General features: G+C 53.8%; 54 protein-coding genes and 1 riboswitch (2 of these 55 cut by a window edge). Of the genes, 24 read left to right on the top strand and 30 right to left on the bottom strand.

Features of this window, described 5'->3' with window-relative positions; genetic code table 11:
- Together hutU and hutH are read left to right on the top strand one after the other, a co-directional pair.
- Positions 1-315, top strand: partial view of a urocanate hydratase gene (gene hutU, locus HV229_RS17010; RefSeq protein ID WP_049043080.1) — the end only. 1,371 nt of this gene lie to the left of the window's left edge; only the last 315 of its 1,686 coding nucleotides appear in the window; its start codon lies off the left edge, out of view; it ends in the stop codon at positions 313-315.
- A gap of 1 nt (position 316) precedes the next feature.
- Positions 317-1,837, top strand: coding sequence for a histidine ammonia-lyase (gene hutH, locus HV229_RS17005; RefSeq protein ID WP_181545975.1), 1,521 nt, complete (start codon positions 317-319; stop codon positions 1,835-1,837).
- Positions 1,838-1,893: 56 nt separating this feature from the next.
- Here the strand turns inward: hutH and HV229_RS17000 are convergent, their stop codons facing one another.
- Both HV229_RS17000 and bioA read right to left on the bottom strand, forming a co-directional pair.
- A complete protein-coding gene (locus HV229_RS17000) occupies positions 1,894-2,370 on the bottom strand; it encodes a kinase inhibitor (protein ID WP_016156043.1) in 477 nt (158 codons plus the stop codon).
- Positions 2,371-2,427: 57 nt separating this feature from the next.
- Complete coding sequence (bioA, locus tag HV229_RS16995) at positions 2,428-3,717, bottom strand: adenosylmethionine--8-amino-7-oxononanoate transaminase (protein ID WP_131405752.1); 1,290 nt, start codon at positions 3,715-3,717, stop codon at positions 2,428-2,430.
- A 76-nt stretch (positions 3,718-3,793) separates the two neighbouring features.
- Here bioA and bioB point away from each other — a divergent pair, with 76 nt between their 5' ends.
- Genes bioB through bioD form a run of 4 tightly spaced genes read left to right on the top strand, consistent with a single transcriptional unit; the run spans position 3,794 to position 7,418 of the window.
- Complete coding sequence (gene bioB, locus HV229_RS16990) at positions 3,794-4,834, top strand: biotin synthase BioB (protein WP_029139462.1); 1,041 nt, start codon at positions 3,794-3,796, stop codon at positions 4,832-4,834.
- Positions 4,831-5,988, top strand: coding sequence for an 8-amino-7-oxononanoate synthase (gene bioF, locus HV229_RS16985; protein ID WP_181545973.1), 1,158 nt, complete (start codon positions 4,831-4,833; stop codon positions 5,986-5,988). Before bioB ends, bioF begins: the two co-directional genes overlap by 4 nt.
- Positions 5,972-6,727 carry a malonyl-ACP O-methyltransferase BioC gene (bioC, locus tag HV229_RS16980; protein ID WP_046274630.1) on the top strand — a complete coding sequence of 252 codons (756 nt, stop codon included), beginning with the start codon at positions 5,972-5,974 and terminating at the stop codon, positions 6,725-6,727. Before bioF ends, bioC begins: the two co-directional genes overlap by 17 nt.
- Positions 6,720-7,418, top strand: a complete 699-nt coding sequence (gene bioD, locus HV229_RS16975) for a dethiobiotin synthase (protein ID WP_115190797.1) — start codon at positions 6,720-6,722, stop codon at positions 7,416-7,418. Before bioC ends, bioD begins: the two co-directional genes overlap by 8 nt.
- On the opposite strand, the gene HV229_RS16970 is transcribed toward bioD, so the two are convergent.
- The gene (locus HV229_RS16970; protein ID WP_046274632.1) at positions 7,384-8,106 is read right to left on the bottom strand and encodes an ATP-binding cassette domain-containing protein; all 723 of its coding nucleotides are present in this window, start codon (positions 8,104-8,106) and stop codon (positions 7,384-7,386) included. The two genes, bioD and HV229_RS16970, sit on opposite strands and share 35 nt — an antisense overlap.
- A gap of 770 nt (positions 8,107-8,876) precedes the next feature.
- On the opposite strand from HV229_RS16970, the gene uvrB reads away from it, so the two are divergent.
- Positions 8,877-10,898, top strand: a complete 2,022-nt coding sequence (gene uvrB, locus HV229_RS16965) for an excinuclease ABC subunit UvrB (RefSeq protein ID WP_016152344.1) — start codon at positions 8,877-8,879, stop codon at positions 10,896-10,898.
- A 94-nt stretch (positions 10,899-10,992) separates the two neighbouring features.
- Here the strand turns inward: uvrB and yvcK are convergent, their stop codons facing one another.
- Positions 10,993-11,901 carry a uridine diphosphate-N-acetylglucosamine-binding protein YvcK gene (gene yvcK / locus HV229_RS16960; protein WP_016152345.1) on the bottom strand — a complete coding sequence of 303 codons (909 nt, stop codon included), beginning with the start codon at positions 11,899-11,901 and terminating at the stop codon, positions 10,993-10,995.
- 393 nt (positions 11,902-12,294) lie between these two features.
- A riboswitch (molybdenum cofactor riboswitch) is annotated at positions 12,295-12,440 on the top strand.
- Here yvcK and moaA point away from each other — a divergent pair.
- From moaA to HV229_RS16930, 6 genes are all read left to right on the top strand, one after another.
- Positions 12,428-13,417: a GTP 3',8-cyclase MoaA gene (gene moaA / locus HV229_RS16955; protein ID WP_016152346.1), complete on the top strand. Its 990-nt coding sequence runs from the start codon at positions 12,428-12,430 to the stop codon at positions 13,415-13,417. Its footprint overlaps the riboswitch before it by 13 nt.
- Before the next feature lie 19 nt (positions 13,418-13,436).
- Entirely contained in the window at positions 13,437-13,949 is a 513-nt protein-coding gene (gene moaB, locus HV229_RS16950) for a molybdenum cofactor biosynthesis protein B (protein ID WP_181545971.1), read from the top strand.
- Between the two features lie 2 nt (positions 13,950-13,951).
- Positions 13,952-14,437: a cyclic pyranopterin monophosphate synthase MoaC gene (gene moaC, locus HV229_RS16945; protein WP_003035188.1), complete on the top strand. Its 486-nt coding sequence runs from the start codon at positions 13,952-13,954 to the stop codon at positions 14,435-14,437.
- A complete protein-coding gene (gene moaD / locus HV229_RS16940; RefSeq protein ID WP_016152348.1) occupies positions 14,430-14,675 on the top strand; it encodes a molybdopterin synthase sulfur carrier subunit in 246 nt (81 codons plus the stop codon). Before moaC ends, moaD begins: the two co-directional genes overlap by 8 nt.
- A 1-nt stretch (position 14,676) precedes the next feature.
- Positions 14,677-15,129 (top strand): molybdopterin synthase catalytic subunit MoaE, encoded by a 453-nt coding sequence (gene moaE / locus HV229_RS16935; RefSeq protein WP_046274634.1) that lies wholly within the window; start codon positions 14,677-14,679, stop codon positions 15,127-15,129.
- A gap of 41 nt (positions 15,130-15,170) precedes the next feature.
- Positions 15,171-15,875 (top strand): Bax inhibitor-1/YccA family protein, encoded by a 705-nt coding sequence (locus HV229_RS16930; protein ID WP_003831536.1) that lies wholly within the window; start codon positions 15,171-15,173, stop codon positions 15,873-15,875.
- A gap of 39 nt (positions 15,876-15,914) precedes the next feature.
- Here the strand turns inward: HV229_RS16930 and HV229_RS16925 are convergent, their stop codons facing one another.
- The 3 genes from HV229_RS16925 to HV229_RS16915 are packed head-to-tail and all read right to left on the bottom strand — an operon-like array spanning position 15,915 to position 18,876.
- On the bottom strand, positions 15,915-16,877 hold the full coding sequence (locus HV229_RS16925) for a YbhN family protein (protein WP_181545969.1): 963 nt from the start codon (positions 16,875-16,877) through the stop codon (positions 15,915-15,917).
- Entirely contained in the window at positions 16,877-18,118 is a 1,242-nt protein-coding gene (gene clsB, locus HV229_RS16920) for a cardiolipin synthase ClsB (protein WP_016152351.1), read from the bottom strand. Before clsB ends, HV229_RS16925 begins: the two co-directional genes overlap by 1 nt.
- Complete coding sequence (locus HV229_RS16915; protein WP_016156057.1) at positions 18,115-18,876, bottom strand: endonuclease/exonuclease/phosphatase family protein; 762 nt, start codon at positions 18,874-18,876, stop codon at positions 18,115-18,117. The genes clsB and HV229_RS16915 overlap by 4 nt, the downstream gene beginning before the upstream one ends.
- Before the next feature lie 131 nt (positions 18,877-19,007).
- Between HV229_RS16915 and HV229_RS16910 the strand changes: the two genes are divergently transcribed.
- Complete coding sequence (locus HV229_RS16910; RefSeq protein ID WP_016152353.1) at positions 19,008-19,418, top strand: YbhQ family protein; 411 nt, start codon at positions 19,008-19,010, stop codon at positions 19,416-19,418.
- Here HV229_RS16910 and HV229_RS16905 read toward each other — a convergent pair.
- From HV229_RS16905 to cecR, 5 genes are read right to left on the bottom strand one after another with little or no spacing between them, the layout of a single operon-like run.
- Positions 19,380-20,486 carry an ABC transporter permease gene (locus HV229_RS16905; protein ID WP_003831543.1) on the bottom strand — a complete coding sequence of 369 codons (1,107 nt, stop codon included), beginning with the start codon at positions 20,484-20,486 and terminating at the stop codon, positions 19,380-19,382. The genes HV229_RS16910 and HV229_RS16905 overlap by 39 nt on opposite strands.
- Positions 20,487-20,496: 10 nt before the next feature.
- Entirely contained in the window at positions 20,497-21,630 is a 1,134-nt protein-coding gene (locus tag HV229_RS16900) for an ABC transporter permease (RefSeq protein WP_016156059.1), read from the bottom strand.
- Positions 21,623-23,359, bottom strand: coding sequence for an ATP-binding cassette domain-containing protein (locus tag HV229_RS16895; protein ID WP_016152356.1), 1,737 nt, complete (start codon positions 23,357-23,359; stop codon positions 21,623-21,625). The genes HV229_RS16900 and HV229_RS16895 overlap by 8 nt, the downstream gene beginning before the upstream one ends.
- The gene (gene hlyD, locus HV229_RS16890) at positions 23,352-24,347 is read right to left on the bottom strand and encodes a secretion protein HlyD (protein WP_047415256.1); all 996 of its coding nucleotides are present in this window, start codon (positions 24,345-24,347) and stop codon (positions 23,352-23,354) included. Before hlyD ends, HV229_RS16895 begins: the two co-directional genes overlap by 8 nt.
- Complete coding sequence (gene cecR / locus HV229_RS16885) at positions 24,344-25,021, bottom strand: transcriptional regulator CecR (RefSeq protein ID WP_016152358.1); 678 nt, start codon at positions 25,019-25,021, stop codon at positions 24,344-24,346. Before cecR ends, hlyD begins: the two co-directional genes overlap by 4 nt.
- Positions 25,022-25,242: 221 nt before the next feature.
- Between cecR and rhlE the strand changes: the two genes are divergently transcribed.
- From rhlE to HV229_RS16865, 4 genes are all read left to right on the top strand, one after another.
- Positions 25,243-26,586 carry an ATP-dependent RNA helicase RhlE gene (gene rhlE / locus HV229_RS16880; protein ID WP_181545967.1) on the top strand — a complete coding sequence of 448 codons (1,344 nt, stop codon included), beginning with the start codon at positions 25,243-25,245 and terminating at the stop codon, positions 26,584-26,586.
- A 96-nt stretch (positions 26,587-26,682) separates the two neighbouring features.
- Positions 26,683-28,833 carry an ATP-dependent DNA helicase DinG gene (dinG, locus tag HV229_RS16875; RefSeq protein ID WP_181545965.1) on the top strand — a complete coding sequence of 717 codons (2,151 nt, stop codon included), beginning with the start codon at positions 26,683-26,685 and terminating at the stop codon, positions 28,831-28,833.
- Between the two features lie 29 nt (positions 28,834-28,862).
- On the top strand, positions 28,863-29,831 hold the full coding sequence (gene ybiB, locus HV229_RS16870) for a DNA-binding protein YbiB (protein ID WP_016156063.1): 969 nt from the start codon (positions 28,863-28,865) through the stop codon (positions 29,829-29,831).
- 160 nt (positions 29,832-29,991) lie between these two features.
- Positions 29,992-31,077 carry a malate/lactate/ureidoglycolate dehydrogenase gene (locus tag HV229_RS16865; protein ID WP_046274639.1) on the top strand — a complete coding sequence of 362 codons (1,086 nt, stop codon included), beginning with the start codon at positions 29,992-29,994 and terminating at the stop codon, positions 31,075-31,077.
- Between the two features lie 97 nt (positions 31,078-31,174).
- Here HV229_RS16865 and ybiJ read toward each other — a convergent pair whose 3' ends face one another.
- The 5 genes from ybiJ to mcbA all read right to left on the bottom strand — a co-directional run bounded on the left by ybiJ (position 31,175) and on the right by mcbA (position 35,638).
- Complete coding sequence (ybiJ, locus tag HV229_RS16860) at positions 31,175-31,435, bottom strand: DUF1471 family protein YbiJ (protein WP_016152363.1); 261 nt, start codon at positions 31,433-31,435, stop codon at positions 31,175-31,177.
- Positions 31,436-31,735: 300 nt separating this feature from the next.
- Positions 31,736-32,002: a DksA/TraR family C4-type zinc finger protein gene (locus HV229_RS16855; RefSeq protein WP_003035233.1), complete on the bottom strand. Its 267-nt coding sequence runs from the start codon at positions 32,000-32,002 to the stop codon at positions 31,736-31,738.
- 75 nt (positions 32,003-32,077) lie between these two features.
- Positions 32,078-32,755 carry a PKHD-type hydroxylase YbiX gene (gene ybiX, locus HV229_RS16850; RefSeq protein WP_016152365.1) on the bottom strand — a complete coding sequence of 226 codons (678 nt, stop codon included), beginning with the start codon at positions 32,753-32,755 and terminating at the stop codon, positions 32,078-32,080.
- A gap of 43 nt (positions 32,756-32,798) precedes the next feature.
- Positions 32,799-35,084: a catecholate siderophore receptor Fiu gene (locus tag HV229_RS16845; protein WP_181545964.1), complete on the bottom strand. Its 2,286-nt coding sequence runs from the start codon at positions 35,082-35,084 to the stop codon at positions 32,799-32,801.
- 293 nt (positions 35,085-35,377) lie between these two features.
- Positions 35,378-35,638 (bottom strand): DUF1471 family periplasmic protein McbA, encoded by a 261-nt coding sequence (mcbA, locus tag HV229_RS16840; RefSeq protein ID WP_016152367.1) that lies wholly within the window; start codon positions 35,636-35,638, stop codon positions 35,378-35,380.
- Between the two features lie 210 nt (positions 35,639-35,848).
- On the opposite strand from mcbA, the gene rlmF reads away from it, so the two are divergent.
- Positions 35,849-36,775 (top strand): 23S rRNA (adenine(1618)-N(6))-methyltransferase RlmF, encoded by a 927-nt coding sequence (gene rlmF / locus HV229_RS16835; RefSeq protein ID WP_181545962.1) that lies wholly within the window; start codon positions 35,849-35,851, stop codon positions 36,773-36,775.
- Here rlmF and ybiO read toward each other — a convergent pair.
- The 6 genes from ybiO to rhtA all read right to left on the bottom strand — a co-directional run bounded on the left by ybiO (position 36,772) and on the right by rhtA (position 43,420).
- Positions 36,772-39,009, bottom strand: coding sequence for a mechanosensitive channel protein (gene ybiO, locus HV229_RS16830; protein ID WP_181545960.1), 2,238 nt, complete (start codon positions 39,007-39,009; stop codon positions 36,772-36,774). The two genes, rlmF and ybiO, sit on opposite strands and share 4 nt — an antisense overlap.
- 118 nt (positions 39,010-39,127) lie before the next feature.
- On the bottom strand, positions 39,128-39,850 hold the full coding sequence (glnQ, locus tag HV229_RS16825) for a glutamine ABC transporter ATP-binding protein GlnQ (RefSeq protein WP_003035246.1): 723 nt from the start codon (positions 39,848-39,850) through the stop codon (positions 39,128-39,130).
- Entirely contained in the window at positions 39,847-40,506 is a 660-nt protein-coding gene (gene glnP, locus HV229_RS16820) for a glutamine ABC transporter permease GlnP (RefSeq protein ID WP_003035248.1), read from the bottom strand. The genes glnQ and glnP overlap by 4 nt, the downstream gene beginning before the upstream one ends.
- 107 nt (positions 40,507-40,613) lie before the next feature.
- Entirely contained in the window at positions 40,614-41,360 is a 747-nt protein-coding gene (gene glnH, locus HV229_RS16815; RefSeq protein ID WP_016152370.1) for a glutamine ABC transporter substrate-binding protein GlnH, read from the bottom strand.
- Positions 41,361-41,725: 365 nt separating this feature from the next.
- Positions 41,726-42,229 carry a DNA starvation/stationary phase protection protein Dps gene (gene dps, locus HV229_RS16810; RefSeq protein ID WP_006685362.1) on the bottom strand — a complete coding sequence of 168 codons (504 nt, stop codon included), beginning with the start codon at positions 42,227-42,229 and terminating at the stop codon, positions 41,726-41,728.
- A 303-nt stretch (positions 42,230-42,532) separates the two neighbouring features.
- Complete coding sequence (gene rhtA / locus HV229_RS16805; RefSeq protein ID WP_016156069.1) at positions 42,533-43,420, bottom strand: threonine/homoserine exporter RhtA; 888 nt, start codon at positions 43,418-43,420, stop codon at positions 42,533-42,535.
- A 411-nt stretch (positions 43,421-43,831) separates the two neighbouring features.
- On the opposite strand from rhtA, the gene ompX reads away from it, so the two are divergent.
- On the top strand, positions 43,832-44,347 hold the full coding sequence (gene ompX, locus HV229_RS16800) for an outer membrane protein OmpX (protein WP_016152372.1): 516 nt from the start codon (positions 43,832-43,834) through the stop codon (positions 44,345-44,347).
- Between the two features lie 63 nt (positions 44,348-44,410).
- Here the strand turns inward: ompX and HV229_RS16795 are convergent, their stop codons facing one another.
- Positions 44,411-45,997, bottom strand: coding sequence for a phosphoethanolamine transferase (locus HV229_RS16795; protein WP_016156070.1), 1,587 nt, complete (start codon positions 45,995-45,997; stop codon positions 44,411-44,413).
- Between the two features lie 276 nt (positions 45,998-46,273).
- Entirely contained in the window at positions 46,274-46,402 is a 129-nt protein-coding gene (gene mntS, locus HV229_RS16790) for a manganase accumulation protein MntS (protein ID WP_046274644.1), read from the bottom strand.
- 186 nt (positions 46,403-46,588) lie between these two features.
- Here mntS and mntR point away from each other — a divergent pair, with 186 nt between their 5' ends.
- Both mntR and HV229_RS16780 read left to right on the top strand, forming a co-directional pair.
- Positions 46,589-47,062 (top strand): manganese-binding transcriptional regulator MntR, encoded by a 474-nt coding sequence (gene mntR / locus HV229_RS16785; protein WP_003831586.1) that lies wholly within the window; start codon positions 46,589-46,591, stop codon positions 47,060-47,062.
- On the top strand, positions 47,059-48,168 hold the full coding sequence (locus HV229_RS16780; protein ID WP_181545958.1) for an anion transporter: 1,110 nt from the start codon (positions 47,059-47,061) through the stop codon (positions 48,166-48,168). The genes mntR and HV229_RS16780 overlap by 4 nt, the downstream gene beginning before the upstream one ends.
- A gap of 80 nt (positions 48,169-48,248) precedes the next feature.
- On the opposite strand, the gene ldtB is transcribed toward HV229_RS16780, so the two are convergent.
- Complete coding sequence (ldtB, locus tag HV229_RS16775) at positions 48,249-49,169, bottom strand: L,D-transpeptidase (RefSeq protein WP_003035268.1); 921 nt, start codon at positions 49,167-49,169, stop codon at positions 48,249-48,251.
- Positions 49,170-49,401: 232 nt separating this feature from the next.
- On the opposite strand from ldtB, the gene HV229_RS16770 reads away from it, so the two are divergent.
- On the top strand, positions 49,402-50,994 hold the full coding sequence (locus tag HV229_RS16770; RefSeq protein WP_016156073.1) for an ABC-F family ATPase: 1,593 nt from the start codon (positions 49,402-49,404) through the stop codon (positions 50,992-50,994).
- 143 nt (positions 50,995-51,137) lie between these two features.
- Here HV229_RS16770 and HV229_RS16765 read toward each other — a convergent pair whose 3' ends face one another.
- From HV229_RS16765 to HV229_RS16750, 4 genes are all read right to left on the bottom strand, one after another.
- Positions 51,138-52,400, bottom strand: a complete 1,263-nt coding sequence (locus HV229_RS16765; RefSeq protein ID WP_131352007.1) for a DUF1479 domain-containing protein — start codon at positions 52,398-52,400, stop codon at positions 51,138-51,140.
- A 153-nt stretch (positions 52,401-52,553) separates the two neighbouring features.
- Entirely contained in the window at positions 52,554-53,369 is an 816-nt protein-coding gene (locus tag HV229_RS16760) for a Cof-type HAD-IIB family hydrolase (protein WP_016156075.1), read from the bottom strand.
- A gap of 121 nt (positions 53,370-53,490) precedes the next feature.
- Positions 53,491-55,923, bottom strand: coding sequence for a glycyl radical protein (locus tag HV229_RS16755; protein WP_181545956.1), 2,433 nt, complete (start codon positions 55,921-55,923; stop codon positions 53,491-53,493).
- A 5-nt stretch (positions 55,924-55,928) separates the two neighbouring features.
- The gene (locus HV229_RS16750) at positions 55,929-56,828 is read right to left on the bottom strand and encodes a glycyl-radical enzyme activating protein (RefSeq protein WP_016152383.1); all 900 of its coding nucleotides are present in this window, start codon (positions 56,826-56,828) and stop codon (positions 55,929-55,931) included.
- Between the two features lie 132 nt (positions 56,829-56,960).
- Here HV229_RS16750 and fsa point away from each other — a divergent pair, with 132 nt between their 5' ends.
- Positions 56,961-57,267, top strand: partial view of a fructose-6-phosphate aldolase gene (fsa, locus tag HV229_RS16745; protein WP_019076360.1) — the start only. Its footprint extends 356 nt past the window's final position; the window shows 307 of its 663 coding nt (coding positions 1-307); the start codon lies at positions 56,961-56,963; its stop codon lies off the right edge, out of view.

The following is a 57,267-nucleotide window of genomic DNA, read 5'->3' as shown; positions in this document are numbered from 1 at the left end:
GCCATGCGCGACGGTTCTGATGCAGTATCCGACTGGCCGCTGCTGAACGCGCTGCTTAACACCGCCAGCGGTGCAACCTGGGTGTCACTGCATCACGGTGGCGGGGTAGGAATGGGCTTCTCCCAGCATGCCGGGATGGTGATTGTTTGCGATGGCACTGATGAAGCCGCAGCGCGTATCGCCCGGGTATTACATAACGATCCGGCTACCGGGGTGATGCGCCACGCCGACGCCGGGTATGACATTGCGGTGGAATGCGCCGTCGAAGAAGGGCTGAATTTGCCGATGGTCGCGGCGACGCAGGAGAAACGCTGATATGAACACCATGACATTAACGCCGGGTCATCTGAGCTTTGCGCAACTACGCGACATCTGGCAGCATCCGGTCAAACTGAGCCTGGATGCCGGGGCGATTGATGCGATCAACGCAAGCGTCGCCTGCGTCAATAATATTGTCGCTGAAGGCCGTACGGCGTATGGCATTAATACCGGCTTTGGCCTGCTGGCTCAGACCCGTATCGCTACGGAAGATTTGCAGAATTTACAGCGTTCGCTGGTGCTTTCCCATGCGGCAGGCGTTGGTGAGGCGCTAGATGACGCGATGGTTCGCCTGATTATGGTGCTGAAAATCAACAGCCTGGCGCGGGGTTTTTCGGGTATTCGTCTCAGCGTGATTGAAGCGCTGATTGCGCTGGTGAATGCCGATGTGTATCCGCTGATCCCGGCGAAAGGGTCAGTGGGCGCATCGGGCGACCTGGCACCGCTGGCGCATATGTCTCTGACGCTGCTGGGCGAAGGTAAAGCGCGCTGGCAGGGGGAATGGCTTCCGGCGACCGAAGCGCTGAAAAAGGCCGGACTGGAGCCGATTACGCTGGAGGCGAAAGAAGGGCTGGCGCTGCTCAACGGTACCCAGGCTTCCACAGCCTTTGCGCTGCGCGGGTTAATTGAAGCCCAGGAGCTGTTCGCGTCTGCGACGGTGTGTGGGGCGCTGACCACCGAAGCGGTATTGGGCTCTCGTCGTCCGTTTGATGCCCGTATTCATGCCGCACGAGGACAGCGTGGGCAGATTGATGCCGCAACGCTGTACCGCCACGTGTTGACCGACACCAGCGCGCTTTCTCAGTCGCATCATAACTGTGAAAAAGTGCAGGATCCGTATTCTTTGCGCTGTCAGCCGCAGGTGATGGGGGCGTGCCTGACGCAAATGCGTCAGGTAATGGAGGTCTTGCTGGTAGAAGCCAACGCGGTTTCCGACAACCCGCTGGTGTTTGCCGAAGAGGGCGATGTCATTTCCGGCGGCAACTTCCATGCTGAACCGGTGGCGATGGCGGCAGATAATCTGGCGCTGGCGATTGCGGAAATCGGGGCGTTATCAGAGCGACGCATTGCGCTGATGATGGACAAACATATGTCGCAGTTGCCGCCGTTCCTGGTGAAAAACGGCGGGGTGAACTCCGGCTTTATGATTGCTCAGGTAACCGCGGCCGCGCTGGCGAGCGAGAACAAAGCGCTGGCGCATCCGCACAGCGTGGACAGCTTGCCGACCTCCGCCAACCAGGAAGATCATGTGTCTATGGCACCGGCAGCGGGCCGCAGGTTGTGGGAGATGGCGGCGAATACGCGCGGCGTGATTGCCGTGGAGTGGCTGGCGGCGTGTCAGGGGATTGACCTGCGTGAAGGGTTAACCTCAAGCCCGCTGCTGGAGCAGGCGCGCCAGGCTCTGCGCGAGCAGGTTGCCCACTATACGCAGGATCGCTTTTTTGCTCCGGATATTGAGTGCGCAACCGAACTGTTAGCCCGGGGGACGTTGTTGAAATTGTTGCCTGAATTTCTGTAGAGAAGCCTTGTTTAGTAGGCCGGATGCGGCGAAGCCGACATCCGGCACAACACAGCTTAACTGAACATCGCCGTAATCGAGGCGCTGGCGAGCGAGTGGAAGTGAACGTTAAAGCCAACCATCGCGCCGCTGGCGTCCTCATCGACATCAATACGCTCCACATCCAGCGCGTGAACCGTAAAGATATAGCGATGGGTTTCACCCTTCGGCGGCGCAGCACCGCCATAACCTGCTTTACCAAAATCCGTACGGGTCTGAATCACCCCATCCGGCAGCGCAACCAGCCCGGAGCCGAAGCCTTGCGTGAGTACGCGGGTATCTGCTGGCAGATTTACCACCACCCAGTGCCACCAGCCGGAGCCGGTTGGCGCATCAGGATCGTAGCAGGTCACGACAAAGCTTTTGGTCCCTGCTGGCACGTCATCCCACGCCAGATGCGGGGAAATATTATCCCCGTCATACCCCATGCCGTTAAAGACGTGGCGATGCGCAAGCTTTTCGCCATCGCGCAGATCGTTACTGATTAGTTTCATGCTGACTCCTCTCGTTAGCCAAAAAGTGTAGCCAGAAACCGTAGAGCTTACCGCTGATTAATCGCTAAAAAATGTTGCACTGCGCACAGCCTCGTTTACGGCCTGGGTCAGACGACGCAACTGATCGGGCTGAATAATGTACGGCGGCATCAGATAGATCAGTTTGCCAAACGGTCGTACCCACACGCCCTGTTCAACAAAGAACTTCTGTAACGCCGCCATATTCACCGGATGCGTGGTTTCGATCACGCCGATGGCGCCGAGTACGCGCACGTCGGCTACCCAACTGGAGTCTGCCGCCGGGGCGAGTTCTGTCCGCAGTTGCGCTTCAATAGCCGCTACCTGTGAGCGCCACTCGCCGGTTTCGAGTAACGACAGGCTGGCGGAGGCGACGGCGCAGGCCAGCGGATTACCCATAAAGGTTGGACCGTGCATGAAGCATCCGGCTTCACCGTTGCTGATGGTTTCCGCGACCTGACGCGTGGTCAGGGTGGCGGAAAGGGTCATCGTTCCGCCGGTTAACGCTTTGCCGAGGCACAAAATGTCCGGAGTTATGTTGGCGTGTTCACAGGCAAAAAGCTTGCCTGTACGACCAAATCCGGTGGCGATTTCATCGGCAATCAGCAGGATACCTTCACGGTCGCACATCTTACGGATGCGTTTTAACCATTCGGGATGATACATGCGCATGCCGCCAGCGCCCTGCACAATCGGCTCAAGGATCACCGCCGCAATCTCGTGGCGATGCGCGGCCATCAGGCGGGCAAAAGGCACCATATCCAGTTCGTCCCACTCGCCGTCCATGCGGCTTTGCGGGGCGGGCGCAAACAGGTTCTCCGGCAGATAACCCTTCCACAGACTGTGCATCGAGTTGTCGGGATCGCAGACCGACATCGCACCGAAGGTATCGCCGTGATAACCGTTTCGAAATGTCAGGAAACGCTGACGGGATTCGCCTTTGGCCTGCCAGTATTGCAGCGCCATTTTCATCGCTACTTCTACGGCGACCGAACCTGAATCCGCGAGAAAAACGCACTCCAGCGCCTCTGGCGTCATCGCCACCAACTGGCGGCACAGCGCAATGGCCGGGGCATGGGTAATGCCGCCAAACATCACATGTGACATGGCATCAATCTGCGTTTTCATCGCGGCGTTCAGCTGTGGGTGATTGTAACCGTGGATCGCCGCCCACCAGGACGACATGCCGTCTATCAGCTTCTCACCGCTGGCTAAAATCAGTTCGCAACCTTCGGCACGCGCCACCGGATAAACCGGTAACGGGGAGGTCATGGAGGTGTAAGGGTGCCAGATATGGCGTTGGTCAAACGCAAGATCGTCCGTTGTCATAATCGACTTGTAAACCAAATTAAAAAGATTTAGGTTTACGAGTCTACACCAAACTCATAACGAAACGTATACCAATATGGCTCATTCTTCTCGCTGGACAATGTCGCAAGTCACCGAATTATTTGAAAAACCGCTGTTGGATCTGCTGTTTGAAGCGCAGCAAGTTCACCGTCAGCACTTTGATCCGCGGCAGGTTCAGGTCAGTACGCTGCTGTCGATTAAGACCGGTGCCTGCCCGGAAGACTGCAAATACTGCCCGCAAAGCTCCCGCTATAAAACCGGTCTGGAAACGGAACGTTTGATGGAGGTTGAACAGGTACTGGACTCTGCGCGTAAAGCGAAACAGGCCGGTTCAACGCGGTTTTGCATGGGCGCGGCGTGGAAGAATCCACACGAACGCGACATGCCTTACCTGGAACAGATGGTTCAGGGCGTAAAAGAACTGGGGCTGGAAGCGTGTATGACGCTGGGTACGCTGAACGAAAATCAGGCCCAGCGGCTGGCCAATGCGGGTCTGGACTACTACAACCATAACCTCGACACCTCGCCGGAATTCTACGGCAATATCATCACAACCCGGTCGTACCAGGAGCGCCTGGATACGCTGGATAAAGTGCGTGAGGCGGGCATTAAAGTTTGCTCCGGCGGGATTGTGGGATTGGGGGAAACGGTGACCGACCGTGCGGGTCTGTTGCTGCAATTAGCGAATCTGCCAACGCCGCCAGAAAGCGTGCCGATCAACATGCTGGTGAAAGTGAAAGGCACGCCGCTTGCCGATAACGACGATGTGGATGCCTTTGATTTTATTCGTACTATCGCCGTGGCGCGGATCATGATGCCGACTTCATATGTCCGTCTTTCAGCCGGACGCGAGCAGATGAACGAACAAACCCAGGCGATGTGCTTTATGGCCGGAGCTAACTCGATTTTCTACGGCTGCAAACTGCTGACCACGCCGAATCCGAACGAAGATAAGGATTTGCTGCTGTTTCGCAAGCTGGGTCTCAATCCGCAGCAAACGGCGGTGCTGGCGGGTGATAACGAACAGCAGCAACGCCTGGAGCAGGCGCTGCGTACCCCAGATACCGACGAATACTACAACGCGGCAACCGTATGACCTGGCAGCAAAAAATAGACGATGCGTTAACGGCGCGTCGTCGTGCTGATGCGTTGCGTCGGCGCTATGCGGTGACGCAGGGCGCCGGTCGCTGGCTGCAGGCCGACGGTCGCCAGTACCTGAACTTTTCCAGCAACGACTACCTTGGCTTAAGCCACCATCCACATATTATCTGCGCGTGGCAGCAAGGCGCTGAGCGTTTTGGCGTCGGTAGCGGCGGCTCGGGTCATGTCAGCGGTTATTCCGTTGCTCATCAGGCGCTGGAAGATGAGCTGGCGCAATGGCTCGGCTATTCCCGGGCGCTGTTGTTTATCTCCGGTTTTGCCGCTAATCAGGCGGTTATTGCCGCGCTGGTGGGCAAAGAGGACCGGATTGTTGCTGACCGACTCAGCCATGCCTCACTGCTGGAGGCTGCCAGCCATAGCCCTGCCGTGCTACGTCGCTTTACCCATAACGATCCCCAACATCTGGAACGTCTGCTGACCCCCCCCTGTCCGGGGCAACAACTCGTGGTCACTGAAGGGGTGTTCAGCATGGATGGCGATAGCGCACCGCTGGCGGAAATTCACGCGGTAGCAGAGCGGCAGGGCGCGTGGTTGCTGGTGGATGATGCGCACGGGATTGGCGTGAGCGGTGAGGAAGGGCGCGGTTCGTGCTCCCGACAGCAGGTGAAACCCGAGCTGTTAGTGGTGACGTTTGGCAAAGGGTTTGGCGTCAGCGGCGCGGCAATCTTGTGCTCAGACAGCGTGGCCGATTATCTGCTGCAGTTTGCCCGTCATCTGATCTACAGCACCAGTATGCCTCCTGCGCAGGCCCAGGCCTTGCGCGCCGCGCTGGAGGTGATCCGCAGCCGCGAAGGCGATGAGCGCAGAGAAAAACTGGCGATGCTGATCCAGCGTTTTCGCGCTGGGGTGAATACGCCGGACTTAACGCTGGCGCAGTCAGACAGCGCCATTCAGCCGCTGATCGTGGGCGACAATCATAAAGCCTTGCAACTGGCGGAGGCATTACGTCAACAGGGATGCTGGGTGACGGCTATTCGCCCACCGACGGTGCCGGTTGGTACGGCCAGGCTGCGGCTTACGCTGACCCAGGCGCATGAAGTCCAGGATATCGATCGCTTACTGGAGGTGCTGCATGGCGCAGGTCAATAAGCAGGCGATTGCTGCCGCGTTTGGCCGCGCGGCTACTCACTATGAGCAACACGCGGAACTCCAGCGTCAGAGCGCCGATGCGTTACTGGCACGACTCGATGGTCGGGCATTCTCTCAGGTTTTAGATGCGGGCTGCGGACCCGGGCGTATGAGCCGTTACTGGCGGGAGCAGGGGAGCGAGGTCTGCGCGCTGGATCTGTCGGCACAAATGCTGACTGAAGCGCAGCGTCACGATGTCGCCCACCGCTATCTGTTGGCGGATATTGAAGCCATTCCGCAGGCTGCTGCTACTTTCGACCTGGCCTGGAGCAATCTGGCCGTACAGTGGTGCAGTGACCTGCGCGGCGCGTTACGCGAGCTTTACCGGGTGGTGCGTCCTGGCGGGACGGTGGCGTTTAGTACCCTGGCGCAGGGGTCAATGCCGGAACTTCGTCAGGCGTGGCGAGCGGTTGATGAGCGGGAACACGCCAATCGTTTTTTGCCCGTGGAGCAACTGGAAAACGCCCTGTATGGGTGGGACGTTGAATACCAGTCTCATGCCGTCACGCTGTGGTTTGACGATGCGCTGAGCGCCATGCGCTCGCTGAAGGGCATTGGCGCGACGCATTTGCATGATGGCCGCGAGCCGCGCGTCCTCACCCGCTCACAGTTGCGCCAGCTACAGCTAGCCTGGCCCTGCCAGCAGGGGAAATATCCGCTGACCTATCATCTATTTTTGGGAGTGATTCAACGTGACTAACACTTTTTTTGTCACCGGGACGGATACCGAAGTGGGGAAAACTATCGCCAGCTGCGCGTTGCTACAGGCGGCGGGGCAGAGGGGATTGCGAACCGTCGGCTATAAGCCAGTGGCGTCGGGTAGTGAAATGACGGTTGAAGGTCTGCGTAATAGCGATGCCCTGGCATTACAGCGCAACAGCGTTGTGACGGTGGACTATGCGGCTATCAACCCCTATACCTTCGCGGAACCTACCTCACCGCATATCATCAGCGCGGACGAAGGTCGCCCCATTCAGGCCTCTGTAATGTCTGCGGGTTTACGCGCGCTGGAACAACAGGCTGACTGGGTGCTGGTGGAAGGTGCCGGCGGGTGGTTTACGCCGCTTTCGCCAACGCTGAGTTTTGCTGACTGGGTGAAAACAGAGCAGTTGCCGGTTATTCTGGTGGTTGGCGTTAAGCTCGGCTGCATCAACCACGCTATGCTGACCGCCCAGGCGGTGCAGCAGGCCGGACTGACGCTTGCCGGATGGGTCGCCAATGATGTGACGCCACCTGGCAAGCGTCATGCTGAATATATGGCAACGCTCAGGCGTGTGCTTGCGGCTCCGCTGCTGGGGGAAATTCCCTGGCTGGCAGAAGAGCCGGAGCGGGCATCGACAGGACGTTATATCGATCTTAGCGTTTTGTCTGTAGCGCCCCCCAGTCGGTGATTAGCGGGTTGCTGAGCTGTGTGATTTGCCCCTGAGCCACGTTGCGCCCACGGTGTAACAGGCAGTAGCAGTCAGCGACCCGACGAATAAACGGCAGGCTCTGCTCCGCGAGCATTATGGCGATGCCGAGCTCCTGGCCTAACCTTACAACCAGGTTCCCCAGTTTGTGGATATATGCCTGGCCACTTCCCCGCGTGGGCTCATCGAGGATCAGCAGGCGCGGGCGTGTGACCAGCGCGCTGGCGAGCGCAAGCTGGTGCTGATCATCTTCCGATAATGCCGCCCCTTTGGCCTGACGCAGTACGAACAACTGTGGAAACAGGCGGTAAATATCACTGCTGTTCATCGTTTCGCTTTCCTCAACCGCCTGGCGCGCAATATGCAGATTTTCCTCTACCGTCAATTGCGAAAAAATCCGTCTCTCTTGTGAAACGTAGTTAATGCCCAGCGCGATGCGATTTGCCGCCGGAATGGGACTCAGGTCGCGCGGCGGCGCGCCAGCCTGATGCCAGAACATGGTGCCGCTTTCGATCGGTAAATTACCGATAATGCAATTGGTCAGCGTAGTCTTTCCCATTCCTGGAAGCCCCAGCACACCGGTACATTTACCGGGCAGCAGGTCGAGATCCACATCCCATAGGGAGTGTTGATTACCGTAATAATGATTCACTGCGCGAAGACTCAACATAGATTCCTCCAGCATGATGCTATCCGCCCCACGTACAGGTCGTCGGAAGAAAATTGCAATTCTCTTGCCAGAAGAGGGATTGGGGTCAAAAAACAGCAGGAGAGTATGCTGCGCAGGCGGTGATGTCTGGCTGGCCTGAGTGCTGGCGTTGTTTTGTGCACATTGCCAGTGCCTGTCGGTGTCGTAATGGTGCAGGCAAGAAAATGATGAAAATGCGAGCAAGATCCCGGCCATTCCAGGCCGCTTCGTTAGCTGATAAATATCAAAAAATAGCGATAAATTTTTTTTATCCCTTCGGAAAAGGGAGTGAGGACGTTTTTGCCAGGCTACAGTCCATACGGGCTGGAGGCAGTTATCCACTATTCCTGTGGATAACCTTGTGTATTAGAGTTAGAAAACACAATGTAAGCGAGAGAAGACGCGGCCTGCGACTAAATTGATGCGAAAGACGGCTCGGGATAATAGTCATTAAATTACAGAATGTTAGATAAAATCAATGGCTGTCGCAGAAGTGTCATGCGTTGCCACAAAACTTTCATCGGGCAGCTTGACAAATGTTAAAAAAGTCATTGCTTTGGGGATAACACGTTTTTGCTGGTGTTTTATCTTGTCTGAGGCCAAATTTTAGCCTGCGGTCACGGTCATTCTGATGGCGTATCAGAAATATTCTGGTGCGTTACTGTTTTTTCATCCAGTATATTTTACTGGCAAAATATACGACTGCGAGTAAAATTACACACCTGCCCGCCCATTGCTTCAGGTAGCTGCTCATGAGTAAACCGTTCAAACTAAATTCCGCTTTTAAACCCTCTGGCGATCAGCCTGAGGCTATTCGCCGTCTGGAAGAAGGGCTGGAGGATGGTCTGGCGCATCAGACGCTGCTGGGGGTGACGGGCTCGGGGAAGACATTCACCATCGCTAACGTAATTGCGGACTTGCAGCGGCCTACCATGGTGCTGGCTCCCAATAAGACGCTGGCCGCGCAGCTGTACGGTGAGATGAAAGAGTTCTTCCCGGATAACGCGGTGGAGTATTTCGTCTCCTACTACGACTATTATCAACCGGAAGCCTACGTACCAAGTTCTGACACCTTCATCGAGAAGGATGCCTCGGTTAACGAACATATTGAGCAAATGCGTCTGTCAGCGACCAAAGCGCTGCTGGAACGTCGGGATGTCGTTGTCGTCGCGTCAGTTTCCGCTATCTATGGTTTGGGCGATCCGGATCTGTATCTGAAAATGATGCTGCATCTGACGGTGGGGATGATTATCGACCAGCGTGCGATCCTGCGTCGCCTGGCGGAACTGCAATATACCCGCAACGATCAGGCATTTCAGCGCGGAACCTTCCGCGTGCGTGGTGAAGTGATCGACATTTTCCCGGCTGAATCCGACGATATCGCGCTGCGCGTGGAACTGTTTGATGAAGAGGTCGAACGTTTATCGCTGTTTGACCCGCTTACCGGGCAGGTTGAATCCACGATTTCGCGCTACACCATCTATCCTAAAACGCACTACGTGACGCCGCGCGAACGTATCGTGCAGGCGATGGAAGAAATCAAAGTTGAGCTGGCAGAGCGGCGCAAGGTCCTGCTGGCAAATAACAAACTGCTGGAAGAACAGCGGCTAAGTCAGCGTACGCAGTTCGATCTGGAAATGATGAATGAGCTGGGTTACTGCTCGGGGATTGAAAACTACTCCCGCTATCTGTCCGGGCGTGGCCCCGGCGAGCCGCCGCCGACGCTGTTTGATTACCTGCCTGCCGACGGCCTGCTGGTGGTGGATGAATCCCACGTCACTATCCCGCAAATTGGCGGTATGTATCGTGGTGACCGGGCGCGTAAAGAGACTCTGGTCGAATACGGATTCCGTCTGCCGTCGGCGCTGGATAACCGTCCGCTTAAATTTGAAGAGTTTGAAGCGCTGGCCCCGCAGACCATCTACGTCTCAGCGACGCCGGGCAACTATGAACTGGAGAAATCCGGTGATGACGTCGTCGATCAGGTAGTACGACCGACCGGTCTGCTGGATCCTATCATTGAGGTACGCCCGGTGGCGACGCAGGTTGACGATCTGCTGTCTGAGATCCGCATCCGTGCGGCGATTAACGAACGTGTGCTGGTCACTACGCTCACGAAACGGATGGCAGAGGATCTCACCGAATACCTCGAAGAGCACGGTGAGCGGGTGCGCTATCTGCACTCAGACATCGATACCGTGGAACGTATGGAAATCATTCGTGACCTGCGTCTGGGCGAGTTTGACGTGCTGGTGGGTATCAACCTGTTACGTGAGGGTCTGGACATGCCTGAGGTCTCACTGGTGGCGATTCTGGACGCAGACAAAGAAGGGTTCCTGCGTTCTGAACGTTCGCTTATTCAGACCATCGGCCGTGCGGCGCGTAATATCAACGGGAAGGCTATTCTCTACGGCGACAAAATTACCGCCTCAATGGCTAAGGCGATAGGTGAAACTGAACGCCGTCGTGAGAAACAGCAGCTCTACAACGAAGAACACGGTATTACGCCGCAGGGGCTGAACAAGAAAGTGGTCGATATTCTGGCGCTGGGTCAGAATATTGCGAAGACTAAGGCGAAAGGCAAAGGGAAGTCACGCGCAGGCGCGAAGTCTGAAATTGTCGAACTGGATATGACGCCAAAAGCGCTGCAGCAGAAGATTCATGAGCTGGAAGGGCAGATGATGCAGCATGCGCAGAATCTTGAATTTGAAGAGGCTGCGACGATCCGCGACCAGTTGCATCAGCTGCGCGAGTTGTTTATCGCGGCATCGTAAGATTGTGCCGGAGGCGGGGGAACCCCCTCATCCGGCCTGTGGGAGTAGATCGCGTTTGTAGGCCTGATAAGCGCAGCCCATCAGGTAATTCCACTTACCCCAGCGCCTGTACCGCTTTCTCCAGCGCGTAATGCAATAGCTGGCGGTCATGGCGGTAGGGAATGTCGCTGGCTTCCAGCACTTCCTGAATAACAACGCGGTCGGTAACGGTGGATACATCCACTTTCGGGCCCACAACCACCGCATCAATCACTTTCCTGCCAACGTACTGTTCAATGATTGCCAGCTTATCGTTAAGCGTCAGGCTGGCTGCTGGCAGGCTTAATTCACGACCCAGATTGCCGATGTAGACCATCGGGGCAGGTGTGCGACGTAATGCCTGCGCCAATTCGTCGAGCAGCAGGAGCGGCATCAGGCTGGTGTAAAAACTGCCGGGTCCTATCAAAATCAAATCCGCTTCGGCAATAGCTTCAACTGCCTCCCGCGTGGTGGGGACTTTTGGCGACAGCATCAGTTCCTGAGGCGGGATGGTGAGCTGATCGATATTCACTTCGCCATAGACTTCATGTCCCTGATCGTCGATAGCCATCAGATCCACCGGCAGCTCCGACATCGGAATTAAATGCGCGTCAACTTTCAGCAGACTACGAATTAAATTGATGGCTTCCAGAGGCCGCACGCTGAGGTGATCGAGCGCCTTTAACATCAGATTTCCGAGGTTATGCCCGGAAAGCTCACCATTACCGCCAAAACGATACTCAAACATGGCGGATGCAACGCTGGGTTGAGTAATTAACTGGTTCAGACAGTTACGCATGTCTCCCCAGGCAATCCCTCCTTCAGAGCGACGAATACGACCTGTCGACCCGCCGTTATCGGTCGTGGTGACGATCCCTGTCAGGCGTGAACCTAAAGGGGAAAGAGAGGAGAGAACGCGTCCCAATCCATGCCCTCCGCCGAGAGCGACAACGCGGTCCAGATCTGCCAGCGTGCGAGTGCGCATATATTTTCCTGATATCAATTGATCGGCGCTACAGTAACGTAAATAGTGTGTTTTCAGCAATTATCCAGGCGGAATCTGGCGTAATTTTTTTCTGCGATCTACTCCTTTCTGACGAGATTCACCTGCTGGCAAGATGATGTATATCAATGCAAAACTGTGGTTTTTGCTTATTCTGTAGCGAAATTGCACGATCATGTCGTTATGTATGTATTTATACAGCGAAAGTGTACATGGCAAAAGCGTCATTTACACGCTAGTATCGGCATAACCACAATGTACTCTGAATAATTTGAGTTGCAGGATGGCAGTGAGGGAGAAAATCCTCCGTAAGCGGACATAAGTACGTGACTGGGGGGGAACGAACAAAGCCCACGCTTCTGCAATTTGAAGTATGACGAGAATAAACACTCTAGCCTCTGCACCTGGGTCAAATGATACGGTGCTTTGGCCGTGACAATACTTGAATAAGTTTGTCACCAGGGCGTAGGAAGAAATGACTACGTCTCCCGTATTTGGAAAGGTGTACATGGGCTCTCAACTTACCGATGCTTTCGCACGTAAGTTTTACTACTTACGTTTGTCGATTACCGATGTGTGTAACTTTCGTTGCACCTACTGCCTGCCGGATGGCTATAAGCCCGGCGGTGTCACCAATAACGGCTTTTTGACCGTTGATGAAATTCGCCGCGTCACGCGCGCGTTCGCCAGTCTGGGAACGGAAAAAGTGCGTCTGACAGGGGGCGAACCTTCATTGCGTCGCGACTTTACCGACATTATCGCCGCCGTGCGCGAAAACCACGCCATCCGTCAGATTGCGGTGACCACTAATGGTTATCGTCTGGCGCGTGATGCCGCTGCCTGGCGCGATGCCGGACTGACCGCACTTAACGTCAGCGTCGACAGCCTCGATGCCCGTCAGTTTCACGCCATTACCGGGCAGGACAAATTTCAGCAGGTGATGGCAGGCATTGACGCCGCCTTTGATGCGGGTTTTGAAAAAGTGAAAGTCAATACCGTGCTGATGCGCGACGTAAACCATCATCAACTGGACACCTTCCTGGCGTGGGTTCAGCCCCGTCCTATCCAACTACGCTTTATTGAACTGATGGAAACGGGCGAGGGCAGCTCTCTCTTCCGTAAACACCATATCTCAGGCCAGGTCCTGCGCGATGAGCTGCTGCGTCGCGGCTGGATCCACCAGATCCGACAGCGCAGCGACGGCCCGGCTCAGGTTTTCTGTCATCCTGACTATGCTGGTGAAATTGGTCTGATCATGCCTTATGAGAAAGACTTCTGCGCCACCTGTAACCGTCTGCGCGTTTCCTCTGTCGGCAAACTGCATCTGTGTTTATTTGGTGAAGGCGGCGTAAGCCTGCGTGATTTGCTGGAAGATGACGCTCAGCAGTCGGCGCTGGAAGAACGCATTTCAGCCGCGCTGCTGGAGAAAAAGCAGACTCATTTCCTGCATCAGAACAATACCGGTATTACGCAAAACTTATCTTACATTGGCGGCTGATCGCTAAAAGGAGTTTTTCATGAGTCAGGTAAGCGCTGAATTTATCCCGACACGCATTGCTATTCTTACTGTTTCCAACCGTCGCGGCGAAGAAGATGACACCTCCGGCCATTATCTGCGTGACTCGGCGCAAGAGGCGGGTCATCAGATTGTCGACAAGGCGATTGTCAAAGAGAACTGCTACGCCATTCGCGCCCAGGTTTCTGCATGGATTGCCAGTGAGGATGTGCAGGTCGTGCTCATTACAGGCGGCACGGGCTTAACCGAAGGGGACCAGGCGCCAGAAGCGCTGCAACCGCTGTTCGACAGAGAAGTCGAAGGGTTTGGTGAAGTATTCCGTATGCTGTCGTTTGAAGAGATTGGCACCGCGACGCTGCAATCCCGGGCGATTGCTGGAGTGGCCAACAAAACGCTGATTTTCGCCATGCCGGGGTCGACTAAAGCGTGTCGTACCGCATGGGAAAATATCATTGCGCCGCAGCTCGATGCCCGTACGCGTCCGTGTAATTTCCACCCACATTTGAAGAAATAAGTATGTCGCAACTGACTCATATTAACGCCGCTGGCGAAGCGCATATGGTGGATGTCTCCGCCAAAGCGGAAACCGTACGCGAGGCGCGTGCAGAAGCATTCGTGACCATGCGTAGCGAAACGCTGGCGATGATTATCGACGGCAGCCACCATAAGGGCGACGTTTTCGCCACGGCGCGTATTGCCGGTATTCAGGCCGCCAAACGGACCTGGGATCTTATCCCGCTGTGCCATCCGCTGATGTTGAGCAAGGTTGAAGTTAATCTGCACGCCGAGCCGGAACACAACCGCGTACGCATTGAAACGCTGTGTCGCCTGACCGGGAAAACCGGCGTCGAAATGGAAGCGTTAACGGCGGCCTCCGTGGCGGCGTTGACCATCTACGATATGTGCAAAGCGGTGCAAAAGGATATGGTGATTGGTCCGGTGCGTCTGCTGGCTAAAAGCGGCGGCAAATCGGGAGATTTTAAGGTGGATGCGCATGATTAAGGTTCTTTTCTTTGCTCAGGTACGGGAATTGGTGAACACGGATGCGATAGAAGTCGCCGCTGAGTTTGCAACGGTAGAAGCGCTGCGCCGGAGTCTTGCGGCAAAAAGCGATCGCTGGGCGTTGGCGCTGGAAGACGGCAAGCTGCTGGCAGCGGTAAACCAGACGCTGGTCAGTTTTGACCATCCCCTTAATGCGGGTGACGAAGTGGCTTTCTTCCCACCGGTAACCGGAGGCTAAGATGGCTGAAACGCGAATTGTTGTTGGTCATGCGCCGTTCAGCGTCGGGGATGAGTATCCCTGGCTGGCCGAACGCGATGAAGATGGCGCGGTGGTCACTTTCACCGGTAAAGTCCGCAATCACAATCTCGGCGATAGCGTGCAGGCGTTAACGCTGGAACACTATCCGGGAATGACCGAAAAAGCGCTGGCGGAGATTGTCGACGAAGCGCGTGCGCGCTGGCCGCTGGGACGAGTAACGGTCATTCATCGCATTGGCGAACTGTGGCCGGGTGACGAAATCGTTTTTGTTGGCGTGACCAGTGCGCATCGCAGCAGCGCGTTTGATGCCGGGCAGTTCATTATGGATTATCTGAAAACCCGCGCACCGTTCTGGAAGCGCGAGGCCACGCCAGAAGGTGAGCGCTGGGTTGATGCCCGCGACAGCGATAAGCTAGCAGCAAAACGCTGGTAGAGTACAATTGGTGTAGGCTCATACTGATTCAGGAGATTGTCATGGACCGATTCCCACGATCCGATTCTATTGTACAGGCCCGTTCCGGCCTGCAAACGTATATGGCGCAGGTGTACGGCTGGATGACCTGCGGACTGTTGCTGACAGCGTTTATCGCCTGGTATGCGGCAAATACGCCCGCGGTGATGATGTTTGTCTTCTCCAGCAAAATCACCTTCTTTGGACTGATCATCGCCCAGCTAGCGCTGGTGTTCGTCCTGTCCGGCATGGTGCAAAGGCTTAGCGCGGGAATGGCGACCACGCTGTTTATGCTCTATTCGGCATTAACCGGGCTGACGCTATCAAGCATTTTTATCGTCTATACCTACTCGTCTATCGCCAGCACCTTCGTGGTCACCGGCGGGATGTTCGGGATCATGAGTTTGTACGGCTACACCACCAAACGCGATCTCAGCGGTTTCGGCAATATGCTGTTTATGGCACTGATCGGTATTGTGCTGGCCTCGCTGGTTAACTTCTGGTTGAAGAGCGAAGCGCTGATGTGGGCGGTGACCTATATTGGGGTGATTGTGTTTGTCGGCCTGACCGCTTATGACACGCAGAAGCTGAAAAATATCGGTGAGCAGATCGACCTGCGTGACAGCTCCAATCTGCGTAAATACGCAATTCTTGGGGCCTTAACGCTGTATCTGGACTTCATCAACCTGTTCCTGATGCTGCTGCGTATCTTCGGCAATCGTCGTTAACTCTCTGTTGCCGGATGGCGTAAGCCGCCATCCGGTGAATCATTTCGCCATCGCCTTCTCGTTTTTTACCCGCAACTTTTTCGCCCGACTCTCCAGCAGCAAATAGCACATCAGCGCCAGCAGCAGCGGAATAAAATAGTACAGCACGCGATATGCGAGCAGGGCGGCAATGATTGTCCCCTGAGAGGTGTTCTCTCCTGCCAGCAGCGCCATAAAGACCGCCTCCAGCACGCCAATCCCCGCCGGAATATGCACGATAACACCGGCAATACTGCTCACCAGTAGTACGCCCAGCACGAAGAAATAGTTGATATTCTGACCCAGCAACAGCCAGATAATCGCCCCCATTACCATCCAGTTAGTACCGGATATCGCCATTTGCGCGAGGGCAAATTTCCAGGAGGGCAGCACCAGTTTTTGGCCCTTGATGGTGATGTGGCGATGTTTAGCGAAAGCGCAAAACCACAGATAAACAACAATCATCAGCAGCAGCGCAATGCCTAAGAGGCGTAGCGTACCTTCATCGATATACCAGTGCGCGGGCAGTTCAACGACGCCGAAGGTGAAAATAAAACCGCCCAGCAGAATATAGCCCAGCCAGTTGGTGGTAATGCTCAGTGAAAAAATTCGCGTAATTGTGCTCCCCGGTAACCCGAGACGCGAGTAGAGACGATAACGCATCCCAATACCGCCCACCCATGTGCTTAACGTCAGGTTGAAGGCGTAACAGATAAACGACACCAGCATGACCTGGCGTTTTGCCAGCTTGTGCCCGCAGTAGTAGCGCCCGAGCAGGTCATAGCAGCCGTAAAGTAAATAACTGACGATCACCAGCCCTACGGCGCTGAGCAGGACGATCCGATTGTAATCGCGAATTACCGTCCACACTTCCTGCCAGTTGACCTTGCTGGCATAAATGACCAGCAATACGATGACCGCAATAAAAAATAGCCATGTGAGGATCTTTTTCGCTAAGCGCCAGCGTCGGTGGTTTTTTGGCATCAGGTTTCCCCTCCTGCATCCTCAGTTGGAATACGATCCTGGGTTTCCAGAGTTGGCTGTGCGGGTGGTTCTACCTCGGCCAGATGCGGGGTATGCGCCGGTAGCCAGCCGACCAGCGCAGGGAAGTGGCGTAAAAAGTGGAAGGCCAGCACGCTTTTGGTCAGGTTCCACCAGGTGCGTTTTGGCAGCATTGATTCATCAACTCGCTTGCAGTCCTGCGCAATAATGGGGTTCAGGTTGTCACGCAGGGTCTGGTTAAACGTGCGGTCATGAATAATAAGATTCGCCTCCAGATTGAGCGACAGACTGAGCGGGTCGAGATTGCTGGAACCTACCGTCGCCCAATGATCGTCCATCAGCGCGACTTTACCATGCAGGGGCTTACGCCGGTATTCATAGACATGGACGCCGCCTTTAACCAGATAGTTATACAGCAGGCGGGCACCCACTTTCACAATCGGCATATCCGGTTCACCCTGGACGATGAGTTTTACCCGAACACCGCGTCGCGCAGCTTTTCGTAGGGCATGCAGCAGGCGATAACCCGGAAAGAAATAGGCATTGGCAATGATCACTTCCCGCCGGGCCTGGGTCAGCATTTTCAAATAGTGGCGTTCAATATCATCGCGATGCTCTTCGTTATCGCGCCAGACAAACAGCGCCTGCGCTTCGCCAGGCCGATGATTCTCAATTGCCCGGTGATGACGTCGCCACCAGCGTCGTACGGCGCTCTGTCCCGGTAAGTTATCCAGCACGAATTTCAGGATGTCGGCCACGACTGGACCTTCCACGCGAACGGCGTAATCCTGCTTGGCCTCGGGACCGTAATCAGACATGTGTTCAGCGGAATAATTGATGCCGCCGACAAAGGCAACACGGTCATCAATGACCACAATTTTGCGATGCATACGGCGAAAGAGATTGGTACGCATACCGAACAGACGCGGGCGCGGATCGTAGTAGCGGAAAACAACGCCAGCTACGGTCAACTCTTCGACAAAACTGTCGCTAAGATCCGGCGAACCGTAACCGTCCAGCAGCACCTCTGCTTTGATTCCGCGCTGGGCGGCTCCGAGTAAGGCGGCATGCAGCTGTTTTCCGACCGCATCTTCAAACCAGATAAAAGTCTCAAGGATAATTTTTTGCTGTGCCTGTTCAATGGCGTCAAAGACGGCGGGATAGTATTGATCGCCGTTTTCCAGCAGTTGAATTTGATTGCCTTCACGCCAGCCATTTTTCATAAATGAATCTCCGCACTCAGGGGGGCATGATCGGACAAATGTCGCCAGTGACGCAGCGCCAGCGTCGTTGGGGTACTGGCATTCGCGTTTTTCACATAGATCCTGTCCAGACGCAGCAGGGGAAACTGCACCGGAAACGTCCGCGCCGGGCGACCGTGGGCGCGGGTAAAAATCTCGTCAAGGCCGGCCCTGGCTTTCAACGGGTGATTGGCCGTTTGCCGCCAGTCGTTAAAATCTCCGGCGATCACCACAGGCTCCGCGTCGGGCAGGGCATTGACCCAGTCAGCCAGCATAGCGAGCTGGGCCTGACGGTGTGCTTCACGCAAACCGAGATGCACGCACATGACATGGATTGGGTGCGAGAGCATTGGCGGCACGATGCGGCAGTAGAGGACCCCGCGCTTTTCACTCGCGCCGACGGACACATCGCGATTTTCATAATGTTCAATGGGATAACGCGACAGCACCGCGTTACCGTGATGCCCTTGCGGGTACACAGCGTTACGCCCGTAGGCGAAGTCGCTCCACATGGTGTCCGCCAGAAATTCGTAGTGGGTGGTATCCGGCCAGTTCTCAATCTGCAGCGAGTGAGCATCGTGCGCGCCCATAACTTCCTGCAGGCACACAATGTCTGCACCGACCGTTCTGACAGCCTCCCGTAGCTCAGGCAAAATAAAACGCCGGTTGAAGGCGGTGAACCCTTTGTGAGTATTAATGGTGAGCACATTGAATGAAAATTGAACTCCCGATCCGCTCATGAGCCTCCCGTTGGCGTCACTTCCTAAATAAAATAGTGTAGTCGTCGTCACAAAAAGATGCGGTGTTGCGGAATTTTCCGTAAAGTCCGGTACTCTGAATAATTAGTTGAAAATCCTTCAGGAGAAAAGCCATGAGGTGGCAACAACGTGTTCGTGTCGCAACGGGTCTAAGTTGCTGGCAGATTGTGTTGCATTTACTGGTAGTGGCGTTGCTGGTAATGGGCTGGATGAGCGGTACGCTGGTGCGCGTCGGCCTGGGATTATGCGTCGTTTACGGCGTAACGGTTTTATTAATGCTGGCCTTGCAACGTCACCATGAGCAGCGCTGGCGCGACGTAGCTGATGTGCTGGAAGAACTGACTACCACGTGGTATTTCGGTGCCGCGATGATCGTACTGTGGTTGCTGTCGCGCGTGCTGCAAAACAACGTCTTGCTGGCCCTGGCGGGGCTGGTGATCCTTGCCGGACCCGCCGTGGTCTCGCTGTTGGCGAAAGACAAAAAGCTACATCACCTTGCGTCTAAACATCGCATACGCCGCTGATCCGGTCGTGGCCGCTATCACCAACAGCGGCCACAAGCTTCCCCAGACAATCTTCAGACTCGCATCTTTCAGGTAAATCTGTTTCGTAATGTCCGTAAAATGGCGGATTGGGTTTATCCACGTCAGATTCTGTAGCCAGACCGGCATATTTTCGACCGGCGAGACGTAGCCTGAAAGTAAAATCGCCGGCATCATAAACACAAACACGCCGATAAACGCCTGCTGCTGGGTGGCGCACAGTGATGAAATCAGCAGACCAAAGCCGACCAGCGACAGCCCGTAAATCACCATCGTGAAATAGAACAGCCCCAGTGAACCGGCAAACGGAATGTGATAAGCCCAGATGCCGATCGCCAGCACAATGGTGGCCTGAAACGTTGCCACAATTAACGCGGGCACCGCTTTACCGATGAATATCTGCCAGGTGGTAAGTGGGGAGACCAGCAGCTGATCCAGCGTGCCTTGCTCGCGCTCGCGGGCAACCGAGAGCGAGGTGACGATCATGACGCCGATTGTGGTGATCATGGCGATCAGCGACGGAACCACAAACCATTTGTAATCCAGATTCGGGTTATACCAGTTACGCACCACCAGCTCGCTGTTGTTCGGTTTCGGCTTGCCGTCCATCAGCTCCTGCTGATACTCCTTAACGATTTGTTGCAGGTAATTCGCGGCAATTTGCGCACTGTTAGAGTTACGCCCGTCGAGAATAATCTGCATGGGAGCCTGCTGAAAGGTATCCAGATTACGCGAAAAGTTGGCCGGGAAGCGCACCAGCAACAGGGCTTTTTGCGTGTCGATGGTGGGCTGGATCTCCTGCGGGCTTTTCAGCAGCAGAACGTGCGTAAAGGCGCTGGCGCGAGCGAAGCGCTGGGTTAGTTCCACCGAATGTTTACCGTTGTCTTCGTTATAGATAGCGATAGTGGCGTTGGTGACTTCCAGCGTGGCCGCGAACGGGAACAGAATAACCTGAATCAGCACCGGTAAAATCAGAATGGCTCGCGTCTGCGGTTCACGTAACAGCGATTGCAGCTCTTTACGAATTAATGTCCATAAGCGATGAAACATGCCCGTCCCCTTAATCCAGCCGACGTTTGGTTTTAAGCCACGTCAGGCCAATAAACATCACCGCCGAAGCGATTAAAAACAGCACGTTGATAATCAGTACCACCGGAATATTTCCCGCCAGAAACAGGCTTTGTAGGGTGCTGACGAAATAACGAGCCGGAATAATATAGGTTACTGCCCGGATAATCGCCGGCATGCTGTCTATCTGGAAGATAAAACCCGACAGCATAATCGAGGGCAGGAAGGCGGCGTTTAGCGCGACCTGCGCAGCGTTAAACTGATTGCGGGTGATGGTGGAGATAAGCAACCCCATGCCGAGCGTGCTGAGCAGAAACAGGCTGGTAATGAAAAACAGGATCAGCAACGAACCGCGATAAGGCACGCCGAGAATAAACACCGACACCAGCATACACAGCAGCATCGCCAGCATGCCCAGAAAGTAATAGGGGATCAGTTTACACAGCAGCAGTTCGACGCGGGTGACTTCGGTAGACAACAGCGCTTCCATGGTTCCGCGCTCCCATTCGCGCGCCACCACTAATGAGGTGAGGATAGCGCCAATAACCGTCATGATGATGGTTACCGCCCCGGGAATAATAAAATGTTGGCTGATGGCCGCCGGGTTAAACCAGTAGCGTGTCTGCACGTCGATCAAAGGTTCAAATGATTCTCCGCGATCTTCCGCCCGCTGTTGTTGCCAAATCTGCCAGATGCCTTCGACATAACCCTGCACAAAGTTAGCGGTATTCGGTTCACTGCCGTCGGTGATCACCTGGATCGGCGCCACGTCGTTGGGGCGCGCCATCTGCTGGGCGAAATCCACCGGGATCACCACCAGCCCGCGAATGCGTCCGGCCTGCATTTTCTCAATCAATTCCTGACGGTTATCGCTGATGGTGGCGTCAATATACGGTGAACCGGTCATGGTATGGGTAAAATCCAGCGCCTCTTCGCTTTGCTGTTCGAGCAGAATCCCTACCCGCAGCTTGCTGGAGTCGAGGTTGATCCCGTAGCCGAAGATAAACAGCAGCAGCAGCGGGATCACCACCGCAATCAGCCAACTGCTGGGATCGCGGACGATCTGGCGCGTCTCTTTCACGCACAGCGCGCGTACGCGACGCCAGGAGAGAACGGAGTTACTCATGCGTATGCTCCTTATCCCAGTCATTGATTAGCGTGATAAACGCCTGTTCCATGGTCGGGTCTGGCGTCTCACTGTCAGCAGCCTGAGCTTTCAGGTCGTCCGGTGTACCGCTGGCAATCAGTTTGCCGCGATACACCAGCCCGATGCGATCGCAGTATTCTGCCTCATCCATAAAGTGGGTGGTCACCATCACCGTGACGCCTTTTTCCACCATACTGTTGATATGTAACCAGAACTCCCGACGGGTGAGGGGATCGACCCCGGAAGTGGGTTCATCGAGGAACAGAATGTCGGGTTCATGCATCAGCGAACAGGCCAGCGCCAGGCGCTGTTTAAAGCCCAGCGGCAGTTCGTCGGTGGCGTGGGAGGCGATACTCTTCAGGCCGAATGCCTCGCTCATCCGCTCGATTTTCTCCTTCTGCGCCCGACCGCGCAGGCCGTAGACGCCGGAGAAAAAGCGCAGATTCTGTTCAACCGTCAGGTTGCCATACAGGGAGAATTTCTGTGCCATATAACCCAGATGCTGGCGCGCTTTACCGGAGCTGACCTTCAGGTCCATGTCCAGCACCAGCGCTTTACCCGAAGTGGGGACCAGCAGGCCGCACATCATTTTAAAGGTAGTGGATTTGCCCGCGCCGTTGGGTCCTAACAAACCAAAAATCTCGCCGCGCTGCACGGCAAAGTCTACGTGGTCGGTAGCGGCAAAATCGCCAAATTTTTTGGTCAGCGCTTTGGCTTCGATCACCGTTTCACCTGGCGTGCCTTCCACGGTATGCAGGATAGCGCCCAGCGGGGACTCCGATGTTCCGGCCCCGCCGAGTAAATCGATAAAGGCATCCTCGAAGCGGGGGGCGGTTTCGTTGATGGTTATCTCCGGCATGCCGTCAGCGTTTTGAATCTGCTGGGCCGTCGCTTCTTTTTTCAGGATTAAGCGGACGGATTTCCCCTGAATCATCCCGTCGCTAACCTGCGGCAGTTTTAACGTGCGTTGCAGCAGTCGGCGGTTATTTTCCTGCGAACTGCTCATCAGGAAGCTGCGACCCGACATGGTTTGCGTAAGCTGAGTGGGATCGCCCTGATACAGCAATTCACCTTCGTTCATCAGCAGCACATCACGGCATTGTTCAGCTTCATCCAGATACGAAGTGCTCCAGAGGATCAGCATGCCGTCCCCGGCCAGCTCATGAACCATTTGCCACAGTTCGCGACGGGAAATAGGGTCGACGCCTACGCCAGGCTCATCCAGCAGTAACACGCTGGGTTCACCGACCAGCGTACAGGCAAGTCCGAGCTTCTGTTTCATGCCGCCGGAAAGCTTGCCGGCCAGGCGTCCGGTAAACGGCCCCAGCGAGGTAAATTCCAGTAACCGGGCAAAGGTTTTTTCTCGCGCTTCACCGGTAACGCTACGTAAATCTGCATAGAGATTGAGGTTCTCCATGACGGTCAAATCTTCATACAGACCAAATTTCTGCGGCATGTAACCCAGTACCGCATGCAGCGCGCTGTCGTCTTTGATGGGATCAAAACCAATTACCGTTGCGCTACCGGCGTCGGGTTTCAACAGCCCTGCCAGCATTCGCATCAGCGTGGTTTTGCCAGCGCCATCCGGCCCGACCAGCCCGGTCACGTAGCCCGCATGAACGGTACAGTCGAGCGGGGCGACGGCCGGTTTATCCATTCCGGCAAAGTTTTTCGTCAGTCCATTCAGCGTAATGACGGCGTCATTCATGCCGTGCCTCATCGCTGAACTTTATCGTTACCGGCATTCCCTGGCGCAGCGCATCGTCCGCGTCGGTCACCACAATACGCAGGCGATAAACCAGGTCGGTGCGCAGGTCAGGGGTCTCGACTGTTTTTGGGGTAAACTCCGCGGTGGGCGACACGAAGCCGATTTTACCGTGATACGGTTTGTCCGGACGGCCATCGGTGTAAAGCAGGATTTCGCGTCCTGGCTGCGCCTGGCTCAGATTTTGTTCGTCAACGTAGGCGCGAACCCATACCGGACGCGTGAGTGACAGCGTCAGTACCGTGCCCCCTTCGTTCAACATGCTGCCGGGTTCGACCGCACGGGTGAGTAACGTGCCGTCAGACGGCGAGGTCAGCGTGGTGTCATGCAAATTAAGCTCTGCCTGGGCCAGCTCGGCCTGAGCTTGTTCGAGCGTGGCTTTCGCCTGCTCGATGTCCTGCACACGATTACCGCTGCGGTATTGGCTGAGTTTATCCTGTGCGGACTTCAGAGAGGCCAGCGCCTGATCGCGTGATGAACGGGCGTTTTCCAGATCGTTGGCGGAGATAGTGCGGCTTTTCCACAATCCCACCTGCCGATTGTAAAAGTTTTGCGCGTAATCATAGGCTGCCTGCGCCTGTTTGACTGCCGCTGCGGTTTGCGCGATCTCTTCTTCACGATACCCTGCCAGCATCAGATCGTATTGCGCCTGCGCGGCGGCAACATTCGCTTTTGCCTGCATTAATGCGTTTTCATACGGTGCACGGTCCAGTTCGCCCAGCACCTGACCGGCGGTAATGGCATCGCCTTCGTCAACCGCCAGCGAGGCCAGCCTGCCGCCGACGCGAAAACTCAGGTTGACGCTACGGATATCGACATTGCCGTACAACGTCAGACCGTTATCTTGCCGACTTTGATACCACCACGTTCCACCGGCAATCACGGCAACGAGGGCCGCGATGACCAGCCCGAGAACGACAGGTTTTTTCATGACTCCAGACTCCTTTGCGTTAAACCTTGCAGAATAAGATCGATGTGACAGGTGATCGTTTGGTCAATCAGCGCGGTTTTATCCTCATCAAATTGTGACCAGCCCGTACGCAACAGAATGGTTTCTTTCCCCAGACGAAAGGCCAGTACCTCGCCGAGTAGGGCGTGGGTGTGCAGGATCATTTGGGTATCGTTGGCATCGCCGCCGGTATAGGCAGCAATCAGGCGCGTCAGGTGAGTATGTAGCGGATTGATAACCTGGTCGTGCACCAGTTGATAAGCCGCGGTGGGGGAAAGCTGTTCGCGCGAAATAAATTTGCTCAGGTTAACGGTATCGTCCTGGGTTAACAGCATGATCATATTTTTGCAGGCGCGGAGGATCAGTTCGCGCATCGCGCCACGATCCGGTTCCGGCTGAGCAAACAGACGCTCGGCTTCTTCAGCGTGCGGGCGAAACTGTGAGCCGATAAAATCCGCAATCCACTGGGCGCAGGCGAGATATAAATCCTCTTTTGAGCCAAAATAGTAGGTGATAGCAGCAATATTTTGCCCGGCCTGCGCGGCGATATCGCGAGTAGTGGCGTGCAGACCATACTCGCCAAACTGCGCCAGCGCGGCGGCAATGAGCTGATTTTTCGCCTGTTCACCTTTGGTTGTCATGGTGGGTGTATTCATAGCACGACTCAGATCTTAATCAATCGATTGATTAAGATTATGACTGATGTGTAACCTTGTCCAGTCCGGACCGTTATTTTTCAGCGCAGGGATAATTTATGCGGCACATCACAAAAACTGCTACACTCCGCCCCTTCATGACATTGTGGTTTTTGTCATCTTTATTATATGTATCTCCCTGAAAACGACACCGGTAACGGTCAGGGTGGTTCGGAGTTGTTATGTCTTTTGATTCCCTTGGTTTAAACCCTGATATTTTACGTGCCGTTGCCGAGCAGGGTTACCGTGAACCTACCCCTATTCAGCAGCAGGCGATCCCTGCCGTGCTGGAGGGCCGCGATCTGATGGCCAGCGCCCAGACCGGTACGGGGAAAACGGCAGGTTTTACCCTGCCGCTGTTGCAGCACCTGATTACCCATCAGCCGCATGGCAAAAGCCGTCGTCCGGTGCGTGCGCTGATCCTTACGCCAACCCGCGAACTGGCGGCCCAGATTGGCGAAAACGTACGTGATTACAGTAAGTATCTGAATATTCGCTCGCTGGTGGTCTTCGGCGGCGTGAGCATTAACCCGCAGATGATGAAGCTGCGCGGCGGTGTGGATGTGCTGATCGCCACGCCTGGTCGTTTGCTCGATCTGGAACACCAGAATGCGGTGAAACTGGATCAGGTTGAGATTCTGGTACTGGATGAAGCTGACCGCATGCTGGATATGGGCTTTATTCATGATATCCGTCGCGTTCTGGCGAAACTGCCGACAAAACGCCAGAACCTGCTGTTCTCAGCAACATTCTCTGATGATATTAAGTCGCTGGCCGAAAAGCTGCTGCACAATCCGCTGGAAATCGAAGTGGCGCGCCGTAATACCGCGTCAGAGCAGGTGACTCAGCACGTTCATTTTGTTGATAAAAAGCGTAAACGTGAACTGTTGTCGCAGATGATCGGTCAGGGCAACTGGCAGCAGGTGCTGGTGTTTACCCGTACCAAACATGGTGCGAACCATCTGGCGGAACAGCTGAATAAAGACGGCATTCGCAGCGCGGCGATCCACGGTAATAAATCTCAGGGGGCGCGTACGCGTGCGCTGGCTGATTTTAAATCCGGTGATATTCGTGTGCTGGTGGCGACCGATATTGCCGCGCGCGGTCTGGATATTGAAGAGCTGCCGCACGTGGTGAACTACGAGCTGCCAAATGTCCCGGAAGATTACGTGCACCGTATTGGTCGTACCGGTCGTGCGGCCGCTACCGGCGAAGCGTTGTCTCTGGTGTGCGTCGATGAACACAAGCTGCTGCGTGACATCGAGAAGCTGCTGAAAAAAGAGATCCCGCGAATTGCGATGCCAGGCTACGAGCCAGACCCGTCCATCAAAGCCGAGCCGATCCAGAATGGTCGCCAGCAGCGTGGCGGCGGTGGTCGCGGTCAGGGGGGAGCTGGGCGTGGTCAGCAGCCGCGTCGTCAGGATGGCGGTGCGCCAAAAGCGAAACCGCGTAGCGGCGAAGGCAAACCGGCGGGCGATAAGCCTCGTCCACCGCGCCGTCCGCGCAAACCGTCTTCAGCGCAGTAATTGCGAGCCCGGCCGAAAGGTCGGGCTTTTCTTTTTGCGACACGTATCAGAAAGTGCCACAATAGTGGCTGTTTATACAGTATTTCAGGTTTTCTCATGGCACTAACGGCCGCGCTAAAAGCGCAAATTGCCGCCTGGTATAAGGCGCTTCAGGAACAGATCCCCGACTTTATTCCCCGTGCGCCCCAGCGGCAGATGATTGCTGACGTCGCGAAAACGCTCACCGGGGAAGAAGGGCGGCATCTGGCAATTGAAGCGCCGACCGGGGTGGGGAAAACGCTGTCGTACCTGATTCCCGGTATTGCCATAGCGCGTGAAGAACAAAAAACGCTGGTGGTCAGTACCGCCAACGTTGCTTTACAGGATCAGATCTACAGCAAAGATTTACCGCTGCTGCGCAAAATTATCCCCGATCTGCGTTTTACCGCCGCGTTTGGTCGCGGGCGTTATGTCTGCCCGCGTAATTTAGCGGCGCTGGCCAGTAGCGAACCCAATCAGCAGGATCTGTTGGCCTTTCTCGACGATGACCTGACGCCCAACAACCAGGAAGAACAAAAGCGCTGCGCCAGGCTAAAAGGCGATCTCGACAGCTACAAGTGGGACGGGCTGCGCGATCACACGGATATCGCTATCGACGACGGACTCTGGCAGCGCCTGAGCACTGATAAAGCCAGCTGTTTGAATCGTAACTGTCACTACTATCGTGAATGCCCCTTTTTTGTCGCCCGCCGTGAGATTCAGGAAGCCGAAGTGGTGGTGGCTAACCACGCGCTGGTGATGGCGGCCATGGAAAGCGAAGCTGTTTTGCCGGAGCCGAAGAACCTGCTGCTGGTTCTTGATGAAGGTCACCATTTGCCGGACGTCGCGCGTGATGCGCTGGAGATGAGCGCAGAAATCAGCGCCCCCTGGTATCGGCTGCAGTTGGATCTGTTTTGCAAATTAGTAGCCACCTGCCTGGAACAGTTTCGTCCAAAAACCACGCCGCCGCTGGCGAATGCCGAGCGTCTGAACGGTCACTGTGAGGAACTGTATGAGCTGATTTCATCGCTCAATAACATTCTTAATCTGTACATGCCTGCGACCCAGGAGGCGGAACACCGCTTCGCGATGGGCGAGCTGCCTGCGGAAGTGATGGAGATTTGTCAGCGTCTGGCGAAGCTAACAGAAATGCTGCGCGGTCTGGCGGAACTGTTCCTCAACGATCTCAGCGAAAAAACCGGCACCCACGATATTGTGCGTCTGCATCGGGTTATTTTACAGATGAATCGGGCGTTGGGCATGTTTGAGGCGCAAAGCAAACTGTGGCGGCTGGCTTCGCTCGCGCAGTCGTCAGGCGCGCCGGTGAGTAAATGGGCGACGCGCGAAGTGCGTGACGGGCAGATCCACGTCTGGTTCCACTGTGTGGGGATCCGTGTGAGCGATCAGCTTGAACGACTGCTGTGGCGCAGCGTACCGCATATTATCGTGACCTCCGCCACGCTGCGTTCGCTCAACAGCTTCTCGCGTTTGCAGGAGATGAGCGGGCTGAAAGAAAAAGCTGGGGACCGGTTTATCGCGCTGGATTCACCGTTTAATCACGTTGAGCAAGGCAAAATCGTCATTCCGCAGATGCGCTACGAACCGTCAATTGATAACGAAGAGCAGCATATCGCGGAAATGGCCGCCTATTTCCGCGAACAGCTGGAAAGTAAAAAGCATCAGGGCATGCTGGTACTCTTTGCCAGCGGTCGGGCAATGCAGCGTTTTCTTGAGCACGTTACCGATCTGCGTCTGCTATTGCTGGTACAGGGCGACCAGCCGCGCTATCGACTGGTGGAGCTGCACCGCAAGCGGGTGACCAACGGCGAGCGTAGCGTACTGATTGGGCTGCAATCCTTTGCCGAAGGTCTGGATTTGAAAGGCGACTTGCTGACCCAGGTGCATATTCACAAAATTGCTTTTCCGCCTATCGACAGCCCGGTGGTGATCACCGAGGGCGAGTGGCTGAAAAGCCTGAACCGCTACCCCTTTGAGGTGCAGAGCTTGCCTGCGGCGTCATTCAATTTGATCCAGCAGGTTGGGCGACTCATTCGTAGCCACGGCTGCTGGGGAGAAGTGGTTATTTATGACAAGCGTTTATTGACCAAAAGCTATGGCAAGCGTTTACTGAACGCATTACCCATATTTCCGATAGAGCAACCTGCTGTGCCAGACGTTATAGTAAAACCAAAAGAAAAAACGAAACCCACGCGTCGCCGTCGGCGTTAACGATGCGAGCAATAGGCAAGGAGTTATCGATGGATTACCGCAAAATCATCAAAGAGATTGGGCGAGGAAAAAATCACGCGCGTGACCTGGATAAGGATACTGCTCGCGGACTGTATACCCATATGATGAACGGCGAGGTGCCCGATCTTGAGATGGGCGGTGTACTGATTGCGCTGCGCATTAAAGGCGAAGGCGAAGCGGAGATGCTGGGCTTTTACGAAGCGATGCAGAACCACACCATTCGCCTGACTCCGCCAGTGGCCAAACCCATGCCGATTGTCATTCCCAGCTACAATGGCGCGCGCAAGCAGGCAAATTTGACTCCGCTGCTGGCGATTTTACTGCATAAACTGGGCTTCCCGGTGGTGGTGCACGGTGTCAGCGAGGATCCAACCCGCGTGCTGACTGAAACCATTTTCGAACTGATGGGGATTGCGCCGACGCTGCATGCCGGGCAGGCGCAGGCAAAGCTGGATGGTCATGAGCCGGTGTTTATCCCGGTGAGTGCGCTGTGTCCTCCGCTGGAAAAACAGCTGGCGATGCGCTGGCGAATGGGCGTGCGTAACAGTGCGCATACGCTGGCTAAATTAGCCACGCCGTTTGCCGAAGATGCCGCGCTGCGTCTTTCCAGCGTTTCCCACCCGGAATACGTATCGCGCGTGGCTAAATTTTTCGGCGATATCGGTGGGCGTGCCCTGTTGATGCACGGTACCGAGGGTGAAGTGTACGCCAACCCGCAGCGCTGCCCGCAGATAAGCCTGATAGATTCGTCCGGCGTGCGAGTGCTACAGGACCGGCAGAGCGAGATGCCCGATGAGCCGGTCCCGCTGCCGGTGGCTAAAGACCCGGAAACTACCGCGCGCTGGATTGAGCGTTGTCTGGCGGGCAGTGAGCCGGTTCCGGCATCGCTGAAGATCCAGATGGCCTGCTGCCTGGTAGCAACCGGTGAATCCGCGACGCTGGCTGAAGGACTTGGCCGCGTCGAGCAAAGCTTCTGATTTTTCTTTCTCCCGACGGTCCTTTGCCAGTCCCGTCGGTTCACGCTTTCCGGCAACGTGAAATTTCTGCACGTTTATTGATCTCCTGAGCGCTGTGGCGCAGCATAGTTTGTTGAAAAATAAGAAACACAATCAATACGCGACACAACAGGAGATAACAATGAACAGTGGACATCGCTTCCATGTGCCAACGCTGCACGCCTTTATCCAGGCCGTTTTTCACCAGATGGGAAGCAACGAGCTGGAGGCGCGGCTGGTGGCCGATCATCTGATAGCCTCTAACCTCGCCGGCCACGACTCCCACGGTATCGGCATGATCCCAAGCTATATTCGCTCATTTTCGCAGGGACACCTGCAGATCAACCGCCATGCCAAAGTGGTCAACGATGCGGGAGCTGTGATTACGCTTGACGGCGACTGCGCATTTGGTCAGGTGGCGGCCCACGAGGCAATTACGCTTGGGATCGAAAAAGCGCGCCAGTACGGTATCGCTGCCGTGGCATTACATAATTCGCACCATATTGGACGCATTGGCTACTGGGCGGAGCAATGTGCGGCGGCGGGTTTTGTTTCGGTGCACTTTGTGAATGTGGTAGGGATCCCGATGGTCGCACCGTTTCATGGCCGCGATAGTCGATTTGGCACCAACCCCTTCTGTGTGGTGTTCCCACGTAAAAATACGTTCCCGTTGTTGCTGGACTATGCAACCAGCGCCATCGCGTTTGGCAAAACCCGCGTGGCATGGCACAAGGGTGAGCCGGTGGCTCCGGGATGCCTGATTGATGCTAATGGGGTACCCACAACCGATCCTGCCGTAATGCAGGTCTCTCCGCTGGGGTCGTTGCTGACCTTCGCCCAACACAAGGGTTATGCGCTGGCGGCAATGTGCGAAATTATGGGGGGAGCGCTTTCTGGTGGTAAAACCACACATGAAGAGAGTCTGCAGACCAGCGCGGACGCCATCATTAACTGTATGACGACCATCATTATGAATCCGGAACTGTTTGGCGCGCCGGACTGCGACAACCAGGTCGCGGCATTTGCTAAGTGGGTGAAAGCGTCCCCCCATGCTGAAGATGCCCCGATCCTGTTGCCAGGGGAGTGGGAGGTGAATACTCGTGAAGAACGGCTGGAGCAAGGTATTCCGCTGGATGCCGGAAGCTGGCAGGCGATTTGCGAGGCGGCGTTGCAAATAGGGATGCCAGACGCCGTGTTGCAGGAATTCCGTCAACGACTGGAACACTAAGCAAAAAAAAGCCCGTCCAGTGGTGGACGGGCAAACAAAGGGTAACAAACAGGGTCAATGAGGGTTGGAGCATTGGGTCGTACAGGTAATCTTTCGGTTATTTATAGATAACCGCGGTGCCGCTCATTTTGTCTTTGCCGATAGCGGAAGTGATGCTGTAACCCGTTGCGCCAGCAGCAGTCGCTTTTTCAGCCAGTTTTGCTTCCAGGCCGTCCAGCGTGGTGGCGCCGTCAGCAGATACCACACCAATTTTGTTCATGTTTTGCGCCTGAGTAGAGGAAACTGGCTCGGCAGCGAAAACGCCAAATGACAGGGTAGACAGAGCGATGGCGGCAACAGCAAATTTGATATTTTTCATGATTAATTTCTCGCAGGTTTGTTCTGTTAGTCAGTGTTCTTTAAGAAGACGTTGTTTCGTCGATGTGAGAAGTATCACGTTTTTTTATGCGAGATAAAATCGAATAGAATTGACGACATTAATCAAAAAAATTGAATGACAAATAACTTATTGAATATTAATAAATTCGAAAGAGGGATTTACAGTTCTTGTCATTGCGCTTTACAGAGAAACCGACAACGGCACAATTTGCTACACAGAGTGCAAAAAAGCGTGCTCGTAAAGGAAATCGTATGCGCTGAAACTTTCGGTAAAGATAAGTCAACGTAGCTGGCTGTCTTTCGAACCTCTGCGATTATATCCTGAAAATGCAGCGCTATGTGAATCTTTATCCTGCTGGCATGTGATGCACAAGCGTACGCCGGGCACGGCCTCCCGTCTGGCCTGAGGGATTGGATTACCACATTCTTCGCATTCATACAGACTTTCCCCCGTCGGTAACTCACCGCGGGCGCGGGCAACAGCATCTTCAATAGTATTGTTGATCTGTTCGTTAACAGCGTCGTCATTTGCCCATCCGGATGCCATACCTACCTCCTGCTGATGTCTACAGAATAAGTATAGCGAATGTGATGGCTGAAAAACGACCACGCGTCAGCGGTATCAGATTTCAGACCATTCGCGCAGCAGGTTATGGTAGAGATTGAGAAGCGACAGGATCTCGCTACTCTCCCCATGACGTGTCTTCAGGGACTGGATGTTTTTATCCAGTTCAAAAAGCATGGCGCGATTTTTATCGTCCCGGATCATCGACTGGATCCACATAAAGGATGCCACCCGAACCCCACGGGTCACCGGCGTAACGCAGTGCAGGCTGCTGGAAGGGTAAAGTACCAGATCGCCTGCCGGAAGTTTTACCGCATGCTGGCCGTAGGTGTCATTGACCAGCAGCTCTCCTCCCTCATAATCGTCAGGATTACTCAGGAATAAGGTGGCGGAAAGGTCTGTGCGCATCCAGCCGTTTTCCGGATGACTACGCACCGCGCCGTCAACGTGAAAACCGTAGGTCTCGTTGTCCTGGTAGCGATTGAACAGCGGTGTGGAGAGCGTTTTCGGTAATGCAGCGGCGAAGAATAACGCGCTGTTGTTCACCGCGTTTTGTACCGCCTGTTGTAAAACGCCGTAACGCTCACTTTGCGTATTCACCTGCTGGTTGTTTTTAACCTGCGCGCCCTGAGCGCCGGTGGTTGCGCGGCCATCAACCCAGTCGGCAGCGTCCAGTTGTTCGCGAAACCAGGCGACATCCTGCGCCGACAGAATGCCGGGAATGTGATACATCATCAGTGTTTCTCCTGAAAGTGGGGCTTACGCCCCACGTAAAAGATCAGAAATGCATATTTGCCGTGAGCAGGAAGGTTCTTGGCTCACCCGGATGGTAACGGTATCCGCTCTTGTTAATGGAGGATACATAATCGGTGTCGAACAGGTTATAGACGTTCAACTGGAAATCGAGATTGCGATTCACGCGATAACCCAGTTTCGCGTCGGCGACCCAGTAACCTTCGGTGTAGGATGGCGTACCCACGGCCCCGTCGGAACCGCGATGCATACTGCCCACGTAGCGAGCGCCCGCGCCAACGGAAATATTATCGGTAGCCTGGTACTGGTTCCACAGCGTGAACGCATGTTCTGGCGTATACGGCAGAGATGAAGAACCATCCTGAGCAACGTTTTTGCCGCTGTGGATCGTCGCGCGCTGCTGGGTGTAACCCCCAATAACCTGCCATGCGGGAGTGATGTTCCCTGCTACCGAGAGTTCGTAACCTTCAACGCGCTTCTCCCCGTACTGGGAATATGTGCCGTCGTCGTTCTGCTCAACTTCGTTCTCAATATCCGTACGGAAAATCGCGGCAGTTAACAGCAGGCGCTTATCCAGCACCTCCCATTTGGTGCCGATCTCGCTGGTTTTCGCTTTCTGCGGTTTGAAATCGGTACGGTTCGCACTGTTACCGCTTCCGCCCTGAGCGAGGGCAAAGTTGCTGCCGCCCGGCGGTTGCTGAGAAACGGCGTAGTTAATGTAAACGTTACCGTTATCGGTCAGGTGATACAGCGCGCCCGCTTTCCAGTTTACCAGATTGCCTGATTTGGCAGTATCCACGGTGGTGACCGGAGAACCTTTCGCCACGCCTGTCGGACACGCGACCGCGCCGCGACCAGAAGCGCCGCAAGCGGTGGCGCTGTCATATTCCGTGCGGTAATTGTCGAGGCGAATACCACCGTTTAGTTCAAACTCACGGGTAATCTGTAGCGTATCAAAGGCGTATACACCGAAGGTATCGGTTTGCCCGTTAGCATTAGCGCCGTTACGAGATAATCCGCCGATATTCACATTGCTGTCGGGATGATAGATATTTACCGGCGGCGGGGTGATCGGGTTTACACCATAGTTGGTTTGCGTTTCACGCGTTAGCTCCACGCCGGTGCTGATGTCGTGACCGATGGAGCCCGTGTAAAATTTTGAGGTCATGTTGGTCTGGTTGGTTAGGATCTTATTGCTGACATCTTTGGTATTAGCCAGGCGTGACCAGGTCCAGGTGTCGACGCTGCTGGTGGGTTGGGTGATGTTAGTCGCGCCGCCCATCACCGCCGTCATCAGATAATCCTGCTTAATGCGTGACCAGCGGGTGGTGTTGCGAATAGTGGTGCTGTCGTTCAGATCATGTTCAAAACGCATCGTTGCGGTATCGGTCGTCGAATCGTCGTAATCCGAGTTGGTACCGTAGAAGTTATGTGTATCCACTTTTCCTGACTGATTCAGTGCAGCAGTCCCCGCGGAAGGCGCGGAATATCCCGGCAGACCGATGGTGGGGACACCGCCATCCGGGGTGTTGTGCTGGGTGACATGCAGATAGTTCAGATACAGTCGGTTCTCAGTGCCTAAGCCAAAGGCGAGCGAGGGGGCCACACCATAACGTTCATTCTTAACGTTATCGCGACCGGCATCATGCGTTTTTTCACCCATCAGGTTTAACCGTGCAGCGGTGGTCTCGCCGATGACCTGGTTAATGTCCAGCGTACCACGGCGGAACCAGGCGCTACCGACGCTGGCCGAGGCATCGATCCCTGAGTCGGTGCGCGGCTGTTTGCTGATCATATTGATGGAGCCCGTTGGCGCGCTACGGCCATAGTCGGTGCCGGAGGGGCCTTTGATCACTTCAACCTGTTCGGTATTGAAAGTGTCGCGCGTAACGCTGCCAATATCTCGGATACCGTCGATATAAATACTGTTCGAGGTATCCGCACCACGCATGTACACCGCGTCACCGGTGGTGGAGTTACCGTTCTCACCGGCGAAAAACGCGCCAACACCCGGTACGTTTTTCAGCGCATCGGTCAGATTGGTTGCACCTTGATCCTTAATCACCTGCTCAGAAATCACTGTCATGGTGCGGGTTGTATCCGCTACCGGGCGGGAGAACTTAGGGTCGGCAGACTGCGTTGGGGCGTATAGAGAAGGTTTGGCCGCTTCAACAACCAGCGTATCTTCTTGTTTTTTATCTTGATCGCCCGCGGCGACAGCCTGAGCTACCGGAGACAGGCCAATACACAGACCGGCAAAAAAAGTCAGTGAATGAAAACTACTGGCAGGCAAATTGCGATTTTTATCCATGTTAGTGAGTGACTTATTATTTTTTGAGTAGACGGTTTCACTCGCGCGAAGGGACATCTCTGTGGATGTTATACCCTGCAGGCCTCGCGGGAGTGAACGTGTAATTGATAATGATTTTGATAAGCATTACCAATCAGTGCGACGTTTTAGCATTCATTAATTCAAAAATAAATACATTTATTTACATTGGATTCAAAATTGCTACACGATGATTACAATTTGAGCGGTGAACGACGTGAACAGCAGGTAGCAAACTGCATTCGGGGTGAATGCAGTTGGGCTAAGGTGAGGGACTACTTATAGATAGTTGCGCTGCCGTACATCTGGTTTTTACCGCCCGCAGAATTGACGACAAAGCCTTTTGCGCCTTGCTCTTTCGCTTTCTCTGCCAGCTTGTCTTCGAGATCGCTCAGGTTAGAGGCTCCGGTAGCGAAAACAGTGCCGGAAGCTTGTAGCTGGCCGGTTTGAGGGCTGGTGTAGGGCTGTGCAGCAAAGGACGCAAATGTCATGCCGGTCAGTACGGTAGCGGCAAGGAATGTGAGGCATTTCTTCATGGTGATATCCTCTGAGAAACAACAGGTCGTGCCTGATAAGTTTAGGCCGTCAGTGGATAACATTTACCGCAAAAAACTGGTGATGAGATGTCTGTTTTTTGAACAATCAGCAAGCCATCAAATAGGTATAAAAAAAGCAAATTTCCTTGCTGTGTGTTTACCGCGTGGCGTTATGCGGGTATCTTACGCCGCTGTTAAAAGGAGAATGCTATGTCCCCCCAGAAACCGGGATTACACCCACGCAACCGCCACAATGGCCGTTATGATCTTGCGACTTTATGCCAGGTTACACCCGAGTTGACGCAATTTCTCACCCTCACGCCAGGCGGCGAGCAGAGTGTTGATTTCGCGAATCCGCAGGCAGTGAAGGCGCTCAATAAAGCACTGCTGGCGCATTTTTATGCGGTGAAAAACTGGGATATTCCAGACGGTTTTCTGTGCCCGCCGGTTCCTGGTCGCGCTGACTACATTCACCATCTGGCCGACCTGTTAGGTGAAACCAGCGGAACCATTCCGGCAAATGCGAGCGTGCTGGACGTGGGAGTTGGGGCAAACTGTATTTATCCGTTGATCGGCGTGCATGAATATGGCTGGCGATTCACCGGTAGTGAGACCAGTAGCGAAGCGTTTAACAGCGCTCAGGCGATCGTAAACGCCAATCCGGGGTTAACCCGTGCTATTCGTCTGCGTCGCCAGAAAGATGCTACGGCAATCTTCAACGGTATCATTCACAAGAATGAGCAATATGAAGCCACATTGTGTAACCCGCCTTTCCATGATTCTGCGGCTTCAGCCCGCGCCGGAAGCGAGCGCAAACGTCGTAATCTGGGGCAGGATAAAGATGATGCGCTGAACTTTGGCGGGCAGCAGCAGGAGCTGTGGTGTGAAGGCGGTGAAGTGGCATTCATCAAAAAAATGATCGCCGAAAGCCAGGCCTTTGGCCGTCAGGTGATGTGGTTCACCACGCTGGTTTCGCGCGGTGAGAATTTACCTCCGCTGTACCACGCGTTAACGGATGCGGGCGCGGTGAAAGTGGTTAAGAAAGAGATGGCCCAGGGGCAAAAGCAGAGTCGCTTTATTGCCTGGACCTTTATGGATAACGAACAGCGTCGCCGTTTTATGGCGCGTAAACGCTAAAGCGTTGGCTCGGTTGGCGGCAGCGGTTCGCTTGCTGCCGACGCAGGGCCATTCATCGGTGCAGGCAAGACCTGATAGGTCTGTACCGGCGCGCGTACGTTGGCCAGATCGAAGTATTTCTTCACCTGGCTGTCGAGCGCGAAACGTACCGTCCACTGTTTCAGCGGTAATGTGGTAAATGAGACCCGTAGCGTGAAGGCCGTATTGGTTAACCCCACAATCCCGGCAAACGACGGCTCGCCAATAATCAGCCCGCGAATATCGTCCTGTTCCATCACTGCAGCCACAGCGTCTTTCAACGCCTGATTCGCTTTATCTGCATCCTCATGGCGGTCTACGTCGTAATTGGCGACGACCGATCCAATCCCGCGCACAAAGTTGGCGAAGGTCGTTATCGATGACCAGGGAATGATATGGTACGCCCCGGTGTCCTGACGGACGCCCACAGAGCGGATGGACATCCGTTCAACCGTACCGGTGAGTGGGCCGATAGTCACCAGGTCACCTGTGTTCATGCCATTTTCGAACTGAATAAAGATCCCGGTAATAATATCTTTTACCAGCGTTTGCGAGCCGAAAGAGATAGCCAGCCCCAGCGCCCCGGCCCCGGCCAGTAAGGGCGCGATATTGACGCCAATTTCGGATAGCACAATCATGATGGTGATCGTGCTGATGATCACCGCCAGCGCGTTGCGAAACAGCGTCAGCAGGGTGCGGGTACGGGCGCTGGGGAGCGGGCGGCCGTGAATATCGGAAGCCAGACGATTTTCAATCAGGCTGGCAAGGATCGTCCAGCCGATGGCGGAGAAGAATAAAATCAGCGCGATACGGATCAGGATATCCACCGTTTTTTCTCCTGCGCCGTAATGCAGCCAGTTCCAGAAGTCGAACAATCCCCAGGCATTCAGTAGCAGCATTACCGCGACGCACACCGTCAGGATCCTGGCCACGCTTAACGCCGTCGACAGCCAGCCATTCAACCGTTTTTGTAGTTCCGGATAGCTGCGCTGGGTGTGTGGCGAAAGGGTAATAGTTTTGGCTATCCAGCGGGAAAACATGCCGGAAACAAAGGCGGCAATTCCAATGATTACCAGACTGCGCAGCGTAGCGCCCATCATGAATTTCAGGCTGTTGCCCGGATCAAACAGCGAGAAGAAAAACAGCACAATGAAGTAGGCGCTGGCCAGCCAATGCCATACCAGCGCAAAGGCGCGGATAAACAGGCTGAAAAACGCTAACGATCTTTCCGCCAGATTCAGCAAATGCTGCGTTATCTCTTTCTTGTTTCTGAAAATCAGGTACAGCGCCCATAGCGTGATACAGAGCATGATGATGACGTTGGCCATCGCGCCGACCTGCACGTTGACCTGATTCGAGATAATGGGAACGGCAACGATAAGTCCGTATCCAATCAGGCTGCTCAATGAACTTAAACGGCGATTCCAGTAGCGCGCACCGGCATCCTGAATGTTAAACGGGCGCAGTTCGGCCACCGTTGGGCAAAATATCAGGCGCAGAATGGCTTTGAAGAACTCAATCAGCGCAAAGGCATTGAGAAACAGACTTTGCTGAAAGGCGATAGTGCGGCTACCGGCGTTCATTCTGTCGCTCAGTATCTGCCCGACAAACAAAGTCAGCGCCAGCAGAAGCAAATCGATAATGAATGCGCCGACGATCATTGCCGGAAGCTGGAGCCAGTTGCTGCGTTCGCGGTTTTTCCGTCGTGCCCATTGCCCCATTTTGCGATACAGCGGCAGCGCGCACAGGCGAAGCAGCCAGAAAAAACCGAACACTGACGCCGCCAGCATTAAAAAATGGGTCAGGGCATTGGTGAACGTTTGCGGGTTGAAGGTCTTGTGTGGTGCATCGGTAATATTGCGGTAAAGCTGAGCAAAGCGGCTGGAGAGCGCCTCACCGTAGTGGCGGGTGACATCCGTGACGTTTTCCAGCACCGTTTTTTCTTCCGTTAACGTGGGCGGAACAATGGTTGGCACCGGTTCGGCAGGGGGCGCTGTCGCCACTTTGCGTAACTGACCGATCAGTTCCTGGCGCGAGGCGTCATTTTCCAGCACATCAGCCAGTGCGCCGTAGGCCGCTTTCTTCTGTTCAACATCCGGCTCTTTCGCCGGCGCGGTTTGCGCGTTGGTTGACGTTGGCGTAGTGACGCCAGGTATCGTCACCGCCTGAGTCGGGAGACTCACCAGACAAACAAAGATGAACAGGATCCAGCGCATGACTCCTCCCATGAGAAAATAAATTCAAAAGGATAAGTATAGATGTCAGGGCGGGGGAGAAATGAAATGAGAGGATTCTGGTGAAAAACCTCCCTTCAGGCGAAGGGAGGGAGAGCTATCAGGAAACGTGCTGCAAGAATTCCTGTAAACGTTGGCTGGGCGGATTTTCAATCAGGGCCTGCGGATTACCGTCTTCGGCAATACGTCCCTTATCAATGAAAATCAGGCGTGAAGCCACTTTTTCGGCAAAGCCGATTTCGTGGGTCACAATCACCATGGTCATCCCTTCCTCCGCCAGATCCTGCATAACTTTCAGAACTTCGTGGCGCAGTTCCGGGTCCAGCGCTGAGGTTGGCTCATCAAACAGCATCATTTTCGGTTTCACCGCCAGCGCACGGGCGATCGCCACACGCTGCTGTTGACCGCCAGACAGCTCAGAAGGGTAGTGATGCGCACGCTCGGCCAGACCTACTTTCGCCAGCAGCTCTTTAGCCAGTTTCTCGGCCTGTTCTTTATTCGCCCCGCGTACGCGCTGCGGTCCGAACATGACGTTTTCCAGCGCCGTCAGATGCGGGAACAGGTAGAACTGCTGAAACACCATCCCGGCTTCCTGGCGGATTAACCGCTCGTCTACCTTTGGATCGTTTACCTTCAGACCGTCGACGATCAGATCGCCAGAGGTTATCTCTTCCAGTTTGTTAATGCAGCGTAGCAGGGTTGATTTGCCGGACCCGGATGGCCCGATAATTACCACCACTTCGCCCTGCTGAATGTTCAGGTCAATATTGTGCAGCACCTGGGTTGGGCCAAAGTGCTTAGAAACGTTTTTAAATTCAATCACAGGATTTTCATCCTTCTTTCCAGACGACGCAGAATGAAGCTCAGCACCAGCGTAATGATCAGATAGAACACCGCAACGGCGCTCCAGATTTCCAGTGCGCGGAAGTTACCAGCAATGATTTCCTGGCCCTGACGGGTCAGTTCAGCGACGCCAATGACAATAAACAGCGAGGTATCTTTAATGCTGATGATCCACTGGTTGCCCAGCGGTGGCAGCATACGACGCAGCGCGAGAGGTAAAATAACGTGGCGGATAGTCTCTGTACGTGAAAGCCCAAGCGCCAGTCCGGCTTCGCTGAATCCTTTATGGATTGAGAGCACCGCGCCGCGGGTGATTTCCGCAATATAGGCGCCGGAGTTGATCATGATGGTGACAACGGCGGCGCTAAAGGGATCAATGCGTAAATCGTTAAATGCCATTGGCAGGGCAAAGTAAATAAACATCACCTGCACAACGATTGGCGTACCGCGAATGACTTCGATAAACACCAGCGCTACGTGGTTGGCTATCCAACCGCCGAAAGTACGCGCAAACCCTGCTGCAAGCCCGATTATCAGACCGCCTGCCAGACCGAGGACCGAGATCCACAGGGTCATTTTGGCGCCTTCAATCAAAAGCGGGATGGCGGGCCAGATGGCACTCCAGTCAAACTGCATATTTCGTTCCTGTTACCGTGGTGAGAAAAGTAATGAGCCATAACGCGATGACTCAAAATTGCAGGCCCGGCGGCGCTGGCGCTACCGGGCGTTACAGAACGTTCTTGTTATTTAGGTTCGGTACCGAACCATTTTTTGTAGATTTCGTTGTATGTGCCGTTCTCTTTCAGCGTTTTCAGCGCGCCGTTCACTTTCTCACGCAGTTCATCGCTGCCTTTCGGGAAGGCGATACCGTACTGCTGGGCTTCCAGGGATTCGCCTACAGCTTTGAACTGACCGTTGCCAGCGGTTTTGATGAAGTAAAGAATGTTTGGCGTATCGTGCAGCACGGCGTCTGCGCGGTTGGTGCCCAGTTCCATATATGCGTTATCGATATTCGGGAATTGACGCAGATCTTTGGTTTTGATGTTAGCTTTCGCGTAATCAACGGAACCCGTGCCGCTCTTCACAGCGACGACTTTACCATCCAGATCTTTCACGCTTTTCACGTCGTTATTATTCGCTTTGACCATCACTAACAGACCGCTTTTGTAGTAGCCGTCAGAGAAGTCGATCGCTTTTTTACGCTCATCAGTGATGGTGATACCCGCCAGCGCCAGGTCGATATTCTTGGTTTGCAGAGCCGGGATGATGCCGCTGAAATCCATTGGTTTCAGTTCATAATCCAGCTTCAGTTCTTTGGCCACGGCAGCCCACAGATCCACATCAAAACCAACGTATTTGTCACCCTGTTTGAATTCGAACGGTACAAATGCGGTGTCGGTTGCGACAACCAGTTTCTTATCTGCGGCATGGGAGGACACCGCAAAAGCCAGGGTAAGTGCAGCCAGTGAGACTTTTAATACAGACTTCATAGGATTTCCTTTTATATCCACGGGGCGATCCCCTGCGAGAACATATGGCTTAATGAAAAAATCGTGCCAGTTTTGCAACTCATTGTTTTAACAAGAGGGTGTCTCGTTTCTCTGCACAATAAGTAGGGCAAAGTGGGCAATCTGCACTGTTTTGGGGCACTCATTTGGTGCGTACCTGACACAGTGCAAACGGTATGACTATTTAGCGTAAAAATTGTTGATAAAACAATCTTTCGTTAACGATTGTGTGAAATGATTATTACAAATAATTTACTTTGGAGTGACGAACGATCAATGTCATGCACCATAGATGTGCAAAACCCCCGCCAGGGCGAGGGTTATATAGGTAATTCTTATGTCTGCTGTTATTCAATGTTGGCTTCGATAAACCACAGGAATTTGTCGAGGTCGCGTGAAGCGGCGGTGAAGATATCTGCTGTATCTTCGTCTTTTGCTTCGCTAATGGCTTTACGGACGCTGTTAGCGACGACGGCATAACGATCGGCCAGCTCTTTTAAGTGGTCCTGTACGCTATGGATATCCAGCGGATAGCTTTTCAGAGGCGTTTTGCTGTTAATAACCTGGGTGGTACCCAATGCCACACCGCCTAACTGTACGGCGCGCTCAGCCATGGTGTCGAGGTGATCGGTCAGGGCAGTACGGAAGCCATCGAGCATTTCATGCACAGCAATGAAGTTCGCGCCGCGCATGTTCCAGTGAGCCTGTTTGGTGATCAAAGACAGGTCGATGAACTGGATCACTTGCTGATTCAGCAGCTCTACGGTCGCTTTCTTTTCGCTATCTGTTACATCGTTGCGGGTATAAAGGAGGGCAGATGCTTTTGTTTTTACCAGTTTTGCGGTACTCATATTTTCATATCCTCTTGATAATTATGTCCCAGCTCTTCAACGGGAATAAGTATAGCGTGAATTTTGGATTTATTTTTCCGGTGTTACCTATCACTTTAATAGCGAAGAGAGGGGTGGATATGAAATAATTAATAAAATCATATAGATATGATGGTTATTGATGGGGGTGTGTTATTTTTATGTTAATGTAAAAATTTCAAGAAATATGCAGATGAGAAAATTATATTTATTAGAATAATTATCACGCAGATTTACAATTGGATATTCTGCATGATTATGCAAACCATGCAGAATATTAAGTGGTTAATTCACGTCAACTTGCTTAATTTGTGGTTCTTTGCGAATAGTGAGCGTCGAACCCATTGATGCGACAATAATGGCGCCCAGAGCGAGCGTCTGGACAAGCGTCAGCGTTTCACCGAGGAAGATCATTCCTGAAACCGCAGCCAGTGCGGGTTCCATACTCATCAGAGTACCAAAAGTGCGTGTTGGCAGCCGCGTCAACGCAATCATCTCCAGCGAGTAGGGAAGCGCAGTGGAGAGGACCGCAATGGCCAGGCCTAACGGTAGAATGGACCAGTGCCACAAGGCATCCCCAGCCTGGAGCGCACCGATGGGTACAAAAATCAGCGCCGCAATTAATGACCCTACCGCGACGGTCGCCGGACCATGTTCCGCGCCGGCACGCTGCCCGGTAAGAATATAGATTGCCCAGCAGGCGCCAGCGCCCAGCGCCAGTGCAGCGCCGGTTAAATCCACGTGAGAAACGTCCTGACCTAACGGCAGCAGGAACCAAAGCCCGAGTACAGCCAGTGCAACCCAAATGAAATCCACCGGACGTCGGGATGAAAACAGCGCTACCGCGAGCGGGCCGGTGAATTCCAGCGCTACGGCAATTCCCAGCGGGACGGTCTGGATTGACAGGTAGAAGAGATAGTTCATCCCGCCCAGAGACAGACCATAAAACAGCAGTGGCAGGCGTTGTTCTTTGGCGAATCGCAAACGCCAGGGTTTAAAGAAGGCAATAAGGATGAGGGTGCCCAGCGCAAGGCGCAATGCGGTAACGCCCGGCGCACCGACGAGTGGGAATAGCGATTTTGCCAGAGATGCTCCGCTTTGAATGGAGGACATAGCAATAAGCAAAACCAAAATAGGCAACCAGACTGGCGCTTTACGTGACGACCCCGGCATCCTTTCTCCTGTCAAATGATAATTACACGCCTTCATCTGCGTGACGTTGCAAATTTGCTACGACACGGATGACGTGATGTATAGAAAAGTAAAACAGCGAGTGTAATGGAAATACGCACCGCTGGTTGAGTATTCGTTGAAAAAAAAATTGCTCAGTTCCGTACAATGGCATGAAAGTGATGGATTAATAATCTGTGTGATTAGGAATATTCTGGATGAATGTGCCATATTGTGCGCGCAATAATGGCATTTTAGGTTAGAAAAGTGATGTTAATTGAAAGAGATAGCGGGTTTATGAAACGTTCTGTTACATGAAAGACCCCGTTAGACATCGCGAATCGCAAAGAGTTTCCCATCAATTTTTGGTATATTTAAAACTTAGGATTTACTTGAAGCACATTTGAGGTGGTTATGAAAAAAATTGCATGTCTTTCAGCACTGGCCGCTGTTCTGGCTTTCTCCGCAGGTACTGCTGTAGCTGCGACTTCTACCGTTACCGGTGGTTACGCTCAGAGCGATGCTCAGGGCGCAGCGAACAAAATGAACGGTTTTAACCTGAAGTATCGCTACGAGCAGGACAGCAACCCGCTGGGTGTAATCGGTTCCTTCACTTACACTGAAAAAGATCGTACCGATGCGTCTGGCGACTACAACAAAACCCAGTACTACGGCATCACTGCTGGCCCGGCTTACCGTCTGAACGACTGGGCAAGCATCTACGGTGTAGTGGGTGTTGGCTACGGTAAATTCCAGAACGCAGCATCCCCGGCTGATAACCACACCACCAGTGACTACGGTTTCTCTTACGGTGCTGGTCTGCAGTTCAACCCGATCGAAAACGTTGCTCTGGACTTCTCCTACGAGCAGAGCCGTATTCGTAGCGTTGACGTTGGCACCTGGATTGCTGGCGTGGGTTACCGCTTCTAATCACTTCGGTGATACAAAAAATCCGCCTCTCGGGGCGGATTTTTTTTGTGCGCAATTCAGAGATTAACGAGATTTGGTCTCAAAGATGTCGGTACCCAGATGGTTGTAGTCCACCTTCTGCAATTTGAAGTTGGTGATGTACACCGGGCCAGCCTTTTTCTCTGAAATAAAGCGATAGCTGTTGGTGATTTCCTTCGCGCTTATCCCCGTCCACTGCGAGAAAAAGCTGAGGAAATCATTGGCGGAGCGACGGGCTTTAATCACCCGGTGCGCTTTATCATCGCTCGACAGCACCATAAATGGTACCTGGAAATTCTGCTGGAACTGATCGTCATGCGCCAGGTACTGCACCTCTTTCCCCCGCTCTTTAAACGCGAGGCCATGATCGGAGAAATAGACCATCGAGAAGCTGTTACCGCTGTTACGTAACTGATCGTAAAGCTGGCGCAGCAGGTCATCCGTCTGCGTCATGGTGTACAGATAGCAAGATGTCTCTTTCGACTGGACGAAAGTCTCGTATTTACCCTGCGTACGGTCGCAGGCCTGCGGATGCGAGCCCATTAAATGCAGCACGATAAGCTGTGGCTGAGTGCGCTCGGTTGCCAGCACCTGGGCGGTCATCTTCAACAACGCTTCGTCACGGGTATTTTTATCCGCTTCGAAATCACCACTTTTGAGGAACTGAACTTCATCAGCTCGCTTCGCAATGCTGGCGATGGCCGTATCGTATTCACCAATCTGTCCCTGATTGGAGAACCACCACGTCTGAAATCCCGCGCGGTTAGCCAGAGTGACAAAGTTATCCTGGAACTGGGGTTTATTGTCGACCACCCGATTTAACGTCAGGCCGAGTGATTTTTGGGTCGAACCGCTTGCCGCGATGTAATCCGCGAAGATGTAGCCGTTAACGGAACTGGCAAACGGGGTGTTATCCCAGTGACCACCAAAAGCGCCTAACGCATCGCGGCGGGCGCTTTCGCCGATGACCACCACGTAGGTATGATACTTCGGCTTCACCGCAGTCACCGTCCAGCTGTCTTTCACGCTCGCCAGCTTCGCCATACGCTCTTGTTCGTCGAGCACTTCGTTGTTATTAACGATAACGTCCTTGGCAAAGCGGAAAACCGGATAGCCGGTGTCTTTCAGCTTGAACACACCGCCCCAGGCCAGGTTTTGCACCGGGGTAACAAAGAACGCGACAACGCTGAACAGCAAACAAATGCTGTCGAACTTATTCCAGCTACGCTGCTGCACCTCTTTTTTACGGCGTACGGCGATAACACCGAGGGCGAAAATAAACACCCCAACCAGATAACTGTACCAGGGGAAGATGGTCAGGATTTCAGTAGACTCTTCCATATTGGTTGAATGCAGCGCCAGCAAGGTATTGAAGTTCGGCGAACCGTAAGCCTGGCCAAACGGGAAGTACATTGCCGCTACCAGCGAGCAAATGCCAATCAGCACTTTCTGCGCACGCGGCGCGCTGCGCCACAGCAGCATCAATATACAGGTGAAAGCAACGCTATAGAGCAGGCTAAGCGGATAGCCCAGCGCAAGGTTGATCAGCAGAGACTGTAAGAAATAGAGGCCAGTCCACGGACTAATCGCCCGGCTACGAGCAATGATTGAATCTTTGAGGGTTAAATTCATATGCCACTGTTACAAAAACGCCATGTGCTTACCCTGGCGCTAAGGGTCATTGCCTGCCTGAGAGTGCGAGAAGGGGGATAGGGTCCGCATCCGCGAGCCGCAATATATGCAGGGCTGCGAAAAGATAGAGTGTGTGCAAGAGAAGGTCAACTACTACTAAGAAATTGTTTTGCGAGGGGCGTGGCAAAACTGACAAAAAGAAGGGTTATTGGCACGAAAACGATCACCGTATCCGAGTTACGGCAGGAAAATGAAGCGGCGTACCGCGACGCCGCATTATTTATCTGCAGGTTTATCCTGCTCTGGTTTGCTGTTAATCATGTCGCACAGCATAGAGATCAGCATTAACCGTACTTTAAAGGGAGAGTGGCTAAACACGCGCATACACCTCTTAAATTCATTCATATAAACCTCCTGACTTCACGATCCCATCAGTCCTTGAGGGATGTCTTTATTATATACAGATATAGCACAGGCTATATTATATAGCTATTGCTAAAACGTTAATTTTTTGTGCCCACGCAACTCTGGTTTACAATGAGCGTTCTCTAATCAGATGCCGTTAACGCGTCACAGTAACGAGGAAGCAGAATGAGTCGTCGCGCAGGTATGCCAACAACAAAAAAAGTGACGCAATTGGTGAATGTCGAAGAACACGTTGAAGGATTTCGTCAGGTCCGGGAGGCACATCGCCGTGAGCTGATTGATGACTACGTAGAGCTGATTTCCGATCTCATTATTGAGGTGGGTGAAGCGCGCCAGGTAGATATGGCCGCACGGCTTGGGGTTTCCCAGCCGACGGTTGCTAAAATGCTAAAGCGTCTTGCTTCAGTTGGGTTGATTGAAATGATCCCCTGGCGGGGCGTTTTTTTAACCGCAGAAGGTGAACGACTGGCTCAGGAGAGTCGGGAGCGTCACCAGATTGTGGAGAATTTCCTGCTGATGTTAGGTATCAGCCCGGAAATTGCCCGTCGCGACGCGGAGGGAATGGAGCATCACGTCAGTAAGGAAACGCTGGAGGCTTTTAGCCGGTTTACGCAACAGCAAGGCACAGGCTCTGAATGAGTTTTCCTTTACTACGCGCCTTACAGCGCGATCGCTTTTTTCAGCTGTTAATCATCGTCGGGGTTGTACTGAGCCTGTTCGTGCCATTTACACCACGGTCGTGGCCGGGGGCGATAGACTGGCACACGATTATTACGCTTAGCGGCCTGATGTTACTGACCAAAGGCGTGGAGCTAAGCGGTTACTTCGATGTGTTAGGGCGCAAGATGATCCGGCGCTTCAACACTGAACGTCAATTGGCGATATTTATGGTGCTGGCGGCGGCGCTGCTGTCGACGTTTCTGACCAACGATGTTGCGCTGTTTATTGTTGTTCCGCTGACGATCACCCTGAAAAAATTGTGCGCCATTCCTGTAAATCGCCTGATTATCTTTGAGGCGCTGGCGGTAAACGCCGGTTCGTTGCTCACGCCAATAGGTAATCCGCAAAACATTCTGATGTGGGGACGCTCCGGCTTATCGTTTACCGCGTTTACCTGGCAGATGGCGCCGCTTGCGGGGACCATGATGCTGACGCTGGTGGTGCTGTGCTGGTTCAGTTTCCCGCATAAAGCATTGCATTATCATACCGGTACGCGTGCACCTGACTGGCAACCGCGCCTGGTGTGGAGCTGTCTGGGGCTGTATATCATTTTCCTGGCGGCACTGGAGCTAAAACAAGAGCTGTGGGGCCTGGCGATCGTCGCGGCAGGGTTCATGGTGCTGGCTCGCCGCGTGATCCTCAGCGTGGATTGGACGCTGCTGTTGGTGTTTATGGCGATGTTCATTGATGTGCACTTGCTGACGCAACTCCCGGCCTTGCAGGAGATTACCCACCAGATTGGCACGCTTTCAGCGCCGGGGCTTTGGTTGACGGCCATTGGCCTGTCGCAGTTTATCAGTAATGTTCCCAGCACGATTTTGCTGCTGAACTACGTCCCGCCAACGCTGCTGCTGGCCTGGGCGGTCAATGTGGGCGGTTTTGGGTTGTTGCCGGGATCGCTGGCGAATCTTATTGCTTTACGGATGGCAAACGATCGACGGATCTGGTGGCGTTTTCATTGGTATTCGGTGCCGATGCTGATATGGGCGGCGCTGGTAGGGTATGGTTTATTGCAGGTGATGTGAGGATTGTGCCCGATGTGGCTGGCGCTTATCGGGCCTACAGGTTAAGTAGGCCCGATAAGGCGAAAGGGCAGTTTTGATGCTTAGTTCAGACGAACCGGCATACCTGAACGGTTCTGTACCGCCTGCTCAACGACGGCCTGATCGACGTCAGACTGACCGGTGATGCTGGTAATGCTCTTGTTCAGCGTAATCGGTACGATTTCCCCGCCTTCGAACTGTGCTTCAGTGGTAGACAGTGGATTGTGTACCTCGATGTAACGGCTGCCGTCTGGTTCAGTCGTGGCTTTTACCGGCTCATCGATAAACTGTACGCGGGTGCCGACCGGCACATTTTCAAACAGGAATTTGATGTCGTCGTTACGCAGACGCACGCAACCGTGGCTGACGCGTAAGCCGACGCCGAAGTTAGCATTGGTGCCGTGGATGGCGTACAGGCGACCGATATACAGCGCGTACAGGCCCATCGGGTTATCCGGACCTGCCGGAACAACAGCTGGCAGCGGTTCGCCCGCAGCGCGGTATTCCGCATGCATTTTTGCCGTTGGCGTCCAGGTTGGGCCCGCTTTTTTACGTTCTACTTTGGTGGTCCAGTTGATTGGCGTGTCTTTGCCCAACTGGCCAATACCGATCGGCAGAACAATAACGGTGTTGGTGCCTTTCGGGTAGTAGTACAGACGCATTTCAGCGCTGTTAATAACAATACCTTCATGCACGGTATCCGGCAGGATCAATTGCTGAGGTATGTTCAGTACGGTGCCGCCCTTCGGCAGGAAGGTATCCACGCCCGGGTTGGCTTCCAGCATATTAGACAGACCCATCTGATACTCCGCCGCAAAATACTCCAGCGGTTGGGTGTTGCCTTCAGGAATAGTGATGACCTGGTTTTGGCCGATCAAACGGCTGCCATCGGTAGGCAGCGGGTACGTGACGGCAGAAGCGGTGTTACAAAAACCAACTATTGCGAGTGCCGCCGCGAAAAGCGTTGTTAATTTCATATTCATGTTCATGTATGCGAGATTCAGTGCCAGGCAGGCTAGTGGGTTGAGATTTATGTAGTGTTGGGCACGCATTATATGTGCAATCTGAGCAACAAGGAATTCGGATGTGTACTAAATCACATTTTTTTCCTTTTGCTTTCACTTTATCCCTTCAGCATCAAGGCGCGATCTTATTGCAGACTTATGGCATAATAAGCGGTTCGTCACATATTTCTTTCTCTTTCAGGATACGCCAGTGTTAGTTTCCAGCAACGTCACCATGCAGTTCGGCAGTAAGCCGCTGTTTGAAAATATTTCCGTCAAATTTGGCGGCGGCAACCGTTACGGCCTGATTGGCGCGAACGGTAGCGGTAAATCCACTTTTATGAAAATTCTCGGCGGCGACCTCGAACCGACGCTGGGCAACGTTTCCCTCGATCCGAACGAGCGTATTGGTAAGCTGCGTCAGGATCAGTTCGCCTTTGAAGAGTTCACCGTGCTTGACACCGTGATCATGGGTCACGGTGAACTGTGGGAAGTAAAGCAGGAGCGCGATCGCATTTACGCCCTGGCCGAAATGAGCGAAGAAGACGGCTATAAAGTTGCTGACCTTGAAGTTCAGTATGGCGAAATGGACGGCTACTCTGCGGAAGCGCGTGCGGGTGAATTGCTGCTGGGCGTAGGTATTCCGGTAGAACAGCATTATGGCCCGATGAGCGAAGTCGCCCCCGGCTGGAAGCTGCGTGTGCTTCTGGCACAGGCGCTGTTCTCTAACCCCGACATTCTGCTGCTCGACGAACCAACGAACAACCTGGATATCGACACCATCCGCTGGCTGGAGCAGACGCTGAACGAGCGTGACAGCACCATGATCATCATTTCGCACGACCGTCACTTCCTGAACATGGTCTGTACGCACATGGCTGATCTGGACTACGGCGAACTGCGTGTTTATCCGGGTAACTACGACGAATATATGACGGCGGCAACCCAGGCGCGTGAACGTCTGCTGGCCGATAACGCCAAGAAGAAAGCGCAGATTGCCGATCTGCAATCCTTCGTCAGCCGCTTTAGCGCCAACGCATCTAAATCTCGTCAGGCGACTTCTCGTGCGCGTCAGATTGATAAGATCAAGCTTGACGAAGTGAAGGCGTCCAGCCGTCAGAATCCGTTCATCCGCTTCGAACAGGATAAGAAACTGTTCCGTAACGCGCTTGAAGTGGAAGCGCTGACGAAAGGTTTTGATGAAGGTCCGTTGTTTAAAAACTTTAACCTGCTGCTGGAAGTCGGTGAGAAAATTGCCATTCTGGGTGCCAACGGCGTGGGTAAATCAACCATGCTGAAAACGCTGGTCGGCGAATTACAGCCGGATAACGGTACCGTGAAATGGTCTGAAAACGCCCAGGTTGGTTACTACGCGCAGGATCACGAGTACGAATTCGAAAACGATCTGACGGTCTTCGAGTGGATGAGTCAGTGGAAACAGGAAGGCGACGATGAGCAGGTAGTACGTAGCTTCCTTGGTCGCTTGCTGTTCAGCCAGGACGATATCAAGAAACCTGCTAAAGTGCTGTCCGGTGGTGAAAAAGGACGCATGCTGTTCGGTAAGCTGATGATGCAGAAACCGAATATCCTGGTAATGGATGAACCGACCAACCACCTGGATATGGAATCTATCGAATCGCTGAACATGGCGCTGGAAATGTACCAGGGCACGCTGATCTTCGTTTCTCACGACCGTGAGTTCGTCAGTTCGTTGGCAACCCGCGTGATTGAAATTACGCCGGAACGCGTAATCGACTTCACCGGTAACTACGAAGATTACCTGCGTAGCAAGGGCGTCGAATAATTTTCCCGTCGTCTTTCGTGTTACAGGTGTGTTGGCTGCACCTGTACACCCCGGTCACTTACTTGTGTAAGCTTGCGGGGATTTACAGGCTGGCCGCCTTCCTGTAACGCGAAATACTTAGGGAAACTTGTGTAAGTTACAAATTAAATAATCCCCAGCGCACGCTTGCCATGGATATTCAAATCATCCAGCGTGAAGCGTCCTTCCCAGTGAGTTTCATAATCCTCGCGTGGGAAATCACCCGGCGATACGCCTTTTTCCAGCGCGGCCTTCACTTTATGGGCGTAGGCCAGATTCTTTTCGCACATCGGTGCGGCAGGGATGTACATCACGTTGCCCCAACCCTGCTGATTTTCTACCGGCGCGACGGAGTGGATCACATCGCAATGCCACCAGACGGAGTCTCCGGCGTCCAGTTGCGGAATGCTGGTTAACGCTTCAATCAGCAGCGGATGCCATTGCGCAGAAATCGGCAGAACTCTGCCGGGTGCTACGCCGCAAAGTTCATCTTCCGGCACATCGTCAAGCAATGGACGTAACAGTACCCAGGCCATCGCTTCAGGGATAGGGACCACGTGCAACAACCCCTGACCTGGCAGCATATCAGAGAGAGCAGTCCAGCCCTGGAAGGTACGGAATACTGAACATTTGGTGGTGTTATCCACCGTGTACTCTTCTACTTCAGTGCGATGCGCGGCCTGCCACGGATCGTAGTCTTCCAGCTTGCCATTGAAAACATTAGCAAAGACCTGCTGATATGCCGGCAGAAGCCAGCGTTCCAGCGCACCGGAATCCGTATGCGCGCCCAGCCCTTTGGACGTTGTTCCCGGTGGACGACGGCGTATGCGGTCGGGGTAGATAACGCTGACATCCGGGTTAAACCATTGCTTACCTTCACCTGCAAATGTCCAAAGACGGTTGAGAAATGACTGCGCATTTGCCATTTCTTCACTCTGACGGGCCTGCATCTGCGCCTGGGACCAGTAGATGGGGTAGATTTCAGGTCGCGACGCGCTCAGGGTACCAAAGAAATTATCGCCCGGTCCTTGGTAAACGTCGTCAAAATGGTTGCGGTCCAGATAGTCCAGCATTGACCTATCCCAATCGAGGGCTTGTTCGCGAGAGAAATGGCCTTTAATGACCGCGCATCCGCGACGCTTAATTTCTTCACGCTGCTCAGTACTCACGCGACCCGCCTTGATATCCGCATAGGACAACACAGGCCATACCGGAGAGCCTTGCGCTTTGAGGTCGTTGATTTCCGCCACGCGATTGGCAATGGCCTCGCTCAACTGATTGAAAATCAACTGAACATCTCCAAGCTGTTCACGCAATTGCTTTTTCATCTGCCGGATTGCCGCTTTGTGATCGGTGGGCAACGTGTCGCTGGTAAAAGTAAAAGCCATATCCACCTCGCATTAACTTTCATTCGAAACTCATTAAGCTTACAGGTGATAATATAAGTTAAAATTTAGTTAACGCAAGTTTAAAATTTGATGGTGTGAGAAACATGAAAAAGCGTGGAAACCGGGGCAAGGGGATACCCCGGTTGGGCAGGATTAGCAATTAAAAGGGGAAGTGTTATCCAGCACCGCCTGAATCACGTTCAGCGCGCCCTGATGGTTATTGTCGTCGGTCTGATAGCGTGCAATCGATTTGATACTCTCTGCCGCGTTGGCCATGGCGAAAGAGTAGCGCGCCATTTTCAGCATTTCTGCGTCGTTGCCGCTATCGCCAATGGCGACCACGTTTTGCGGGGACAGGTTCCAGCGCTTTAGCAGACGGCTGATTCCGTTGGCTTTATGCAAACCTGGAATGATCAGGTCGATAAACCCAAAGCCGCTGGTGACGGGCTTCATTATACCGTCAAGGGCAGAATGAAGGTGATCGATCACTAATGGGATTTGTTGGTCCGGTAAATTCAGCGAGAACTTGAACAGCACATCATCGATGTCCTGATAATCCTTCACGGGTTTCAGGCGATGGTAGTGTTTTGACATCAATGCGACAAAGGACTCGGGGGCATTTTCGCTAACGTAGGCGCTTTGCAGGCCGCAAGCCACAAAGTTGAGATGCGTATCTTTGAGCAGTTCGCCAATGACAATGCGGGATTCGTGGCGGGTCAGCTCACCGTGAAACAGCTGTTTGCCATGTTCAAAGACTAACGCCCCGTTCTCGGCAACAAAAGAGATCTCATCTTTGAGTTCCGGGAAAAAGGAGATCAGTTGGTAATACTGATTGCCGCTGGCCACGACAAATTCAATATCCCGTTTTTTTAGTTCCTGATACTGCGCCATAAAACGTGCATGATCGTATTTTTTGGCGTCGTCGAGAAAAGTTCCGTCCATATCGGTGACGATAACTTTGATGGTCATACTTGCTCCTGGCTCATAACTGCGACCAGAAACATTTTAATAACAATGTGAGCTAAAGCACAAATTTATTTCATTCGAAAGAAGAATACCCGGCAAGCGAAATGCCGCCGGGTAAGGGGGATTACAGCATATGTTCAGTACGTGCGATGATATCGTCCTGCGCATCTGGAGACAGCGCGGTGAAGAAGGCCGAATAACCTGCTACACGGACCACCAGGTCACGATACTGATCCGGGTGCTTTTTGGCTTCCAGCAGCGTTTCACGGGAGACAATGTTGTACTGAATATGCCAGCCTTTGTGCTCTTCAAAGAAGGTACGCAGCAGGATCATCAGCTTTTGCTTATCGGATTCATTCTCCAGCGTGGCCGGGTTCAGCTTCTGGTTTAACAACACGCCGCCGAGGATTGAACCGGTCGGCAGTTTACCCACCGAGCCAATTACCGCTGTTGGGCCGAGATGGTCCGTTCCGGAAGCCGGGCTTGCGCCTTCTGCCAGCGGAGTGTGCGCCTTACGACCATCCGGTGTGGCCATCGTTGCCGCGCCAAACGGTACGTTTGCGGAGATCGATGAGGTACCCGCGTAGTAATTGCCGCCAACCGGGCCACGTCCGTAACGCGGATTATGATACTGTTTCAACTCATTGATATAGGTCTGATAAGCGCGGGCCAGCAGCGTATCAACGCTATCGTCATCGTTGCCGTATTTCGGTGCGCCGTTGATCAGCCGCTGGCGTAATTGTTCGTGGGTCAGACCGTCAAAATCGTCGGCCAGCGCGGCGGCCAGCTGTTGCTGACCGATAGCGCCTTGTTCAAAGACCAGTTTCTTCACCGCAGCCAGGCTGTTGCCGAGGTTGGCAATACCCACCTGCAAACCCGATACCCAGTCGTATTTCGCACCGCCTTGCTTAATGCTTTTCGCGCGTTCAATACAGTCATCTACCAGCGCAGAGCACAGAATATCGTGTACGTTCTCTTCCAGCATGGTGTCGACAACATACTCAATTTCGATAGATTTACGCGTGTAGTAGCGAATCTGCGCATCCCAGGCATCCATCACTTCGTCGAAATTGTTGAAGTTACCAGCCGAGAGCGCTTTTTCCTGTGGCAGAAATACTTTACCGCTGGTGGCATCGCGACCACCTTCCAGCGCTGCCAGCATCACGCGGGCAAAGTTAATAAAGCTCATACCGGTACAGCGGTAGCCCCATTTGCCGCCAACGGCGGTTTCGATGCAACCAATGGCCGCATAGTCATAGGCGTCCTGCGGTTCAATGCCAAGCTTAATGAATTCAGGTATGACGATTTCGTCGTTATTAAAGGCAGGCATCCCGAAGCCGCAGCGGATCACCTGTACACAGGCATCCAGGAAATCATTACTCATCCCTGCATGATAACGCACGCTCAGGTTTGGCTGAGTAGAACGCAGGCGGCCGCAGGATTCCAGAATGGCGTAGGAGAGCGGATTGACGGCATCCATTGCCTGACCGTTAACCAGGTTTTGGCCACCAATGGTCACGTTCTGATACAGCGGGCTACCCGCCGAGGCTTTCGAATGGGAGCCGGAGCGGATTTTGTTCACTTCCAGCAGTTTCAGCCAGCAGCTGTGCAGCAGCTCAATGGCGTGCTCACGATCGAGGCTTTGGTTCAGTTCTACGTCACGACGGTAGAACGGATAGAGGTACTGATCCATGCGACCAAACGACACTGAGTGACCATTTGATTCAATTTGCAGGATCAACTGGATGAAATAGCACAACTGCAGCGCCTGCCAGAACGTTTTTGGCGGCTCATGGGCGATCACATCGCAGTTGTCCGCCATGGTCAGCAGTTCATCACGACGACTGGCGCGAGTTTCCGTGGCCGCCATTTTACGTGCCAGCGCGGCAAAGCGCTCAATGTGCAGACTGACGGCCTCCAGCACGATATCAATCGCTTTCAGAAACTGATCGCCATGGAGGTCTTCCAGACAAGTCAGATTGATGCGGGAACGACGTTCATCAACTTTGTGGCGCAGGCCGTCGAGACCTTTTTCCAGCAGCAGCGGGAAGTTTACCGCCAGGTGTGCATCACCAGAGGTCATGTTACCTTCAGCTTTGATAATGCCGGTTTCCAGCAGCCCTTTCTGCTCGTCAGTAAACATCCCGTAGCAGCGATCCTGCACGGTCTGACCACGCCACCATGGACACACCTCGTGCAACACGCGTTTGTTCTCTTCGCTTACCGCAAAGCCCGCGCCCGGCCTGTCGGCGAGGTCATCGATCTCTTTTTCAATCCACGATACGGTGTATTCCGGGAAGATTGGCGCGGCACGCACTTCGCTTGCCTGGTTACCAATGATCAGTTCGTCATGCTTGATCCAGATGGTGCGTTCCGCCAGATGATGGGCCAGCGAAAGCGCGCGGCGAACCGGGATAGGTTTATCCAGATGCTGTTGATACATCTCGGTATAGTGCTGGGCGCGCTCGGTACAAACCGGCGGCTTCACGATGTGGATCAGGGCCGTTTTATGCGCTTTGATACGGTCGCTGAGTGTGTCCAGTTTCAGAGTGGTCATGGCGATTATCCTCGTAGGGTCGCGGTTAAACCTTTCAGGCTGGCGTACTGCTGGGCAAATTCGAGCAGCGCAGGCGCATCAAGCGGTTTATCCGGTGCGTTGTAGGGTTGACTGAGTAAGTGGTATTTGTTGATGCCCAGCGTGTGGTAGGGCAAAAAATGGATCTCATCGACGTGAAGCTCGTCGGCAGCAAAATCGGTAATGGCCTGAATAGCGGCTTCGTCAGCGTTGAACCCCTGAATCAGGGGGACGCGGATAACCATTTTTTTACCGGCGGCGGCCAGTTTTTTCAGATTTTCTAGTACGCGAGAGGCGCTGCCATCGGTCCACTGTTTAAACGGCGCGTCGGCGACATGTTTTAAATCGGCCAGGAACAGGTCGACGTCAGGTAATGACGGTTCAATATACTTCCACGGGACATGCAGACAGGTTTCAACCGCTGTATGAATACCTGCATCGTGGCTGGCTTTGAGCAGCGCTGCCGCCAGTTCTGGCTGCATAAAGGGTTCACCGCCAGACAGGGTGAGACCCCCGCCGCTGCGATCGTAAAACGGTTTATCACGCACTACGGTCGCCATGATGTCGTCCACGCTTTTTTCCTCTCCGCAGACGGTCAGCGCCTGGGTTGGACAGCAGTGGGTCAGCGCCGTGAGCGCATCATCGGTCAGTTTTTCGCGATGAATCAGCAATCCACTCAGCGCGCGTTCAATCACCTTCGGTGCGGCCTGAGCACAGAGATCGCAACCGTCGAGGCACAAACGCGCGTCATAGAGCAGATCCTGCGTGCGGGCGCGGCTTTCCGGATTCTGGCACCACCGACAGCCCAGAGAGCATCCCTTAAGGAACACTACAGTACGGATACCGGGACCATCATGTGTGGAATAGCGCTGGATATTGAAAATCATAAGCGGCCTCTCATCTTTCGTATAAAGATTAAATTACTTTCGAATGAAAGTTATATTGACGTACGTCAACTAACCGTGAGGTTTCGCCGTGCTACCTTTTATTCATGCTAATTATTCGTTTGAGGAAAGGTTATGGAACTCTATTTAGATACGTCTGACGTTGACGCGGTAAAAGCTCTGGCGCGGGTTTTTCCGCTGGCAGGGGTGACCACTAACCCAAGCATTGTGGCGGCAGGTAAGCAGACGCTGGACGTGTTACTGCCGCAACTGCAGGAAGCGATGGGAGGGCAAGGACGCCTGTTTGCTCAGGTAATGGCGACCACCGCCGAAGGCATGGTCAGCGATGCGCGTAAGCTGCGGGCAATCATTGCGGATATCGTGGTCAAAGTGCCGGTCACGGCAGAAGGTCTGACGGCCATTAAATTGCTGAAAGAAGAAG

It is taken from the genome of Citrobacter sp. RHBSTW-00524, from assembly GCF_013747755.1.
Lineage (GTDB): Bacteria > Pseudomonadota > Gammaproteobacteria > Enterobacterales > Enterobacteriaceae > Citrobacter > Citrobacter braakii.
Note: the sequence above shows the minus strand (reverse complement) of the source record. Positions and strands in the feature narration are given on the sequence as shown.

What these genes read in the sequence shown, in the direction of transcription:
- hutH (WP_181545975.1), top strand. Translation starts at nt 317, where the DNA reads ATGAACACCATGACATTAACGCCGGGTCATCTGAGCTTTGCGCAACTA.
- HV229_RS17000 (WP_016156043.1), bottom strand. Translation starts at nt 2,370, where the DNA reads ATGAAACTAATCAGTAACGATCTGCGCGATGGCGAAAAGCTTGCGCAT.
- bioA (WP_131405752.1), bottom strand. Translation starts at nt 3,717, where the DNA reads ATGACAACGGACGATCTTGCGTTTGACCAACGCCATATCTGGCACCCT.
- bioB (WP_029139462.1), top strand. Translation starts at nt 3,794, where the DNA reads ATGGCTCATTCTTCTCGCTGGACAATGTCGCAAGTCACCGAATTATTT.
- bioF (WP_181545973.1), top strand. Translation starts at nt 4,831, where the DNA reads ATGACCTGGCAGCAAAAAATAGACGATGCGTTAACGGCGCGTCGTCGT.
- bioC (WP_046274630.1), top strand. Translation starts at nt 5,972, where the DNA reads ATGGCGCAGGTCAATAAGCAGGCGATTGCTGCCGCGTTTGGCCGCGCG.
- HV229_RS16970 (WP_046274632.1), bottom strand. Translation starts at nt 8,106, where the DNA reads ATGTTGAGTCTTCGCGCAGTGAATCATTATTACGGTAATCAACACTCC.
- uvrB (WP_016152344.1), top strand. Translation starts at nt 8,877, where the DNA reads ATGAGTAAACCGTTCAAACTAAATTCCGCTTTTAAACCCTCTGGCGAT.
- yvcK (WP_016152345.1), bottom strand. Translation starts at nt 11,901, where the DNA reads ATGCGCACTCGCACGCTGGCAGATCTGGACCGCGTTGTCGCTCTCGGC.
- moaA (WP_016152346.1), top strand. Translation starts at nt 12,428, where the DNA reads ATGGGCTCTCAACTTACCGATGCTTTCGCACGTAAGTTTTACTACTTA.
- moaB (WP_181545971.1), top strand. Translation starts at nt 13,437, where the DNA reads ATGAGTCAGGTAAGCGCTGAATTTATCCCGACACGCATTGCTATTCTT.
- moaC (WP_003035188.1), top strand. Translation starts at nt 13,952, where the DNA reads ATGTCGCAACTGACTCATATTAACGCCGCTGGCGAAGCGCATATGGTG.
- moaD (WP_016152348.1), top strand. Translation starts at nt 14,430, where the DNA reads ATGATTAAGGTTCTTTTCTTTGCTCAGGTACGGGAATTGGTGAACACG.
- moaE (WP_046274634.1), top strand. Translation starts at nt 14,677, where the DNA reads ATGGCTGAAACGCGAATTGTTGTTGGTCATGCGCCGTTCAGCGTCGGG.
- HV229_RS16930 (WP_003831536.1), top strand. Translation starts at nt 15,171, where the DNA reads ATGGACCGATTCCCACGATCCGATTCTATTGTACAGGCCCGTTCCGGC.
- HV229_RS16925 (WP_181545969.1), bottom strand. Translation starts at nt 16,877, where the DNA reads ATGCCAAAAAACCACCGACGCTGGCGCTTAGCGAAAAAGATCCTCACA.
- clsB (WP_016152351.1), bottom strand. Translation starts at nt 18,118, where the DNA reads ATGAAAAATGGCTGGCGTGAAGGCAATCAAATTCAACTGCTGGAAAAC.
- HV229_RS16915 (WP_016156057.1), bottom strand. Translation starts at nt 18,876, where the DNA reads ATGAGCGGATCGGGAGTTCAATTTTCATTCAATGTGCTCACCATTAAT.
- HV229_RS16910 (WP_016152353.1), top strand. Translation starts at nt 19,008, where the DNA reads ATGAGGTGGCAACAACGTGTTCGTGTCGCAACGGGTCTAAGTTGCTGG.
- HV229_RS16905 (WP_003831543.1), bottom strand. Translation starts at nt 20,486, where the DNA reads ATGTTTCATCGCTTATGGACATTAATTCGTAAAGAGCTGCAATCGCTG.
- HV229_RS16900 (WP_016156059.1), bottom strand. Translation starts at nt 21,630, where the DNA reads ATGAGTAACTCCGTTCTCTCCTGGCGTCGCGTACGCGCGCTGTGCGTG.
- HV229_RS16895 (WP_016152356.1), bottom strand. Translation starts at nt 23,359, where the DNA reads ATGAATGACGCCGTCATTACGCTGAATGGACTGACGAAAAACTTTGCC.
- hlyD (WP_047415256.1), bottom strand. Translation starts at nt 24,347, where the DNA reads ATGAAAAAACCTGTCGTTCTCGGGCTGGTCATCGCGGCCCTCGTTGCC.
- cecR (WP_016152358.1), bottom strand. Translation starts at nt 25,021, where the DNA reads ATGAATACACCCACCATGACAACCAAAGGTGAACAGGCGAAAAATCAG.
- rhlE (WP_181545967.1), top strand. Translation starts at nt 25,243, where the DNA reads ATGTCTTTTGATTCCCTTGGTTTAAACCCTGATATTTTACGTGCCGTT.
- dinG (WP_181545965.1), top strand. Translation starts at nt 26,683, where the DNA reads ATGGCACTAACGGCCGCGCTAAAAGCGCAAATTGCCGCCTGGTATAAG.
- ybiB (WP_016156063.1), top strand. Translation starts at nt 28,863, where the DNA reads ATGGATTACCGCAAAATCATCAAAGAGATTGGGCGAGGAAAAAATCAC.
- HV229_RS16865 (WP_046274639.1), top strand. Translation starts at nt 29,992, where the DNA reads ATGAACAGTGGACATCGCTTCCATGTGCCAACGCTGCACGCCTTTATC.
- ybiJ (WP_016152363.1), bottom strand. Translation starts at nt 31,435, where the DNA reads ATGAAAAATATCAAATTTGCTGTTGCCGCCATCGCTCTGTCTACCCTG.
- HV229_RS16855 (WP_003035233.1), bottom strand. Translation starts at nt 32,002, where the DNA reads ATGGCATCCGGATGGGCAAATGACGACGCTGTTAACGAACAGATCAAC.
- ybiX (WP_016152365.1), bottom strand. Translation starts at nt 32,755, where the DNA reads ATGATGTATCACATTCCCGGCATTCTGTCGGCGCAGGATGTCGCCTGG.
- HV229_RS16845 (WP_181545964.1), bottom strand. Translation starts at nt 35,084, where the DNA reads ATGGATAAAAATCGCAATTTGCCTGCCAGTAGTTTTCATTCACTGACT.
- mcbA (WP_016152367.1), bottom strand. Translation starts at nt 35,638, where the DNA reads ATGAAGAAATGCCTCACATTCCTTGCCGCTACCGTACTGACCGGCATG.
- rlmF (WP_181545962.1), top strand. Translation starts at nt 35,849, where the DNA reads ATGTCCCCCCAGAAACCGGGATTACACCCACGCAACCGCCACAATGGC.
- ybiO (WP_181545960.1), bottom strand. Translation starts at nt 39,009, where the DNA reads ATGCGCTGGATCCTGTTCATCTTTGTTTGTCTGGTGAGTCTCCCGACT.
- glnP (WP_003035248.1), bottom strand. Translation starts at nt 40,506, where the DNA reads ATGCAGTTTGACTGGAGTGCCATCTGGCCCGCCATCCCGCTTTTGATT.
- glnH (WP_016152370.1), bottom strand. Translation starts at nt 41,360, where the DNA reads ATGAAGTCTGTATTAAAAGTCTCACTGGCTGCACTTACCCTGGCTTTT.
- dps (WP_006685362.1), bottom strand. Translation starts at nt 42,229, where the DNA reads ATGAGTACCGCAAAACTGGTAAAAACAAAAGCATCTGCCCTCCTTTAT.
- rhtA (WP_016156069.1), bottom strand. Translation starts at nt 43,420, where the DNA reads ATGCCGGGGTCGTCACGTAAAGCGCCAGTCTGGTTGCCTATTTTGGTT.
- ompX (WP_016152372.1), top strand. Translation starts at nt 43,832, where the DNA reads ATGAAAAAAATTGCATGTCTTTCAGCACTGGCCGCTGTTCTGGCTTTC.
- HV229_RS16795 (WP_016156070.1), bottom strand. Translation starts at nt 45,997, where the DNA reads ATGAATTTAACCCTCAAAGATTCAATCATTGCTCGTAGCCGGGCGATT.
- mntS (WP_046274644.1), bottom strand. Translation starts at nt 46,402, where the DNA reads ATGAATGAATTTAAGAGGTGTATGCGCGTGTTTAGCCACTCTCCCTTT.
- mntR (WP_003831586.1), top strand. Translation starts at nt 46,589, where the DNA reads ATGAGTCGTCGCGCAGGTATGCCAACAACAAAAAAAGTGACGCAATTG.
- HV229_RS16780 (WP_181545958.1), top strand. Translation starts at nt 47,059, where the DNA reads ATGAGTTTTCCTTTACTACGCGCCTTACAGCGCGATCGCTTTTTTCAG.
- ldtB (WP_003035268.1), bottom strand. Translation starts at nt 49,169, where the DNA reads ATGAATATGAAATTAACAACGCTTTTCGCGGCGGCACTCGCAATAGTT.
- HV229_RS16765 (WP_131352007.1), bottom strand. Translation starts at nt 52,400, where the DNA reads ATGGCTTTTACTTTTACCAGCGACACGTTGCCCACCGATCACAAAGCG.
- HV229_RS16760 (WP_016156075.1), bottom strand. Translation starts at nt 53,369, where the DNA reads ATGACCATCAAAGTTATCGTCACCGATATGGACGGAACTTTTCTCGAC.
- HV229_RS16755 (WP_181545956.1), bottom strand. Translation starts at nt 55,923, where the DNA reads ATGACCACTCTGAAACTGGACACACTCAGCGACCGTATCAAAGCGCAT.
- HV229_RS16750 (WP_016152383.1), bottom strand. Translation starts at nt 56,828, where the DNA reads ATGATTTTCAATATCCAGCGCTATTCCACACATGATGGTCCCGGTATC.